The organism is Streptomyces sp. 63XJN7_1_ISO-PGPR-S23-121 (assembly GCF_056173025.1).
Window position 1 is genome coordinate 3,303,622 of the sequence record NZ_CM149653.1, and the last position, 54,517, is coordinate 3,358,138.

Annotated in this window: 55 protein-coding genes and 1 pseudogene (2 of these 56 running past the window's edge); 35 read left to right on the forward strand and 21 right to left on the reverse strand. The window is 74.2% G+C overall.

Annotation, left to right across the window (positions count from 1 at the left end; all coding sequences use genetic code 11):
* From AC0VYN_RS14335 to AC0VYN_RS14350, 4 genes are all read left to right on the forward strand, one after another.
* On the forward strand, nt 1-570 hold the 3' portion of the coding sequence (locus tag AC0VYN_RS14335) for an MBL fold metallo-hydrolase (protein WP_475536317.1). 60 nt of this gene lie to the left of the window's left edge; 570 of the gene's 630 nt are visible here — the last part of the coding sequence; its start codon lies off the left edge, out of view; it ends in the stop codon at nt 568-570.
* 123 nt (nt 571-693) lie between these two features.
* Nucleotides 694-1,608: an SDR family oxidoreductase gene (locus AC0VYN_RS14340; protein WP_475536318.1), complete on the forward strand. Its 915-nt coding sequence runs from the start codon at nt 694-696 to the stop codon at nt 1,606-1,608.
* 32 nt (nt 1,609-1,640) lie between these two features.
* A complete protein-coding gene (locus AC0VYN_RS14345; RefSeq protein ID WP_475536319.1) occupies nt 1,641-2,441 on the forward strand; it encodes an SDR family NAD(P)-dependent oxidoreductase in 801 nt (266 codons plus the stop codon).
* A 164-nt stretch (nt 2,442-2,605) separates the two neighbouring features.
* The gene (locus AC0VYN_RS14350) at nt 2,606-3,301 is read left to right on the forward strand and encodes a L,D-transpeptidase family protein (protein ID WP_475536320.1); all 696 of its coding nucleotides are present in this window, start codon (nt 2,606-2,608) and stop codon (nt 3,299-3,301) included.
* A 31-nt stretch (nt 3,302-3,332) separates the two neighbouring features.
* Here AC0VYN_RS14350 and AC0VYN_RS14355 read toward each other — a convergent pair whose 3' ends face one another.
* Nucleotides 3,333-4,535, reverse strand: coding sequence for a Gfo/Idh/MocA family protein (locus AC0VYN_RS14355; RefSeq protein WP_475536321.1), 1,203 nt, complete (start codon nt 4,533-4,535; stop codon nt 3,333-3,335).
* 315 nt (nt 4,536-4,850) lie between these two features.
* Here AC0VYN_RS14355 and AC0VYN_RS14360 point away from each other — a divergent pair, with 315 nt between their 5' ends.
* Nucleotides 4,851-5,036 carry a hypothetical protein gene (locus AC0VYN_RS14360; protein ID WP_385466696.1) on the forward strand — a complete coding sequence of 62 codons (186 nt, stop codon included), beginning with the start codon at nt 4,851-4,853 and terminating at the stop codon, nt 5,034-5,036.
* A 133-nt stretch (nt 5,037-5,169) separates the two neighbouring features.
* On the opposite strand, the gene AC0VYN_RS14365 is transcribed toward AC0VYN_RS14360, so the two are convergent.
* A complete protein-coding gene (locus AC0VYN_RS14365; RefSeq protein WP_475536322.1) occupies nt 5,170-6,531 on the reverse strand; it encodes a S1 family peptidase in 1,362 nt (453 codons plus the stop codon).
* A gap of 96 nt (nt 6,532-6,627) precedes the next feature.
* Nucleotides 6,628-7,674, reverse strand: coding sequence for a hypothetical protein (locus tag AC0VYN_RS14370; protein ID WP_475536323.1), 1,047 nt, complete (start codon nt 7,672-7,674; stop codon nt 6,628-6,630).
* A gap of 25 nt (nt 7,675-7,699) precedes the next feature.
* On the opposite strand from AC0VYN_RS14370, the gene AC0VYN_RS14375 reads away from it, so the two are divergent.
* Together AC0VYN_RS14375 and AC0VYN_RS14380 are read left to right on the forward strand one after the other, a co-directional pair.
* Nucleotides 7,700-8,878: a MalY/PatB family protein gene (locus AC0VYN_RS14375; protein ID WP_451693177.1), complete on the forward strand. Its 1,179-nt coding sequence runs from the start codon at nt 7,700-7,702 to the stop codon at nt 8,876-8,878.
* Between the two features lie 68 nt (nt 8,879-8,946).
* Complete coding sequence (locus tag AC0VYN_RS14380) at nt 8,947-9,336, forward strand: PPOX class F420-dependent oxidoreductase (RefSeq protein ID WP_475536324.1); 390 nt, start codon at nt 8,947-8,949, stop codon at nt 9,334-9,336.
* A 9-nt stretch (nt 9,337-9,345) separates the two neighbouring features.
* Here the strand turns inward: AC0VYN_RS14380 and AC0VYN_RS14385 are convergent, their stop codons facing one another.
* Nucleotides 9,346-9,759: a Zn-ribbon domain-containing OB-fold protein gene (locus AC0VYN_RS14385; protein ID WP_475536325.1), complete on the reverse strand. Its 414-nt coding sequence runs from the start codon at nt 9,757-9,759 to the stop codon at nt 9,346-9,348.
* A 281-nt stretch (nt 9,760-10,040) separates the two neighbouring features.
* Here AC0VYN_RS14385 and AC0VYN_RS14390 point away from each other — a divergent pair, with 281 nt between their 5' ends.
* A complete protein-coding gene (locus tag AC0VYN_RS14390; protein ID WP_475536326.1) occupies nt 10,041-10,877 on the forward strand; it encodes an ATP-grasp domain-containing protein in 837 nt (278 codons plus the stop codon).
* A gap of 28 nt (nt 10,878-10,905) precedes the next feature.
* The gene (locus tag AC0VYN_RS14395; protein WP_451693182.1) at nt 10,906-11,394 is read left to right on the forward strand and encodes a flavin reductase family protein; all 489 of its coding nucleotides are present in this window, start codon (nt 10,906-10,908) and stop codon (nt 11,392-11,394) included.
* A gap of 10 nt (nt 11,395-11,404) precedes the next feature.
* Here the strand turns inward: AC0VYN_RS14395 and AC0VYN_RS14400 are convergent, their stop codons facing one another.
* The 3 genes from AC0VYN_RS14400 to AC0VYN_RS14410 all read right to left on the reverse strand — a co-directional run bounded on the left by AC0VYN_RS14400 (nt 11,405) and on the right by AC0VYN_RS14410 (nt 15,573).
* Entirely contained in the window at nt 11,405-13,810 is a 2,406-nt protein-coding gene (locus tag AC0VYN_RS14400) for a SpoIIE family protein phosphatase (RefSeq protein ID WP_475536327.1), read from the reverse strand.
* Nucleotides 13,811-13,963: 153 nt separating this feature from the next.
* Nucleotides 13,964-14,347 (reverse strand): hypothetical protein, encoded by a 384-nt coding sequence (locus tag AC0VYN_RS14405; protein ID WP_475536328.1) that lies wholly within the window; start codon nt 14,345-14,347, stop codon nt 13,964-13,966.
* Between the two features lie 308 nt (nt 14,348-14,655).
* Nucleotides 14,656-15,573 (reverse strand): MurR/RpiR family transcriptional regulator, encoded by a 918-nt coding sequence (locus AC0VYN_RS14410; protein ID WP_475536329.1) that lies wholly within the window; start codon nt 15,571-15,573, stop codon nt 14,656-14,658.
* Between the two features lie 204 nt (nt 15,574-15,777).
* Here AC0VYN_RS14410 and AC0VYN_RS14415 point away from each other — a divergent pair, with 204 nt between their 5' ends.
* A complete protein-coding gene (locus AC0VYN_RS14415; protein ID WP_475536330.1) occupies nt 15,778-15,939 on the forward strand; it encodes a hypothetical protein in 162 nt (53 codons plus the stop codon).
* Nucleotides 15,940-16,027: 88 nt separating this feature from the next.
* Entirely contained in the window at nt 16,028-16,429 is a 402-nt protein-coding gene (locus tag AC0VYN_RS14420) for a DUF3662 domain-containing protein (protein ID WP_385466729.1), read from the forward strand.
* Between the two features lie 46 nt (nt 16,430-16,475).
* Here AC0VYN_RS14420 and AC0VYN_RS14425 read toward each other — a convergent pair whose 3' ends face one another.
* Complete coding sequence (locus tag AC0VYN_RS14425) at nt 16,476-17,156, reverse strand: nucleoside/nucleotide kinase family protein (RefSeq protein WP_475536331.1); 681 nt, start codon at nt 17,154-17,156, stop codon at nt 16,476-16,478.
* A gap of 120 nt (nt 17,157-17,276) precedes the next feature.
* Here AC0VYN_RS14425 and AC0VYN_RS14430 point away from each other — a divergent pair, with 120 nt between their 5' ends.
* The 4 genes from AC0VYN_RS14430 (at nt 17,277) to AC0VYN_RS14445 (ending at nt 22,578) form a co-directional block, all read left to right on the forward strand.
* Nucleotides 17,277-18,017: a beta-phosphoglucomutase family hydrolase gene (locus AC0VYN_RS14430; protein ID WP_475536332.1), complete on the forward strand. Its 741-nt coding sequence runs from the start codon at nt 17,277-17,279 to the stop codon at nt 18,015-18,017.
* On the forward strand, nt 18,014-20,368 hold the full coding sequence (locus tag AC0VYN_RS14435) for a glycoside hydrolase family 65 protein (RefSeq protein WP_475536333.1): 2,355 nt from the start codon (nt 18,014-18,016) through the stop codon (nt 20,366-20,368). The genes AC0VYN_RS14430 and AC0VYN_RS14435 overlap by 4 nt, the downstream gene beginning before the upstream one ends.
* Nucleotides 20,369-20,541: 173 nt before the next feature.
* Nucleotides 20,542-22,020, forward strand: a complete 1,479-nt coding sequence (locus AC0VYN_RS14440) for a hypothetical protein (protein WP_475536334.1) — start codon at nt 20,542-20,544, stop codon at nt 22,018-22,020.
* A 72-nt stretch (nt 22,021-22,092) separates the two neighbouring features.
* Nucleotides 22,093-22,578 (forward strand): DUF5709 domain-containing protein, encoded by a 486-nt coding sequence (locus AC0VYN_RS14445; protein WP_385466745.1) that lies wholly within the window; start codon nt 22,093-22,095, stop codon nt 22,576-22,578.
* A gap of 59 nt (nt 22,579-22,637) precedes the next feature.
* Here AC0VYN_RS14445 and AC0VYN_RS14450 read toward each other — a convergent pair whose 3' ends face one another.
* Nucleotides 22,638-22,859, reverse strand: a complete 222-nt coding sequence (locus AC0VYN_RS14450) for a hypothetical protein (protein WP_475536335.1) — start codon at nt 22,857-22,859, stop codon at nt 22,638-22,640.
* A gap of 112 nt (nt 22,860-22,971) precedes the next feature.
* Here AC0VYN_RS14450 and AC0VYN_RS14455 point away from each other — a divergent pair, with 112 nt between their 5' ends.
* A complete protein-coding gene (locus tag AC0VYN_RS14455) occupies nt 22,972-23,319 on the forward strand; it encodes a hypothetical protein (protein WP_475536336.1) in 348 nt (115 codons plus the stop codon).
* On the opposite strand, the gene AC0VYN_RS14460 is transcribed toward AC0VYN_RS14455, so the two are convergent.
* Nucleotides 23,265-24,473, reverse strand: coding sequence for a glycoside hydrolase family 64 protein (locus AC0VYN_RS14460; protein ID WP_475536337.1), 1,209 nt, complete (start codon nt 24,471-24,473; stop codon nt 23,265-23,267). The two genes, AC0VYN_RS14455 and AC0VYN_RS14460, sit on opposite strands and share 55 nt — an antisense overlap.
* 269 nt (nt 24,474-24,742) lie before the next feature.
* On the opposite strand from AC0VYN_RS14460, the gene AC0VYN_RS14465 reads away from it, so the two are divergent.
* Nucleotides 24,743-25,510: an SDR family NAD(P)-dependent oxidoreductase gene (locus AC0VYN_RS14465; RefSeq protein ID WP_475536338.1), complete on the forward strand. Its 768-nt coding sequence runs from the start codon at nt 24,743-24,745 to the stop codon at nt 25,508-25,510.
* Between the two features lie 26 nt (nt 25,511-25,536).
* Nucleotides 25,537-25,908: a MerR family transcriptional regulator gene (locus AC0VYN_RS14470; RefSeq protein ID WP_475536339.1), complete on the forward strand. Its 372-nt coding sequence runs from the start codon at nt 25,537-25,539 to the stop codon at nt 25,906-25,908.
* Nucleotides 25,909-25,978: 70 nt separating this feature from the next.
* On the opposite strand, the gene AC0VYN_RS14475 is transcribed toward AC0VYN_RS14470, so the two are convergent.
* Nucleotides 25,979-26,863, reverse strand: a complete 885-nt coding sequence (locus tag AC0VYN_RS14475; RefSeq protein ID WP_475536340.1) for a Gfo/Idh/MocA family protein — start codon at nt 26,861-26,863, stop codon at nt 25,979-25,981.
* Between the two features lie 365 nt (nt 26,864-27,228).
* On the opposite strand from AC0VYN_RS14475, the gene bdeA reads away from it, so the two are divergent.
* The 9 genes from bdeA (at nt 27,229) to AC0VYN_RS14520 (ending at nt 38,808) form a co-directional block, all read left to right on the forward strand.
* Nucleotides 27,229-28,140, forward strand: coding sequence for a bis(hydroxyethyl) terephthalate hydrolase (gene bdeA / locus AC0VYN_RS14480; protein ID WP_475536341.1), 912 nt, complete (start codon nt 27,229-27,231; stop codon nt 28,138-28,140).
* A 229-nt stretch (nt 28,141-28,369) separates the two neighbouring features.
* A complete protein-coding gene (locus AC0VYN_RS14485; RefSeq protein WP_475536342.1) occupies nt 28,370-31,120 on the forward strand; it encodes a helix-turn-helix transcriptional regulator in 2,751 nt (916 codons plus the stop codon).
* Nucleotides 31,121-31,237: 117 nt separating this feature from the next.
* Nucleotides 31,238-32,506: an RsbRD N-terminal domain-containing protein gene (locus AC0VYN_RS14490; protein WP_475536343.1), complete on the forward strand. Its 1,269-nt coding sequence runs from the start codon at nt 31,238-31,240 to the stop codon at nt 32,504-32,506.
* Between the two features lie 450 nt (nt 32,507-32,956).
* Nucleotides 32,957-33,739: an ABC transporter ATP-binding protein gene (locus AC0VYN_RS14495; protein ID WP_385471986.1), complete on the forward strand. Its 783-nt coding sequence runs from the start codon at nt 32,957-32,959 to the stop codon at nt 33,737-33,739.
* A complete protein-coding gene (locus tag AC0VYN_RS14500; RefSeq protein WP_475536344.1) occupies nt 33,736-34,536 on the forward strand; it encodes an ABC transporter ATP-binding protein in 801 nt (266 codons plus the stop codon). Before AC0VYN_RS14495 ends, AC0VYN_RS14500 begins: the two co-directional genes overlap by 4 nt.
* Entirely contained in the window at nt 34,533-35,429 is an 897-nt protein-coding gene (locus AC0VYN_RS14505) for a branched-chain amino acid ABC transporter permease (RefSeq protein WP_475536345.1), read from the forward strand. The genes AC0VYN_RS14500 and AC0VYN_RS14505 overlap by 4 nt, the downstream gene beginning before the upstream one ends.
* Nucleotides 35,422-36,567, forward strand: a complete 1,146-nt coding sequence (locus tag AC0VYN_RS14510; protein WP_475536346.1) for a branched-chain amino acid ABC transporter permease — start codon at nt 35,422-35,424, stop codon at nt 36,565-36,567. Before AC0VYN_RS14505 ends, AC0VYN_RS14510 begins: the two co-directional genes overlap by 8 nt.
* Entirely contained in the window at nt 36,564-37,844 is a 1,281-nt protein-coding gene (locus AC0VYN_RS14515) for an ABC transporter substrate-binding protein (protein ID WP_385471974.1), read from the forward strand. The genes AC0VYN_RS14510 and AC0VYN_RS14515 overlap by 4 nt, the downstream gene beginning before the upstream one ends.
* Nucleotides 37,845-37,989: 145 nt before the next feature.
* On the forward strand, nt 37,990-38,808 hold the full coding sequence (locus tag AC0VYN_RS14520; protein ID WP_475536347.1) for an SAM-dependent methyltransferase: 819 nt from the start codon (nt 37,990-37,992) through the stop codon (nt 38,806-38,808).
* A gap of 103 nt (nt 38,809-38,911) precedes the next feature.
* Here the strand turns inward: AC0VYN_RS14520 and AC0VYN_RS14525 are convergent, their stop codons facing one another.
* Nucleotides 38,912-39,832, reverse strand: a complete 921-nt coding sequence (locus AC0VYN_RS14525; protein WP_475536883.1) for a helix-turn-helix domain-containing protein — start codon at nt 39,830-39,832, stop codon at nt 38,912-38,914.
* A 142-nt stretch (nt 39,833-39,974) separates the two neighbouring features.
* The gene (locus AC0VYN_RS14530; RefSeq protein WP_385471968.1) at nt 39,975-40,202 is read right to left on the reverse strand and encodes a DUF397 domain-containing protein; all 228 of its coding nucleotides are present in this window, start codon (nt 40,200-40,202) and stop codon (nt 39,975-39,977) included.
* Between the two features lie 350 nt (nt 40,203-40,552).
* Between AC0VYN_RS14530 and AC0VYN_RS14535 the strand changes: the two genes are divergently transcribed.
* The 5 genes from AC0VYN_RS14535 to AC0VYN_RS14555 all read left to right on the forward strand — a co-directional run bounded on the left by AC0VYN_RS14535 (nt 40,553) and on the right by AC0VYN_RS14555 (nt 44,283).
* The gene (locus AC0VYN_RS14535; RefSeq protein WP_475536348.1) at nt 40,553-40,951 is read left to right on the forward strand and encodes an ATP-binding protein; all 399 of its coding nucleotides are present in this window, start codon (nt 40,553-40,555) and stop codon (nt 40,949-40,951) included.
* Nucleotides 40,952-40,979: 28 nt separating this feature from the next.
* Nucleotides 40,980-41,525 carry a hypothetical protein gene (locus tag AC0VYN_RS14540; RefSeq protein WP_475536349.1) on the forward strand — a complete coding sequence of 182 codons (546 nt, stop codon included), beginning with the start codon at nt 40,980-40,982 and terminating at the stop codon, nt 41,523-41,525.
* A 144-nt stretch (nt 41,526-41,669) separates the two neighbouring features.
* Nucleotides 41,670-43,439: an ABC transporter ATP-binding protein gene (locus AC0VYN_RS14545; protein WP_475536350.1), complete on the forward strand. Its 1,770-nt coding sequence runs from the start codon at nt 41,670-41,672 to the stop codon at nt 43,437-43,439.
* Between the two features lie 167 nt (nt 43,440-43,606).
* On the forward strand, nt 43,607-43,870 hold the full coding sequence (locus tag AC0VYN_RS14550) for a DUF5133 domain-containing protein (RefSeq protein WP_475536351.1): 264 nt from the start codon (nt 43,607-43,609) through the stop codon (nt 43,868-43,870).
* A 197-nt stretch (nt 43,871-44,067) separates the two neighbouring features.
* On the forward strand, nt 44,068-44,283 hold the full coding sequence (locus AC0VYN_RS14555; protein WP_385461769.1) for a hypothetical protein: 216 nt from the start codon (nt 44,068-44,070) through the stop codon (nt 44,281-44,283).
* A gap of 6 nt (nt 44,284-44,289) precedes the next feature.
* Here the strand turns inward: AC0VYN_RS14555 and tgmB are convergent, their stop codons facing one another.
* The 3 genes from tgmB to AC0VYN_RS14570 all read right to left on the reverse strand — a co-directional run bounded on the left by tgmB (nt 44,290) and on the right by AC0VYN_RS14570 (nt 45,913).
* A complete protein-coding gene (tgmB, locus tag AC0VYN_RS14560) occupies nt 44,290-45,279 on the reverse strand; it encodes an ATP-grasp ribosomal peptide maturase (RefSeq protein ID WP_475536352.1) in 990 nt (329 codons plus the stop codon).
* A 16-nt stretch (nt 45,280-45,295) separates the two neighbouring features.
* Complete coding sequence (gene tgmA, locus AC0VYN_RS14565) at nt 45,296-45,487, reverse strand: putative ATP-grasp-modified RiPP (protein WP_475536353.1); 192 nt, start codon at nt 45,485-45,487, stop codon at nt 45,296-45,298.
* 120 nt (nt 45,488-45,607) lie between these two features.
* On the reverse strand, nt 45,608-45,913 hold the full coding sequence (locus AC0VYN_RS14570) for a YkvA family protein (RefSeq protein WP_475536354.1): 306 nt from the start codon (nt 45,911-45,913) through the stop codon (nt 45,608-45,610).
* Between the two features lie 208 nt (nt 45,914-46,121).
* Between AC0VYN_RS14570 and AC0VYN_RS14575 the strand changes: the two genes are divergently transcribed.
* On the forward strand, nt 46,122-47,552 hold the full coding sequence (locus AC0VYN_RS14575) for a hypothetical protein (RefSeq protein ID WP_475536355.1): 1,431 nt from the start codon (nt 46,122-46,124) through the stop codon (nt 47,550-47,552).
* Nucleotides 47,553-47,614: 62 nt separating this feature from the next.
* Here the strand turns inward: AC0VYN_RS14575 and AC0VYN_RS14580 are convergent.
* The 3 genes and pseudogenes from AC0VYN_RS14580 to AC0VYN_RS14590 all read right to left on the reverse strand — a co-directional run bounded on the left by AC0VYN_RS14580 (nt 47,615) and on the right by AC0VYN_RS14590 (nt 51,332).
* Nucleotides 47,615-49,748 (reverse strand): annotated as a pseudogene (locus tag AC0VYN_RS14580) (xanthine dehydrogenase family protein molybdopterin-binding subunit).
* Between the two features lie 25 nt (nt 49,749-49,773).
* The gene (locus AC0VYN_RS14585) at nt 49,774-50,769 is read right to left on the reverse strand and encodes an FAD binding domain-containing protein (RefSeq protein WP_475536356.1); all 996 of its coding nucleotides are present in this window, start codon (nt 50,767-50,769) and stop codon (nt 49,774-49,776) included.
* A complete protein-coding gene (locus tag AC0VYN_RS14590; RefSeq protein WP_386927045.1) occupies nt 50,766-51,332 on the reverse strand; it encodes a (2Fe-2S)-binding protein in 567 nt (188 codons plus the stop codon). Before AC0VYN_RS14590 ends, AC0VYN_RS14585 begins: the two co-directional genes overlap by 4 nt.
* A gap of 119 nt (nt 51,333-51,451) precedes the next feature.
* Here AC0VYN_RS14590 and AC0VYN_RS14595 point away from each other — a divergent pair, with 119 nt between their 5' ends.
* Both AC0VYN_RS14595 and AC0VYN_RS14600 read left to right on the forward strand, forming a co-directional pair.
* Nucleotides 51,452-51,871 carry a maleylpyruvate isomerase N-terminal domain-containing protein gene (locus AC0VYN_RS14595; RefSeq protein ID WP_475536357.1) on the forward strand — a complete coding sequence of 140 codons (420 nt, stop codon included), beginning with the start codon at nt 51,452-51,454 and terminating at the stop codon, nt 51,869-51,871.
* Nucleotides 51,847-52,137, forward strand: a complete 291-nt coding sequence (locus AC0VYN_RS14600) for a hypothetical protein (RefSeq protein ID WP_475536358.1) — start codon at nt 51,847-51,849, stop codon at nt 52,135-52,137. The genes AC0VYN_RS14595 and AC0VYN_RS14600 overlap by 25 nt, the downstream gene beginning before the upstream one ends.
* Before the next feature lie 16 nt (nt 52,138-52,153).
* Here AC0VYN_RS14600 and AC0VYN_RS14605 read toward each other — a convergent pair whose 3' ends face one another.
* Nucleotides 52,154-53,254, reverse strand: coding sequence for a hypothetical protein (locus AC0VYN_RS14605; RefSeq protein WP_475536359.1), 1,101 nt, complete (start codon nt 53,252-53,254; stop codon nt 52,154-52,156).
* A 218-nt stretch (nt 53,255-53,472) separates the two neighbouring features.
* On the reverse strand, nt 53,473-54,517 hold the 3' portion of the coding sequence (locus tag AC0VYN_RS14610; protein ID WP_475536360.1) for a YihY/virulence factor BrkB family protein. The gene runs 23 nt beyond the window's last position; 1,045 of the gene's 1,068 nt are visible here — the last part of the coding sequence; the start codon falls outside the window, past its right edge; the stop codon is at nt 53,473-53,475.

The following is a 54,517-nucleotide window of genomic DNA, read 5'->3' on the forward strand; positions in this document are numbered from 1 at the left end:
TGGGACGTCGACAACAACGTCTGGCTGGTCGGCGACGACCACGAGGTCGTCGTCATCGACGCCGCCCACGACGCCGACGCCATCGCCGAGGCCGTCGGGGACCGGCGCCTGACCGCCATCGTGTGCACCCACGCCCACAACGACCACGTGAACGCCGCCCCGGCCCTCGCCGAGCGCACCGGTGCCACCATCTGGCTGCACCGTGACGACATGCCGCTGTGGCAGCAGACCCACCCCGACCGGGAGCCGGACGCCTGGCTGACCGACGGTCAGGTCATCGAGGCCGCCGGCGCCGACCTGACGGTCCTGCACACCCCCGGGCACGCCCCCGGCGCCGTCTGCCTGTACGAGCCGGGCCTCGGCGTCGTCTTCACCGGCGACACGCTCTTCCGGGGCGGTCCCGGCGCCACCGGCCGCTCCTACTCCCACTTCCCGACGATCATCGACTCGATCCGCGACCGGCTCCTCGCGCTGCCGCCCGGGACGGAGGTCCGCACGGGCCACGGCGACTCGACCACGATCGGCGACGAGGCCCCGCACCTCCAGGAGTGGATCGCACGCGGCCACTGACACCGGACCTCGCGGCACTCGGCGCCAAGCTGGGAGACACGCGGAAAAGGTGACAGAAGATGTCCGGCTTCCCGGGCAGTCTCGATCACGACAGTTCGTGGCGAGAGGAAACGGGAGCCGGACATGGCAAAGTCACTCGAGGGCAGGGTCGCACTGGTCGCCGGAGCGACCCGCGGCGCCGGACGCGGCATCGCCGTGGAACTCGGCGCGGCCGGCGCCACGGTCTACGTCACCGGCCGCACCACCCGTGCCCGGCGCTCGGAGTACGACCGCCCGGAGACCGTCGAGGACACCGCCGACCTGGTCACCGCGGCCGGCGGTCACGGCATCGCCGTCCCCACCGACCACCTCGTACCGGCGGAGGTCGCCGCGCTGGTCGACCGCATCGCCCGCGAACAGGCCCGCCTCGACGTCCTGGTCAACGACATCTGGGGCGGCGAGACCCTCTTCGAGTGGGACAGCCCCGTCTGGGAGCACGACCTCGACAAGGGCCTGAGGCTCCTGCGGCTCGCCGTGGAGACCCACGCGATCACCAGCCACCACGCCCTGCCCCTGCTGCTGCGCAGCCCCGGCGGACTCGTCGTCGAGGTCACCGACGGCACCGCCGACTACAACCGCGACCACTACCGGGTCTCCTTCTTCTACGACCTCGCCAAGTCCTCGGTGCTGCGCATGGCCTTCGCCCTCGGCCACGAACTCGGGCCGCGCGGCGCCACCGCCGTCGCGCTGACGCCGGGCTGGCTGCGCTCGGAGATCATGCTCGACCACTTCGGCGTACGGGAGGAGAACTGGCGCGAAGCCCTCGACCGCGTCCCCCACTTCGCCATCTCCGAGACCCCGCGCTACGTCGGCCGCGCCGTGGCCGCGCTGGCCGCCGACCCGGGCGTGGCACGCTTCAACGGCCACTCCCTGTCCAGCGGCGGACTCGCACGGGAGTACGGTTTCACCGACCTCGACGGCAGCCGCCCCGACGCCTGGCGCTACCTCGTCGAGGTCCAGGACGCGGACAAGCCGGCGGATGTGACCGGTTACCGCTGACCGCCCGGCGCCCACGCACTACCGTCGGCGCCATGACCGACACCATGCGCTTCGAGGGACACGGCATTCTCGTCACCGGCGCCGCGCGCGGCATCGGCGCCGCCACCGCCGCGCGGCTCGCCGAGGAGGGGGCCGGGGTACTGGTGACCGACGTGGACCGGGCCGAGGCGGAGCGGACCGCGGCGGCACTGCGCGAGCGGAAGCTCAGCGCCGAGGCGTTCCCCTGCGACGTCGCGGACCGGGCGTCCGTCGAGGCGGCGGTCGCCCGGGCCGTGGACGCCTTCGGCTCCCTCGACGTGCTGGTCAACAACGCCTATGCCTGCGCGCCCGACGCCCCGCTCTTCGAGGACGAGCCGGACGAGGTGTGGGCGCGCGACCTCGACATCACCCTCACCGGCGCCTACCGCTGCTGCCGCGCCGCGCTGCCCCACCTGGCCGCCTCCGGGCGCGGCGCCGTCGTGAGCATCGGCTCGGTCAACGGCACCCGGGACTTCGGCAACCACGCCTACAGTGCCGCCAAGGCGGGCCTGGCCTCCCTGACCCGCACCCTCGCCGGACACGCCGCTGCGCGGGGGGTCCGCGTCAACCTGGTGGCGCCGGGCACCGTGCGCACCACGGCCTGGGAGGGCCGGGACGACGAGCTGGCGGCATTGCGGGGGCTGTATCCGCTGGGGCGGGTGGGGGAGCCCGGCGACATCGCGGCGGCCGTCGCCTTCCTCGCCTCGCGCGACGCGTCCTGGATCACGGGGACCACCCTGACCGTCGACGGCGGTCTGACCGCGGTCGACACCGGGTTCCGGCAGGCCCTGCTCGAGCGGGGCGGCACGGGCTGACAGGAACCCCGGCGGCGGGCCGTCCGGTGGCGTTTGTCACTGTTTCGTCGCGATGCCTCGCGGAGGGCAACCGAAGCCGCCGCCGGGTTGTCTAGCAGGCGGGGATCGCACCACGGGCGACCTTCCGTCCATTCCACCGTTCCGACGTGAAAGGCTGACCGGCCATGGGGGACATACGCAGACGGGGCGCCGTCGCACTCGGGCTCACCGCACTGGTGGCACCGCTCACGCTTGCGCTCGGCGCCGCACCGGCGCAGGCCGCGAGCTGCAGCACGCAGACGGGCCCGTACCAGAAGAAGGTCGAGAAGTTCCTCGGCCGCCCGGTCGACGGCAAGCAGTCCGCCGCCGACTGCAAGGCGATCCGGGCCTTCCAGACCAAGCACGGCATCACGCCGAACATCGGCTACGCGGGCCCTGTCACCTGGGGGGTGATGGACCTGATGCAGAAGCAGAAGGCCGTCGGCAAGAACCCGAACAAGTCGGGCAAATGTCCCGTCAACAAGGGGCGCATCGCCTGCGTGGACCTGACCCTCCAGCTGAGCTGGATCCAGGACGGCAGGAAGCTCGTCTACGGTCCGGTGCCGGTCCGTACGGGCCGCAACGGCTACGAGACCCGCACCGGCCTGAAGAAGGTCTACTGGCGGCACATCAACCACGTCTCCACGATCTACGACGTGCCGATGCCCTACAGCCAGTTCTTCGACGGCGGCCAGGCCTTCCACTCGGTCGGCGTCAGCATGTGGAACCCGCCGGGGTCCCACGGCTGCGTCAACATGACGAAGACCGACGCCAAGAAGTACTGGTCGCTCCTGAAGAACGGCGACGACGTCTACGTGTACGGGCGCAAGCCGGGCACCTGACAGGCGCAGGCGCCCGGCGGGCACGGACCCGTCACGCCTGCGGCGCGTCGCCGAAGTCGGGGATCTCCAGCCTGACCCCGCCCTGCCGTGCGGACTCGTGCGCGACGACGCCCGGCAGGGTGTAGCGGGCCGCGACCCAGGCGTTCACGGACGGCAGGGTGCGGGTGCCGACCGCGGTCACGAAGTCGTCCGCCAGGAAGTGGTGGCTGCCCTCGTGCCCGTTGCGCAGCCGGTCGAAGGACCGCGGCAGGCGCGACCGGTCGTGCACCGGTGCCGAACCGGAGGTGAAGGCGGACCGCAGCTCGGGCGCGACGTGCTCGAGGGACGGGTCGTCGGGTGCCGTGACCGGCCTGGGCTCGAGCAGCTCACTGATGTCCCGCACCCCGTTCTTGTCCTGCCAGAGCGCCACCGTGGCGAGCTGCTCCATGCTCGCCTCGGTGCCGAAGAAGCGGAAACGGGACTCGCGGATGTACGAGGGGTAGCCGACCCGCCGGAACTCGTTCGTGCGGAACGACCCGCCGCCGGCCACCTCGAACAGCGCGGTGGCGTTGGAGAAGTCGTTGTCGAACCGGCTGACCGACCGGTCGAAGACGCCGTCCCCGCGCTCGTCCACCACGCCGATCGCCGAGACGCTCACCGCGTGCGTCCGCCAGGCGCCCAGCACCCCGCCCACCGAGTGCGTCGGGTAGAGCATCGGTGGATAGCTGGCGGTGGACTTCCACTCCTCGCCCCCGCTGTACCGGTACGCCTCGTAGAACCCCAGGTCCATGTCGTGGACGTAGTCGCCCTCGGCGTAGAAGAGCCGCCCGAAGGCGCCCTCGGCGATCCGGTCGCGGGCGTGCACGGTGGCCGGGTGGTAGTGGCTGGTCTCGCCCATCATGTAGGTCAGTCCGGTCGCCTCGACCGCGCCGATGATCTCCGCGATCTCCTCGGCGGTGATCGCCATGGGGACCGCCGAGTACACGTGCTTGCCCGCGGCCAGCGCCCGGAGCACCAGCGGGCCGTGGGTCCAGCGCTGCGTGAAGACCGCGACGGCGTCGACCGCCCGCGACTCCAGCATCGCCTCGTAGGTGGGGTACGTGCCGGTGAGGCCCTCGGCGGCGGCGAGCCGCTCCGCCCGTTCCGGCACCAGGTCGGTGACGTACACGTCGCGCACGCCGGGATGGGCCAGGAACAGCCTGGCGAACTGGCCGGAGAACTGACCGGCACCGACGATGCCGAGGGAGAACGTCATGGAGGGCGTGCCCTTCGCTGGTCGAGGTCGGGCCGGCCTGCCGGGAGTCCTTCGTGGCGCCGGCCGGCCGGACGGTGACGGCCGTCACGTCGATGCCGTACCCACCCGAGGCGCACCGGCACTCCTTCGCGGCCGATCAACGGCGTGATCCGCGGGACACCCCGTGAAGGCGGGCCGTGTGCGCCAGGACACAGCCGCCGTGCACGAACTCGCCCGTAGGTCTTGACAGATGGGAAGATCGACGTGACCAGTAACACGGTCCGATATGTCCGATTGGCTCGCGATTACTCACATCGCCTTCACGCCCGGCGCCGTATGCTTCACAGCATGTCCACCACTGTTGAACCTTCTTCCGAGCGATCGGCGGCCGAGGTCAACGAGGAGATCCGGGCCCTGTGGCTCCGGTCGGGCGGGACACTGAGCGTCGAGCAGCGCGAGGAGTACCAGCGGCTCGTCCTGGAGTGGGCCGCCGCGGCCCCCGAGCCGGTGAAGGCCGCCTGACCCTCCGAAGCTCCTCGGCCCGGCGCCGCACAGCCCCGGCCTCCGGCACCCCTCGACGGGGTGCCCTTCTCGTACCGGCCCCCGGCCGTCCGTCACGGCGCCGCCGGCTCCGTCCGGCGGCGCCCGCCGCGCCTCAGCCCCACGTGGCCGAGTAGTACCGCCGGTACGCCTTGCGGTCTCGTTCCGTGCGCAGCCACCGTGTCGCCGTCAGCGCGATCAGGCTGCCCGCGATCACCAGCAGACCGGGACCGACGTTGCGGCGGTCCGTGAGCCGGGACACGAGCGTGGAGCCGCCGGTTCCCGTCACCGGCGCCGGCCCCCCCGGTGCCGCCGCGCCCGGAGAGGCGGCACCGGAGGCCGGAGGCGCGGGCGCGGCCCGCCGCCCGGACCCGTCCGGCGACGAGACGATCAGCCGCATGCCGAGCGACGTCAGCGCCTCCGTCACCGGCTGGAAGAACGTCGTACCGCCCTTGGCGCAGTCGCCGCTGCCTCCGGACGTCACGCCGAGCGCGATCCCCTCGGAGAACATCGGGCCCCCGCTGTCCCCGGGTTCGGCGCACACGTCCGTCTGGATGAGGCCGGAGACCGTGCCCTCCGGGTAGTTGACCGTGGCGTCGAGCGCGGTCACCCGGCCGTCGCGCAGGCCGCTGGTACTGCCGCTGCGGAACACCCGCTGCCCGACGGCCGCTTCGCCCGTGCCCGTGATGCGGACGCCTTTGCCGCCGCCGACCGCCACCACGGCGGAGCCGTTCCCCGCCCCGCCGTTCGCGTACGCCACCAGGGAGAAGTCGTCCCCCGGGAAGCTTCTGGCGACGGTCCTCCCGAGCTGCCGGCCGCCCCCGTCGTCCCCGAACCAGACCGACCCCGTCGGACCGCAGTGACCGGCGGTGAGGAGGAAGTCCCCGCGGCCGTCGGTCACGTTGAAGCCCGCCGAACAGCGGCCGGCCGTCGACAGGATCGGCCGCCCCCCGTACAGGCGCGTCGTGAACGCGCCCTTGGTGCGTTCCATGCGGACGAAGCCGCCGATGCCTTCCGCGACCCGCGTCAGCCGTGCCCATTCGGCCGCCGGGACGGTGCTGTCACCCCGGACCACCACCTCGTTCGACCGGTAGTCGAGGGCCCACGCCGTCCCCGCCACCCGGGGCGCCGAACGCAGCGCGGACGTCGCCGACTTCAGCTCCGCCATGCTGTGCGGGACGACCTCCGCCGCGGCGCCCGCACGCCGCACCTCGCCGGCCGCCTCGTCGTCGGTGACCGCGACGACCGGCCGCCCGTCGGGGCCGATCCAGTGACCCGCGGTGCGCGAGGCGCCGAGGCGTGCCACCAGTGCGCTGCCGGTGCCGGACGCCGGCAGTGCCAGTGTGCGGGAGGCGGCGGGGGCGTCGGGCGGTTCGCTCGCCACGGCCCGGGTGACCATCGTGCCGCCCACCAGAAGCCCGCCGACGGCGGCCAGCCGTGCCACTCGCCGGACGATGTGTCGTCGTGCGTGCCTCATGCGTGCGCTCCCGGAGCCGGATGCGCGGCGTCACCACCGCGGGGGCCTGCGGACGTCGAGCGCCCTCCCTCCATACGGGCCCGGGCACGGCCGTGTTCACCGGGCCGGCGGCGCCGTACGGCCCGTGGCGGGCGGGCCGTTCCCGGCCAGCCGCAGCCAACTGCCCTCGTCGCCCCACACGGAGGCCGCGTCGAGATAGGGCCGCAACAGTCCGGTGAGCACGGCGTCACCGCCACCGCCCAGCGTGTCGGAGGCGATCGTGCGGGCGATCCCGGCCAGGAAGTCGGCGAGCTGGACCCGTGCGTCGTGGCGCGCGTGGACCAGCCGCAGCCCGTCGAGGCGGACGCCGCCGAGCCGGGCCCGCTCCTCGATCCAGGCGACGGCCTCGGGCGTCAGGGTGTTCTGCCGGTCGTGCACCAGGCGGACCGGACGTCCGGGTGCGCTCCAGTGCGCGGCGGTGGCGACGACGGCGGGCAGCAGCGGGTCCAGGACCGGGACCGGCGCGGGTCCGGCCGTGAGGCGGGCCCGGTAGGCGTCCGCGCGGTGCCGGGCCGCCGCGAGCCGTTCCAGGGTCGCGGCCGGGCCGGCCGGCGGCCGTGCCCCGCGCAGCACGTCCACGGCGCGGAAGAAGGTGTCGACGGGCGCCGCCCGCTCCTCGCCGCCCGTGCCGTTCCCGTTGCCGCGCACCCACAGGAGCCGGTTGGCCGACGTCAGGAACTCCCGCCAGTCCTCCTCGCCGAAGACCGGCCGTCCCGCCCGGAACAGCGGGAGGGCACCGGCCGGATCACCGAGCAGCACGGCGGCGGTCCGGTCCACCACGAAGAACGCCTTCTCGGTGAGGTGCACGTGCGCGTGCCCGTGGATAGGACCCGACGGGCCGAGCAGCCACTCCAGCACCGGCCGGTGCTTCTCGCGCAGCAGGTGGTTCGCCTTGTACTCCTCCGCCGGCGACCGGATCCGGTCCCGCACCGTCAGCACGGCCTCGGCGGCCGAGGCCACGGGCAGGCACACACCGGCGTGCGCGAACACGTCGGTGTTCCCGCCGGTGAGGTTCTCGCCGTCCGACCCCGACTCGTCGCACGCGACCTCCAGGAACGCCCCGGCCGGCGTCCCCGGCATCCCGTCGCCCCGTTTCCCGGTCACACCACGGCCACCTATCTTGAGCCCCATGACCAGGATCCCGCAGGACCCGCCCGGTGAACCCGACCCGCTGCAGGAGCTCACCCTCGACCGGCTGCGCCGCCGCACGAGCATGAAGTGGCGCACCCACCCCGCGGACGTGCTGCCGCTGTGGGTGGCCGAGATGGACGTGCCGCTCGCCGGTCCCGTCGTGCGGGCGGTCACCGACGCCATGGAACTCGGCGACACCGGTTATCCCAGCGGCACCGCCTACGCGGAGGCGCTGGCCGCCTTCGCGGGCGAACGCTGGGGCTGGGACGGCCTCGCCGTGGAACGCACCGCGATCGTGCCCGACGTGATGCTGGGCGTCGTCGAGATGCTCAAGCTGGTCACCGGCCCCGGTGACCCGGTGATCGTCAATCCGCCGGTGTACCCGCCGTTCTTCCAGTTCGTGACGCACCTGGACCGGCGTGTGGTCGAGGCGCCGCTCGGCGCGGACCTGCGCATCGATCAGGCGGCGCTGGAGGACGCCTTCCGGCGGGCGGTCGCCGGCGGCGGGCGGGCCGCCTACCTGTTGTGCAGCCCGCACAACCCGACCGGCACCGTGCACACCGCCGAGGAACTGGCCGCCGTCGCGGCCCTCGCCGAGCGGTACGGCGTGCGGGTCGTGGCCGACGAGATCCACGCGCCCGTCGTCGCCGGCGGCGTGCGGTTCGTGCCGTACCTGAGTGTCCCCGGAGCCGGCCGCGGCCTGTCGCTGATGTCGGCGTCCAAGGGCTGGAACCTGCCCGGGCTCAAGGCGGCGCTCGCCCTCGCCGGGCCCGGTGCCGCGGGCGACCTGGCCCGGATGCCCGAGGAGGTCGGGCACGGCCCGAGCCACGTCGGCGTCATCGCCCACACCGCCGCCCTGCGCCACGGCACCGCCTGGCTCGACGCCGTGCTGGCCGGGCTCGACAGGAACCGCCGGCTGCTCACCGACCTGCTGGCCGCGCACCTGCCCGGTGTCGTCCACCGCCCCGGGGAGGCGACCTACCTCGCCTGGCTCGACTGCCGCGCGCTCGGCCTGGGCGACGACCCGGCCGAGGTCTTCCTCCGGCGCGGCCGGGTGGCGCTCAGCCCGGGCCCGGACTTCGGCACCGGCGGCGCCGGACACGTCCGGCTCAACCTCGCCGCCTCGCCGGAGGTGATCACGGAGGCGGTACGGAGGATGGCGTCGGCCCTGGTGTGAACGGGCGGCGCGCGTACTTGCCGGGTACGGGCGACGCACGCGGGGGAGCGGCCCTAGACTTCCGGACCATGGACGACGAGGCGTCACTGGACCGGCTCGGTGCCGGCAAGTATCTGTTGGTCACCAGCTACCGCAAGAACGGCACCCCGGTCGCCACTCCGGTGTGGGTCGTGCGGGACGGTGACGCGCTCGGCGTGTGGACGGCCGCCGACTCCTGGAAGGTCAAGCGGGTGCGCAGGCGTGCCGACGTCCTGGTCGGCCCGTGCGACGTGCGGGGCACCCCGACCGGCGACCAGATCCCCGCGACCGCCGAGATCGGCGACGCGGCCACGGCCGGCCGCTACCGCGGGCTCATCGCCCGCAAGTACGGCATCGTCGGACGGCTCACCCTCTTCGGGAGCCGGCTGCGCCGGGGACTGGACGGCACCGTGGGGATCACGATCACGCTCACGCCGTGAGGGCCCGGCTCAGGTCCAGGCGCGGTACGGCTCGTCGACCAACTGGAAGACCGGTTCACCCCGTACCGGGTCCTTGGCCGTGGACAGCCGGACCCGGTCCCCGCTGTGAATGCCGATGAGCGGACCCGTGACCCGGCCGCGCAGCACGAAGCCCTCGGTCATCTCGATCAGGGACACGTTGCGCGCGGCGGGGGTGTTGCGGTGCACGACCGTGGCGTGCCGTACCGTCCCGGTGCCCTCGCTGCGCTCCGTCCGCAGGTCGCTGCCGCGGCAGACCGGACACAGCAGCCGGTGGTACATCGAGGTGCCGCACCAGGTGCAGCGCTGGTAGTAGATGGCCTCGGTCTCCGGGGCCCGGTGGTCGAGCACGCCCGTCGGGGAGCCGGCTGCCTGCTGAACGACGCTTCCTGAGGGGTGGTACACGCTGGTCAACTCCCTGCACTCGGGCCGGAATCCCGCGTGCCGGTCGCCGGGCACGCGTGTGCGCGGCAGACCGTGCCACCGTGCACGCCGCCAGAGTATGGCACTGAGTGCCACGCGTAAAGGTGCCGCGTGCCGCGGAATCTGCGGCCCGGCTGGCGGAGATGGGCTCATTGACCGAAGAAATATGGCACTGAGTGCAGTCTCTGACGGCGGGGGAGCGCCCCGCCATCGCGTCCGGGGCCTCGCATACGATCACGTGCGGCCGTCCCGAGGAGTCCCGCATGCCGTCCGCCCGCCCCCGCATCCTCTACGTCACCGACCTCGCCTACCAGGCCCGGGGGCGGCGCTACTGCGACGAGGACATCCTCCTCACCTCCCGGCTGCGCGAAGACTTCGGCCTGGCCCTGTGCGACCCGCGCGACGCGGCCGCGTTGCTGGACGGCTTCGACGCGGTCGTCGTCCGCAACAGCGGGCCGGTGCTGGGCCACCGGGCCGAGTACGACGCCTTCCGCGAGCGGGCGGCCGCTTGCGGTGCCCGCGTCTACAACCAGCTCACCGGCCGGGCGGACATGGCCGGCAAGCAGTACCTGCTCGACCTGACGGCCGCCGGGTACCCCGTCATCCCGACCGTCGACCGGACCGGGCACCTGGACCGGCTGCCCCCGGCCGAGGAGTACGTCGTGAAGCCGAAGCTGGGCGCCGACTCCCTCGGCCTGCGGTTCGTCCCGGCGGACCGGGTCCGGGAGGCGGTGCGCGCCGGAGCCGGTGACGTCCTCGTCCAGCCGCGCGTCGACTTCGCCTACGAGGTGTCCTTCTACTTTGTCGACCACGACTTCCAGTACGCCCTGTACGCGCCGCACCCCGACCGGCGCTGGCAGCTGGAACCCTACGCGGCCACCCCGCAGGACCTCGAGTTCGCACGGCGGTTCATCGAGTGGAACGGCATCGAGCACGGCATCCAGCGCGTCGACGCCTGCCGCGCTCCCGGCGGCGAGCTGCTGCTCGTCGAACTGGAGGACCTCAACCCGTACTTGTCGCTGGACGCCCTCGACGAGCCGCGCAGGGACGCCTTCGTCGCCGCCATGAAGGCCGCGCTGCGCCGCCTTCTCGACGCCTGACGGAACCGGTCGGCCCGGTCCGCCTAGCATGGCGGGCATGGACGTGTTTCTCGACCGGCTCGACCCGGACATGTGCGTGGTCACGGCGGTGGCGGACGGGGAGGAGGCGGGCTGTCTGGTCGGCTTCGCCTCCCAGTGCTCGATGGAACCCGTGCGGTTCGTCGTGTGGCTGTCCGAGGTCAACAGGACGTTCCGGGTGGCCCGGTCCGCCGCGTACCTGGCCGTCCACCTGCTCGCCCGGGAACAGCACGCACTGGCCGAGGTGTTCGGCGGGCGGACCGGCGACGACGTGGACAAGTTCCGGCACGTCCGCCGGCGTACCGGGTACGCGGGGGCGGTCGTGCTGGAGGACGCCGAGGCGTGGTTCGTCGGCCGGGTCCTGGAGCGGATCACCGGGGGTGACCACGTCGGTTTCGTTCTCGAACCGGTCGAGTGGGGCGGTCGCGAAGCGTCCGGCCGGCCGCTGCTGCGGCTCGGCGACGCGCGCACCATCGAGCCCGGCCACCCGGTGGACTGACCCGCGCCGCCTACGGCTGCTCCACCGGGCCGTCCGGCACCTGTATGTCGAGGACGCACACGTCGTCCCGCAGTCCGTCCTCCGTCAGCAGCGCGGCCAGCAGCGGCTCCAGCGTGCCCGCCCGGTCGGCGTGGTGGGCCGCGGCGGCACTCGCGAGCCGCTCAAGACCCCGGTCGATGCCGTCGGAGGGCCGCTCCACCAGGCCGTCCGTGTACAGCAGGAGGCGGTCGCCCGGCTCCAGGAGGCACTCCGCCTCCGCGAAGACGGGGGCGTGGCTCGCGCCGAGCAGGATGCCCTTCGGCCGGTCGAGGTAGCGGGCCTTCCCGGCGCGCAGCAGCAGCGGCGGCAGATGGCCGGCCTGCGCCCACAGCAGCCGTCGCCGCCCGGGCGAGTAACGGGCCAGGACCATGCTCGCGGTGCCGTGGGCGCCACGGGAGTGCAGCAGCAGCGCGTTGAGGCGGGCCAGTGCCCCGGTCAGTGAGGAACCGGTGACGACCATGCCCTTGGCGGTGAAGCGCAGCTGGGCCATCGTGGCGACGGCGTCCACCCCGTGACCGGCGACGTCACCGACCACGAACAGGGCGTCCCCGTCGGGCAGTTCTATGGCGCTGAACCAGTCGCCGCCGACCTGCACGCCCGCCTGCGCGGGCAGATAGGCGACCTCCACACGCAGCCCGGCCGGCCGCAACGGACGCCGGGGCAGGGGCAGCAGCGCGTCCTGCAGCCGGGCCGCCAGCGTCCGCTCGGCCAGCAGCACGCCCTGCTGGGTCAGCATCGCCCGCTCGCTCTCGACCAGCGCCAGCTCCGCGAGGCGCCGCGCGGTCAGGTCCTGGACGAAGCCGTGCACCTCGACGGGCGTGCCGCCGTCGTCCGTCACCGCCTCGGCGACGATCCGCAGGTGCCGGACGCCGGCCGGTGTCCTGGTCCGGAAGGGGAGATCGCACGGCCGTCCCTCGCGCGTCAGCGCGCGCACGGCCCGGGTCAGCGCGGGCACGTCGTCCGGCAGCGCGAGGCCGGGCAGGCCGGTGAGGGCGACCGGGCCGCGTTTGGGGTCGCGGCCGAAGATGGCGAAGACCTGCTCGGACCAGGCGGCCTCGCCGGCGACCAGGTCCCAGTTCGCCCAGCCGAGGTCGCCCAGCCGCTGGAGATCGGCCAGTCGCTGCTCCTGCCGGTCGGAGGCGTCGTGCCGGACCCAGGACAGTACGAGCCCGTCGCCCAGCGGAGCCGCCCACACCGAGTACGTGGCCGCTTCCGCGGCGGCGTTCCCCGCGTCCCGTTGGGCGAACGGCTCGCCCTCGTACGGCTCCCCGGTGGCCAGCGTCCGCAGGCATCCCTGGCGCAGCGGCTCGGCGACCGGCTCCGGCAGCCACTCCAGGAGCTGCCGGCCGGCCGGGTCCGCGCCGCCGGCGAACTCCGCTGCCTGCGCGGTCGCGGAGTCGACGCGGAAGTCCGTGACGTGTCCCGAGGGCGCTCGCACCGGGGTGAGCAGTACCGCCGCGACCGGCAGGGCGTCGAACACCCGCTGCACGTCGCCGGCGGCGCCGGCCCCGGCGGGCCGCGGCCGGCCGCGGTACGACCGCAGCCACCCGGCACACAGGCGGGCGACGGCCCGCAGGCGGTCCCGGTCGCCGGAGGTGAAGGGGCGGCCGTCGACTGGGCGGAGCACGCCGAGGCACACGTCGGCCGGCGCCCCGGGCGGCACCGGCAGCCAGGCCTGGGGCCTGGCGCGTCCGGACGGGCCACCGGCCGGCGGCCACCCCTCGGCGTCGTCCGGCCAGCGCGGCTCACCGGTGCGCAGGGCCTCCAGTGCGGACGTTCCGCTCGACGGCGGCACCTGGGGCCATCGGGCGGCCGCCGCGTCGTCGAGACCGGAGTGGCCCATCAGCTCCAGGCCGCCCGAGGGCAGCCGGGCGCAGAGCACCACCGCGTCCGCGCCGACGGAGGGCGCGAGCCGCCGGTGGAGGCAGCGGGCGAGTTCCTGCGGGGAGGCGACGTGCGTCAGGGCCTCGGCGAGGCCGGGTGGGGCGGCCGGGGCACCGTCCGGGAGGTGGTCGTCGGAGGGACGGGCGTCGGGGAGCTGCGGGGCCGGCGCCCCGGCGCGGCCCGGGAGTGGATCCGCGTCGGCGGGCGGTGTCAGGGTGCCGAGCGTGATCCAGCACTCCTCCAGCAGCGTGCGCCGGCCCTCCTTCGCCCGCCGGGCCAGCGTCTCGCGCGCCGCTTCGGCGGAGACGCCGGTGAGCGCCATCACGGCGCCCTCGGCCCGTGCCACGACGGCCGTCGTAATGGCGCGATCGCGCAGCCGTTCGATCTCGGCACGCTGTCCGGCGACGACCCGGGCCAATGTGGCCAGGTCGGGCGCGGCGCCGGAGTCCGTCGGCGTGGCGTGCTCGCTCGTCACGCGACGGGCATGGCACATGGACCGGCTTTCGACGGCCGCCATTCGGCAGGTGATTCTTCTGCCGCCCCCGCGGCGCCCGCCGGGTGGGCCCCGAGGCGAGGGGCGGGCGTCCGCCGGCCGCTCCGGCGCACGCCCGTCGGGGCGGCCGTCCCGTGCGCCCGCGGGCGCGGGTCAGCGCCCGGCCGCACCACGCTCGACCAGGGCCTCGGTGACCGCGCGCACGCTGCGCGCGATGTGCTGGAGCTGCTGGAGCTCGGCCGCGTACAGCTTGATCGTGTGCTCGATGACGGACTCGGGCAGACCCAGCCGCGGCAGGTCGGCCCGGGCGGTCTGCAGGGCGGTACGGGCCACCCGGACCTCCTGCTGGACCTGGATCTGCGCGTGGCGGGCGAGCAGGACGGGGTGCCGGATCAGGGCCGGATAGCCGGCGTAGCGGGCCGGCACCAGCTCGCGCAGCCACTTGGCCGCCGAGCGCTCCCAGTCGTAGCTGCCGGGGCTCTTCACCTGGCACGGCCAGTCGGGGCCGAGGCGCGTGGTCGTCAGGGGCATGATCATCGCTTCCGGGTGTGCGGCGTCGACGGGGTGCTGCGACGGGTGGGGGGCGGCCCCGGCCCAGGGGAGTGACCGGGACCGCCGCGGGCGCTCGCGCAGGCGATGCCCGACCGAACACCCGGGGCACGCCGGAGCGGGTAGGAGTCGGCGGCCAGGGTGTTCGCGCAGGTGCGGACGCGGTCCGGGCGTCCGGGTCGCGATCCGTGAGCAGTATTTATATATGCCATCCGCTTTGCAAGACGTATGAAAACATTCATGCCTGCTGAGGGAACGGCCCGCGGGACCGATCCTGTCCGCGCCCGGCGGGCCGGTCAGTCCCGCAGGAAGAACTGGTGCTCCTCGGCGATCTGCTCGTACTCCTCGAGCCTGGCCTGCGTCCGCTCCGGATCGGCGTCGGTCATGGCCTGGAGCAGCGCCGCGCACATCACGCCCGGCGCCGCGTAGGAGTCGAAGACCAGCCGGGAGCCCGTGCCGGTGGCGAAGGTGACGTCGGCCTCGTCGACCACCGGGCCGAGCGCCAGGTCGGTGACCAGCGCCACCTTCAGCCCGGCCCCGCGGGCCACCCGTAACGCGTCGAGGGTCTCCTGGGCGTGCCGGGGCAGGGAGAAGGCCAGCACCCAGGTCCCGCCCGCCTCCCGGGACTGCAGCAGGGCGTCGTAGGCGACGCTGCCGCCGCGGGTGACCAGCCTGACGTCGGGATGGACGCGGCGGGCGGCGTAGGCGAAGTACTCGGCGAGCGACACGGAGATCCGCAGCCCGAGGACGGTCAGCGGCGCCGACGCGGCCAGCTTCCGGCCGGTCTCGACGACCTGCCCCGGGTCGGCGAGGTCGCGCCGCAGATTCTCCAGGTTCTCGATCTCGGCGTCGACGGCCGCCTGCAGTTCGTTGCCGCCGTTCTCCTCGGCCGGGGCGCCGCCGCGGCCGGCCAGCGCGATCGACTGGAGCCGTTCCCGCAGCGCCGGGTAGCCGCTGAAGCCGACCGCCGACGCGAACCGGGTCACCGACGGCTGGCTCACACCGACCCGGTCGGCCAGGTCCGTGATGGACAGGAACGCCGCCTCGGTCAGGTTCTCGATCAGGTACTGGGCGATGCGCCGCTGGCCGGGGGAGAGACGGGGACGGTCGAACAACGCCCTCAGCCGGGACGTGGGGGAGACCTCCGTCTCCGGGGCCGTCCGTCCCGAGGTGATCGCCGATGCCTGTGCGCGTGCCTGCTGCGGCGACGGCACGGGCGTGCCTCCTTTGTCTCCCACGGAGGTCAACATAGCCCACCGGCCGCACCCGTCAGGGCGCTGTTCCCGGCCGCTGGAGCCCGGCGCGGACGGGCGCCGGGCCTGGCGCGGAGGAGGCGTGACGGGTCGTGGGGGATAGCACCGCGCCGGGCGGGAACCCGCCGTCAGGAAGATCCCCCACCAGCCACGAGGAGCCCCGTCATGACCGTCCCCGAGGAGAACCGGCCGAAGACCGACACCACGGACGACGTTCTCGACCAGCGCGACGAGAACACGCCCCGCACGCCCGGTGGCACCGGCCGGACCATGCGCGAGGCCCTGGAGGAGGCCCACGTGCGTCCCGACGACTACGACGAGGATTGACCGCCCCGTAAGCCGCGCGCCGGCCCCGCGCCCCGCGGCACCCGACCCCGAGCAGCATCCGACCCCGAACACCGGCAGGTGACATCGTATGAGCGCCATCAGCGCGCTGGAGAAGGCTCTGGAGAACCGATGGGAGGCGCTGTGGGCGCGGGTGCGCGACAAGGAGCCCGTCGAGATCCTCGACGCCCTGCGCACCGAGTGCGACAGCAACGCCGTGGTCTGCGCCGAAGGCCGGGTCATGGTCCCCAACGCCTACGACGTCGAGCTCGCCGAGGTCGTCCACGAGGAACTGGCGCGCCATGACGGCCGGGTGGGCCAGGTGCTCACCGACAGCCTCGTCCGGCACGCCGAGCGGCGCGGATACGAGTGGGCGGGCCCGCTGGCGGTGCACGTGGGCAAGTCCGCCGACGTGCCCAACGGCCGCTATCGCGTGGCGAGCGGCGTGCTGCCGCACGTCAGCGCCCAGGGGTTCCCGAACGCGGCGTCCTGACGGCGAGGGGAGCGCTGCCGTCCGTCCCGTGAGCCGCGGGCGGGGTTCAGCGCGGCGGGCCACCACCGGGCAGTGCCGTCTCCGGCACCACGAGGTCGGCGCGGTCCCGGGTCGCGGCCACCAGGTCGGCGTTGCGCTGGTCCGTGTCCCGTACCCAGGCCATCGCGTCCTCCGGCGACTTACCGAACTCCTCGTGCCGGGCCACCAGCCGGCGGACCCGCTCCTTCTCGGGCACCTCGCAGAACCACACCTCGTCGAGGCGGGCCCGCACCCGTGCCCACGCGCCGGTGCCCAGCAGGAGGTAATTGCCCTCCGTCACGACCAGCCGGGCCGTCGGCGGCACCGGCACTGCCCCGGCGAGCGGCTGCTCCAGCACCCGCTCGAAGCCGGGCGCGTAGACCGTGTCCTCCGCGTCGTCCGTGCCGTCGCCCCGCCCCTCGCGCAGCCTGCGCAGCAGCGCAGCGTACCCGGCCGCGTCGAAGGTGTCCGGCGCGCCCTTGCGGCCCCGGCGGCCGAGCCGGTCCAGCTCGGCGTCGGCGAGGTGGAAGCCGTCCATGGGGACGTGGGCGGCCCACGCCCCGTCCGTCCCGTTCAGCTCCCGCACCAGAGCCGCGGCGAGCGTCGACTTCCCGGCACCGGGACTCCCGGCGATACCGAGGATCGCGCGCCGTCCGCCGCGCGGGAGGGAACGGGCCCGGGTGAGCAGGTCGTCGAAAGTCAGCGGCACACCGCAGAGTGTGCCACCCGGCGGTCCGCCGCCGTCCGGCCGCCCGCCCCCGCGGCAGGACGGCCGCCTGTGGCAGGTACCACCCGATGGGACCCGCTCCGGCGGGGAACTGTGTCGGGTATGACGACGCAGCTCGGGCTTCCCGACGACATCCAGGCCTGCCTCTTCGACCTCGACGGGGTCGTCACCCGGACGGCGGTGGTGCACGCCGCCGCCTGGAAGGAGACGTTCGACGCCTTCCTGCGCGAGCGGGACGGCGCGGACTTCCGCCCGTTCACCGACTCCGACTACGACGAGTACGTCGACGGCCGCCCCCGCGCGGACGGTGTACGCACCTTCCTCGCCTCCCGCGGCATAGAACTGCCCGAGGGCAGTCCCGACGACCCGGCCGACGCGCAGACGGTCAACGGCGTCGGCAACCGCAAGAACGGGCTGGTCCTGGAGAAGATCCGCACCGAGGGCGTCGAGGCGTACGACGGCACCCTGCGCTACATCGACGCGGTCCGCTCGGCCGGGCTCGCCACCGCGATCGTCTCCTCCAGCGCCAACACCGTGGACGTGCTGCGGTCCATCGACGCCGAGCACCTGTTCGACGTACGGATCGACGGCGTGGTGGCGCGCGAGCGGCGACTGCCGGGCAAACCACGTCCCGACACCTTCCTGGCCGCCGCCCGCGACCTCGGCGTCGAACCGTCGCGCGCCGCCGTCTTCGAGGACGCCCTCGCCGGCATGGACGCCGGCCGTTCCGGGCACTTCGGCTACGTCGTCGGCGTCGACCGCGTCGGCCAGACCGACGCGCTGTACGCCCACGGCGCCGACCGCGTCGTCAAGGACCTCGCCGAGCTGGAGGGCCACGCATGATCACCAACCGGACCTACTCGGTCGAGCCCTGGTCCGTGCGCGAGACGGAACTCAACCTCGACCTCCTCGCCCAGAGCGAGTCCGTCTTCGCCCTCTCCAACGGGCACATCGGCTGGCGCGGCAACCTCGACGAGGGAGAACCGCACGGCCTGCCCGGCAGCTACCTCAACGGCGTGTACGAACTGCACCCGCTGCCCTACGCCGAGGCCGGCTACGGCTATCCCGAGTCCGGGCAGACCGTCATCAACGTCACCAACGGCAAGCTGCTGCGCCTGCTCGTCGACGACGAGCCGTTCGACCTGCGCTACGGCCGGCTCGTCAAGCACGAACGCACCCTCGACCTGCGGCGCGGCGTGCTGGAGCGGTTCTGCGAGTGGACCTCGCCGGCCGGCTCGACCATCAGGGTGCGCTCCACCCGGCTGGTCTCCCTCACCCAGCGGGCCATCGCCGCCGTCGAGTACGAGGTGGAACCCGTCGACAGCCGGACCCGGGTGGTCATCCAGTCCGAGCTCGTCACCAACGAGAGCCTGCCCGAACCGGACGGCGACCCCCGTACGGCCAAGGCGCTGAAGTCCCCGCTGGAGCCGGAGGAGGACCTCGCGCTCGGCCCCCGGCTGCGCCTGGTCCACCGCACCCGGCGCAGCGGCCTCAGGGTCGCCGTGGCCGCCGACCACGTCGTCGACGGCCCCGAGGGGACCACCACCGACAGCGAGAGCAACGAGGACGTGGCGCGCCTGACCATCACCTCCTCGCTGGAGCCGGGGCAGCGGCTGCGCGTGCAGAAGACCGTCGCCCACGGCTGGTCCAGTGCCCGCTCCCGGCCCGCGATGAGCGACCAGGTCGAGGCGGCGCTGGCCGCCGCGGCGCAGAGCGGCTGGGACGGACTGGTGGCCGAACAGCAGGCCTACCTCGACGACTTCTGGGCCCGGGCCGACGTCGAGGTGCACGGCGACGAGGAGATCCAGCAGGCCGTCCGCTTCGCCCTGTTCCACGTGCTCCAGGCCGGCGCCCGCGCCGAGCAGCGGGCGATCCCGGCCAAGGGACTGACCGGTTCCGGATACGACGGCCACGCCTTCTGGGACACCGAGATGTTCGTCCTGCCCGTACTGACCTACACCGAGCCGAAGGCCGTCGCCGAGGCGCTGCGCTGGCGGCAGGACACCCTGCCGGCCGCCCGGGACCGCGCCGCACAGCTCGGGTTCCGCGGAGCCGCGTTCCCGTGGCGGACCATCGACGGCTCGGAGGGCTCCGCCTACTGGCCGGCCGGCACGGCCGCCTTCCACGTGGGCGCCGACATCGCGCACGCGGTGGTGCGGTACGTGGCGGCGACCGGCGACACCGACTTCGAACGGGACACGGGCCTGGAGCTGCTGGTGGAGACCGCCCGGCTGTGGCGGACCCTCGGCCACCACGACCACCACGGCGTCTTCCACATCGACGGCGTCACGGGCCCCGACGAGTACAGCGCCATCGCCGACGACAACACGTACACCAACCTCATGGCGCGGTCGAACCTCCTCACCGCCGCCGACGTCTGTGAACGCCACCCCGACGAGGCGACCCGGCTCGGCGTCGACGACGAGGAGAGCGCCGCCTGGCGGGACGCCGCCGAGAGCGTGCACATCCCCTACAACGAGGAACTGCGCGTCCACGAGCAGGACGCCGGCTTCACCCGCCACCAGCGCTGGGACTTCGCCGCCACCGGCGAGGACCAGTACCCGCTGATGCTGCACTTCCCCTACTTCGACATCTACCGCAAGCAGGTCGTCAAGCAGTCCGACCTCGTCCTGGCGATGTACACCTGCGGGAGCTGGTTCGACGCGAACTGCGACGAGGACCAGATCGCCCGCAACTTCGCCTACTACGAGCCGCTGACCGTGCGGGACTCGTCCCTCTCGGCGTGCTGCCAGGCCGTCGTCGCCGCCCAGACCGGACACCTGCGCCTGGCCTACGACTACGCCGCCGAGGCCGCCCTGATGGACCTGGCGGACCTGGAGCACAACACCCGCGACGGGCTGCACATCGCCTCCCTCGCCGGGACGTGGATGGCGCTGGTCGCCGGCTTCGGCGGCACCCGCCGCGACGGCGAGAGCCTCCGCTTCTCGCCGCGGCTGCCCGAGAAGTTCAGCCGGCTGGCCTTCCGGCTCCAGTTCCGCGGCCGGTGCGTGAGCGTGGAGATCGAGGCCGACAAGGCGACGTACACGCTGCTCATGGGCGATCCGCTGACGATCCACCACCACGGGAGTCCGGTGCTCATGAACGGTGACGGCCCCGTCACGCTCCCCGTCCCCGCCCCGGTACGGCGCCCCACCCCCGAGCAGCCCCCGTACCGCCGGCCGAACGTCCGCTGACCGGTCGCACGCGCCGGACGGACCGGACCGGGGCGACTGGCCGTAAACCGCCCTGCGGATCCGCCGGGTGCGGGTTAGCGTGACCGTGATCAAGGGGTGCCCCGGCTCCCGCCGGCGCGGCAGGAGGCGGGGTTCGAGCGGCCCCGCGGACGGCGGGCGGTGAGGGGTGCACGATGGCCGACGGCGCGAGCGCCCTGCTCACCGGTGGACGGCATCCGGAGGCGGCGGCTTCGCCCGGCGCCTCCGGGCGCCCGGGCGCGAACGTCCCGCTCGCCGCGGTGGCCGCCGTCTTCACTCTGGCCCAACTGCTGCTCGTACGCCCCGGCCTGGGCCTCGGCTGGGACGAGATCGTCTACGCCAGCCAGGTCACGAGCCACCACCCGGCGGCCTTCTTCAGCGCCCCGCGCGCCCGCGGCGTCTCCCTGCTGGTGGCGCCCGTCGCGTCCTGGTCGTCGTCCACCGTGCTGCTGCGCGTCTACCTCGCCGTGCTCTCCGGGGCCGGCCTGTACCTGGGGCTGCGGGCGTGGCGGGGCCTGTTCCCGGTGCGCGTCCTGGCCACCGCCGGCGCGTTCTTCGCCTCCCTGTGGGTGACCCTCTTCTACGGTCCGCAGGCCATGCCCAACTACTGGGTCGGCATCGGCGCCCTGATCTGCGTCGGCTGCTTCCTGCGGGCCCGGCGGGAAGGGTCGGGGCCCGCGGTCCTGTGGGGAGTGGCGGCCGGCGCCGCGCTCATGGCGTGGATGCGGCCCACCGACGCCGTCTGGGTCACCCTGCCCCTGCTGGTCCTCGTCCTGGTCCGCAGGCACGGGCGGCTGCTGCTCGCCCTGGTGGGAGGCCTCGCCGCCGGGGGAGCGGAGTGGGTGGCCGAGGCGTACGCCTCGTACGGCGGCCTGGGGGAGCGGCTGGCGGAGGCCTCCCGCATCCAGGGCGGACTCGGCCTCCAGATCGCCGTCGACGACCAGCTGCGCAGCCTGGGCGGACGCGCCCTGTGCCGCCCGTGCACCGGATCGATGCCGCCTCCGGTGATCACCCTGTGGTGGTTGCTGCTGCCGGTCGTCGCCCTGGTCGCCGTGGCCGTGGCGGTACGGGCCCGCCGCACCGCCCGCACACTGATCCCGCTCGCCTGCGCCGCCACGTCCGCGCTGCCGTACCTGTTCATGATCGGGTACGCGGCGCCCCGCTTCCTCCAGCCCGCCTACGCCCTGCTGGCCGTCCCCGTCGCCGACGCGCTGTGGCACCTGGCCCGCACACCCCGCGGCCGCCGCCGGCCGGTGGGCGCGCCACTGGTCGCCCTCGCGCTGGCCGGGCACCTGGCCGTGCAGCTCGTCGTCCTCGTGTACACCGTGGACCGCACCGCCGAGAGCCGCGAGGACTGGGCCCGCGCCGCCGACGCGCTGCACCGCCTGGGCGTCCGCCCGCCGTGCCTGGTCACCGGCCACGAGGCCATCCCGGTCGGCTACTACACCGGCTGCTCCTCCGGCGCGACCGCCGGCAACAACGAGAACACCACGGTCGCCGACATCGTGGACACGGCCCGCCGCATCCCCGTCGCCGCCCTCACGGCACCGGGCGGCACCCCGCCCGACTACGCCCGCTCCTGGACGGCGCACCGCGTCGGTGACCTGAACATCCGGGTCGCTCCCCCCGGTTAAAGATCGCGAATCGGGAAACGCGAACCGGACACCGACATGATCGAGCCGACGCCACGCGCAAGGGAGGCAGCGATGGGCACGGACCCGATGGCCGACGACGCCTACCAGCCCACCGGAACGAACGAGGAGCAGGAGGACGCCGCGCCCCTCGACCTCCAGGACGCCGTCGACGAGCGGGACTACGACGACACGCTCGACGAGGGCTACTCCCCGCCGGAGAAGCCCCTCGGCGTGACCAAGCACGGCACCACGGCCGCCGAGCAGCACGACGGGGAGACCCTGGACGAACGGCTCTCCCAGGAGGTCCCCGACGTGTCGGCGCCCGAGGGGGACGGTGTGGGCGACGAGCCCGGAGGCGAGGGCGAACCGGTCGACCCCGAGGCCGGCGCCGAGCGGTCCGGCCGCCTGGTCGCCCCCGACGAGGGCGTGCGCACCGACACGACCAAGGAGACGGTCGCCGAGGACGTGGGCATCGACGGAGGCGCCGCCGGTGCCGAGGAGGCCGCCATGCACGTCGTGGACGACGAGACGGCACTTCCGGACGGCGAGGAGAGATAGCGGGAACGGAACGCCGTGAGGGGACCGCCCGGCCGGGCGGTCCCCTCACGGCGTCTCGGTCAGGGCAGCAGCTTGTCGAGGGCGGCGGCACCCTCTTCGGCCAGCTTGTTCCTGGCCCATTCGAGATTCTTCGGCGTGAGGTCCCGGCCGGCCGCGAGGACGACGTCCTCGGGTGAGACCTCCGTGCCGGTGCGGATGTGGAGCCGGTCGTCCGGAGTGGCGCGGTCCTCGTTCGCGCGGACCTCGGACGACCGGGAGGCATCGGACTCTGACGTGGACATAGGGCTGCTCCTCGGTCCGGATCACTGCTTCGGTGCCGGTGCTCTGCTATCGGTCCCGACTATCCCGATAACACCATTCAATGCCGGAGCAGCCTCCGCATCCCGAGGGCGCGTGACCTTGACGTGCCGCACCCGGCCATGCGTCGTCCAAGGGGGCGTACCGAGCGAGGAGCCCGGCGGAACAGGGCAGGCGCAGGTCGTCTCGGCCGTCCTCGGCGCGCTGACGCCGGTGCCCGCCCCGCTCGGCCTCCTCGGCCGGCACGTCGACCGGCTGCGGGTGCGCCGCCCCGTCGCCGAGACCGACGCGCGGCAGGGCGCCGCACCGCACGGCGGGCACGTTGCGCACACCACCACGCTCCTACGGCGTGCCGCCCGGCGCACGCGGGATGGCACGCCGCACGGGCCTCAGAACGCGGTGAGCGTCAGCCGGATCCCGGTGGGCGCGGTGTCCTGCACGTAGGAGGCGAAGTCGGCCACGTCGTCGAAGGCGAAGCCGTACGCCTTGCCGTCCTCCGTGGCCGCGTGCACCGCCCTGGCGTAGTGGTTGGTGAGCGCGGCGCGGTAGAACGACGCGGCGTCGGCCGTCGGCTGGGCGGCCGAGGAGAGCAGGGTGGAGCGGTTGAAGCCGGCGCCGAGGACCGCGGCGACGGGACCGGTCGTGCCGTCGTTGGGCGCGGCGAGCGCGCCGTCGCAGAACAGCACGTCCCGGGTGGACGGCCTGGCGAAGGAGACCTGCGCGGGCCCGTCGAAGGTCAGCCGGTCGCCGCGCACCCGGCCCGTGAAGACGCCGGCGTTGGTCGTGACGGTGAGGTCCCTGCCGGTGTAGGTGCTCCACACCTCGTCGATGTACGGGGCGAGATAGTCCGCGGGGAACAGGCCGGCGTCCAGCCCGTGCCCGGGGGCGATCACGCGGCGGTCGTCCACGACCAGCGGGGCGAACTCCTCGACCTGCCGGAGGGCCGAGAAGACCGCAGCCCGCCCGCCGGGGCGCACGGTGCCCGTCGTCTGGTCCTTCGCCCCGGTCAGCCGGATGCCGAGCGGCACGCTGAACATGTCGACCATGGTGGTGTTGCAGAACATCCCGGCCGCGTTGTACGTGAATTCGGCGCAGTCGTGCAGCACTTCGTAGTTGGGGTCGGAGGCGACCCAGCCCGCCGGGTACTGCAGCGCGGGAGTGCCGGCGCCGTCCGTGACCACCTTGAACTTCAGTTTCTCGCCGAGCGACACGTAGATCCGGCCGGAGAGGTACGGCAGTGACAGCGTTGTCGCGCCGCTGCCGGCGAGGCTGATCGCGTAGTCGGTGTAGCCGTCGGCCCCGTTGTCCGAGAGGGCCACGGGCACGACGGTGCCGTCGGGGGTGACGCGCACCTGGCGGCCGTCCTGGTTGCCGACGATGTAGACGTGGACGTCGGCGCTCCCGAAGGACCCGGTGCTGTTGACGATCGTCAGCGGCAGGGCGCCGGCGGCCTCGGGGTTGGCCGCGCCGCCGTCCGCACCGGTGCCGGCGAGGGCGTGCGGGGCGACGGCGGCGACGGCGGGTGCGGCCACGACCGCGCCCCCGAGGGCGACGAGCAGCTTGCGGCGGCCGAGGGGGCGCTGGTGACGGGGAGTCATGTGGGGGGTCTCCTGAGCGATCGGGGCTTGCCGGTGTGGGGGGATCGACTGAGAGCGCTCTCAGGCGGTGGCCCGATGGTACGCAGAACGGATGCCCCGGCCAACCGTCCCGGTGGCTGCTCAATTGCCGCGTCGGGGGAGGAAGTTGGCGGACGGGGGCGCCGATCCGGAGCGCTTAACCGGCGCTTAGGGCCCACTTAATGGTGGGCCCCGGCCGGCCGGCCGGCGACCCGCCGCGTTGACCTTGCCGCTGGCGGCAGGGTTGCACGATGACCGGCATGGACATCAGCGCCTCACCCAGCAGCAGGATCGTCGTCGTCACCGGTGCCGGCACGGGCATCGGCCGGGCCACCGCCCGTGCCTTCGCCGCCGAGGGGGCCCACGTGGTCGCCGTCGGACGGCGCCGCGGACCGCTCGGGGAGACGGCGGCCGGGCACGAGCGCATCGCACCGCTGTCCGCCGACATCACCGCCGACGGGGAGCCCGAGCGCATCGTGCGGGCCGTCACGGAGGAGTACGGCCGACTGGACGTGCTGGTCAACAACGCCGCCGTCGTCCACAGCGGCGCGCTCGGCACCCTGCGCCCGGAGCTGATCACCGCTCAGCTCGACACGAACCTCGTCGCCCCCGTGCTGCTGGCCCAGGCCGCGCTGCCGTCCCTGGAGGCGTCCGGCGGCGTGATCGTCAACGTGAGTACGTCGGTGGGGCAGCGGGCCTGGCCGGGCAGCTCGGTCTACGCCGCCACCAAGACCGCCCTCGAACTGCTGACCCGCAGCTGGGCGGTCGAGCTGGCCCCTCGCGGCATCCGGGTGGTGGCGGTCGCCCCCGGCGCCGTCGACACCCCCATCGGCGAGCACCAGGGCCTGACGCCGGAACGCAGGGCCGAGGTGCGGCGGTGGCAGCTGGCGCACACCCCGCTGGGCCGGATCGGCCGGCCCGGGGAGGTGGCCTGGGCGATCACCCAACTCGCCGCGCCTCAGGCGTCGTTCGTCACCGGGGTCGTGCTTCCGGTGGACGGCGGGGCGGTGGTGGCGTGATAAGGATGCCCCGGGAGGTGGCACGGGTGCGCATAGGTGAACTGGCCGGGGCAGCCGGGACGACGGCTCGGGCGCTGCGGCACTACGAGGAGGCCGGGCTGATCTCCTCGGAGCGGGCCGGCAACGGCTACCGCGTCTACGACGAGCGGACGCTGGTGCGGGTGCGCAACATCCGCCACCTCCTGTCCGTCGGGCTCACCCTGGACGACGTACGCGTGTTCCTGTCGTGCCTGGACGGCGACGTGGCCGCGGCACCGCCCTCGGACAAGGGCCTGCGGGTGGCGCGGGAACGGCTGGCGGTGCTCGACGAACGCATCGCCGCCCAGACCGCGGTCCGCGACCGGCTGGAAGCCGCGCTCCGGGAGCAGGCGGGCCGCCGTATGCGTCCGGTGGCCTGACCGGGCGTCCGGCGGGACGGCCCGGCGCCGGTCCGGACACGGGGCGAAGCGCCCCGGCGGCCGTCAGGTGTCACCGTCCGTCGCCGAGCAGCGCCTCGGCCGCGGCGAGGATCTCGGTCACCCGCAGCCCGAACACGGCGTCGCACGGATGCGGGCGCCCCGTCCGCGCGGCGGTCAGCAGGGCGTCCACGGCCCGCCCGTAGGCCGGCACCGCGCCCTGCGAGCTCTCCGGCATCAGCGTCACCCCGGTGCCGCCCCGCAGCTCCACCGCGGCCCCCGCCGCGGCGGGCGGTGCCGTCAGGCTGAGCGTGAGCGTGCTGGACGTCCCGCCGGCGTGTTCGATGACCAGGTGGACGGTGTCGCCGGGACCGGGCGCGGCCGCCGCGACCTGCCGCACGTCCCCCAGCGCCGGCAGCAGGACGGACAGGGCGTGCGGGCCGACGTCCCACAGCGCGCCCTTCTCGCGGCGCCACGGCGAGCGCGCGAACGGGCTGTCGCCGCCGAACACCGCGCCGAGCCACTGCGCACGCGCCGTGAACCAGTCACCGGCCTCGGCCTGCTCCGCGATCCACGCCTCGGTCTCGGGCTGGAACCGGACCGTGAAGAACACGACGGACGCCACGCGGGCCTGACGCACCGCCTCGACCACCGCCCGCCCCTGCGCCACCGTCGTAGCCAGCGGCTTGTCCAGCAGCAGATGGCACCCGGCACGCGCCGCGCGCACCGCGAGCTCGGCCTGCACGGCCGGGGGCAGCGCCACCGCGACGGCCTCCACGTCGCCGAGCAGGGCGTCGACGTCCTCGTAGGCGCGCGTGCCGTGCCGTTCCGCCAGCTCCTTCGCGGCCTCCGGCCGGCGCCCCCACACACCGGCGAACTCCACGTCCTCGTGCCGGTCCAGGGCGGGCGCGTGCGTCATGTCCGCCCAGGGGCCGGTACCGAGCAGTCCGATGCGCATGCCGCCGCCTCTCCACGTGCCGGACCCGTCGCCGGCCGGAGCACCACCGCCACCCGGCCGACGCCGAGCGTGTCACACCGACCGGGTGCCCCGGCAAGCCCCCGGCAGGGGAACACGACGCACCCGCCCCCGACGGCTCACCGGCCCGCCCGGCGACGACACCGGTGCCGGGCACCGCACCCGCCCGCATTCCACGACGCCGGTGATTCTGCCGATCCCCCCGCCCGCTCCGCCCGACGACAGTGACACCGCCAGCACATCGGCGAGGCCCGTCCGGCGGATGTCCCGGGACGCGACCCCACGCGTCCCGGGCCGTGTGCGACCACCGGCCGGGCGACTCGCCACGACAGAGAGGACGACTCGTCGTGCAGCAGAACCCCCACACCCAGGCCGCTCCCCGCGGCACGCGCCGGCGGCTGGCCGGTGTCACGGCGGCACTCGCCGCCGCCGTCGCCCTCAGCACCCTCACCGGCCCGGGCGCCCACGCCGCGGACAACCCCTACGAGCGCGGCCCGGCGCCCACCACCTCCAGCATCGAGGCACTGCGCGGCCCCTACGCCGTGTCGGACACGAGCGTCTCCTCGCTCGCGGTCACCGGCTTCGGCGGCGGCACGATCTACTACCCGACCAGCACCGCCGACGGCACGTTCGGCGCCGTCGTCGTCGCGCCCGGCTTCACCGCGTACCAGTCGTCCATCGCCTGGCTCGGCCCGCGCCTGGCCTCGCAGGGCTTCGTCGTGTTCACCATCGACACCCTCACCACCGTGGACCAGCCCGACTCCAGGGGACGGCAGTTGCTCGCCGCCCTGGACTACCTCACCGAACGCAGCTCCGTACGCGGACGGATCGACAGCAGCCGGCTCGGCGTCATGGGCCACTCCATGGGCGGCGGCGGCACGCTCGAGGCCGCCAAGTCCCGGCCGTCGCTCCAGGCGGCGATCCCCCTCACCCCCTGGAACCTCGACAAGACCTGGCCCGAGGTCAGCACCCCGACCCTGATCTTCGGGGCCGACGGCGACACGATCGCCCCGGTCGCCTCCCACGCCGAGCCCTTCTACTCCAGCCTGCCGTCCCGCACGGACCGCGCCTACCTGGAGCTGAACGGCGCGACCCACTTCTCGCCGAACACCTCCAACACGACGATCGCGAAGTACAGCGTCTCCTGGCTCAAGCGGTTCATCGACAACGACACCCGCTACGAGCAGTTCCTGTGCCCGCTGCCGCGGGCCGGCCTGACCATCGAGGAGTACCGGGGCAACTGCCCGCACGGCTCCTGACACCCCACGGCACCGTCCGGCGGCGGTCGCGCGGTACCACGCGACCGCCGCCGGCGCGCTGTGCCGCCGCACGACCGCGGGCCGCGCACCCTGGGCAACCGCACAGCCCTGAACCGCGCACCCCGCGAGGGAACCGCAGGTGGGGCGGCCGACACCCGGCCGAGCCGGTGCGCGGCCCGCGTGGACCGGTGGCTTCCGCCTCTGGTTACGCGCGCGTAACCTCCCGGGAATGACCGGAGAGACGACCGTACGTACGGCCGTGCGGATCCACGGCCGGGGCCCGCAACGACGGGCGGTGGGGGCGCTGCTGGACCGACTGCGCACCAGCAGCGGCCACCTGATGGTGACCGGGGAGCCCGGACTCGGCCGCACCACCCTCCTCCAGTGGGCCGCCCGCTCCTTCACGGCCGGTCCCGTGCTGCGCCTCGGCGCCCGGACGGACCGGTGCGCACCGGTGACGGCCGAGGACCTCCTCGTCACCCTGCGGACGGCGGCCGGCGACGGCCCGCTGCTCGTGTGCGTGGACGACGCGCACCTGTGGGACCCGCCGGCCCGGGCCGCCCTGGGCCGCGCGGCCGCGCTCCTGCGCCCGGCGGACCGGACCGGCCTGCTCCTGTCCGTCGCCGCGTACCGGGCCGTCGACCCGGAGTACGCCCACCTGTCCGCCGTACGCCTGGACCCGCTGACGCCGCCGGACGCCGACGCCCTGCTGGACGACGCGACCGACGGCACCGCCGATCCGGCCGTGCGCGCGCACCTGCCGGCCGAGGCCGAGGGCAACCCGGCCCTGCTGCTCGCCCTGGTCCGCCGCCTGACGCCCGCCGAACTGCGCGGGCACCGGCCGCTGCCCAGCCCCCTGGCCGACGCCGGCACCCTGGCCGAGGTCGCGGGCGGCGCCCTGACCGGCCTGCCGCCGGACGCACGGGACCTGCTGCTGACGGTGGCGGCGGCCACCCGGGCCCCGGACACCCCGGACGCCGACGCGGACCTCGTCCTGGACGCCGTACGGCACCTGCGGCCGGCCACCGCGCCCGCGCCGTGCCTGGCCCCTGCGCCCGGACTCCTCGCGCTCACCGAGGGCCGGCTCCGGTTCCACAGTCCGCTGGTGGCCCGCACCGTCCACGCCACCGCCGCACCGGACCACCGGCGCGCGGCCCACCGCGCGCTGGCCGAGGCCATGGAGGCGGCCGGTCGGCGGCTCCCCGCGCTGCTGCACCGTGCCTGGTCCCTGACCGGCGCCCGCGGCGCCCCGGCGCTCGCGGACCGGCTCGCGGCCCGGGCGGCCGACGAGGGCACCGCGTCGCACCGGCTGCGCGCGACGGCGTACGCCCGCGCCGCCGAGCTGTCGGCGGACGGCCCGGCGCGGGCGGAGCGGTACACGGCCGCGGCCGAGCAGGAGCTGCTCGCCGGCCGGCCCGACCGCGCGCGCCCGCTGCTCGCCACGGCCGGCGGGTGCGCCGCGCCCGCCGTGGTGCGGGGGAGGGCCGAACTGGTGCGGGGGCTGACGGAACTGCGGGACGGCCCCGTCGGCGACGCGCACCAGTCCCTGCTGCTGGCCGCGTCCCTGCTCGCCGCCGAGGCCCCCGGCCAGGCCGCGACCGCCACGATGGCCGCCGCCGACGCGGCCTGGGCGGCCGGTGACCTGCCGGCGTGCCTGGCGGCCCTCGGCCCGCGACCGCACCCGCCCGACCTGAGCCCCTGCCCCCGGCGCGGCGACCGGCCGCGCCCGACCGCCGCCGTGCCGTCCTCCGACCCGGTGCACGACCACCGCACCGGCATGCGGGCGCTGCTCGAAGGGCGGCTGGACCGCGCGGCGGCACCGCTCGGGCAGGTCGTGGCACGTGCCGGGACCGAGGGGCGCCCCGAGGGCCTGCTGAGGGCGGCGGCGGCAGCGCTGCTGCTGGGTGAGGTGGACGCCGCCCGCCGGGCCGGGGCGCGGGCCCTCGCCGCCGCCCGGCACCTCGGTTCGGACACGCTGGTCCCGCAGGCACTGGAGTACCTCGCCTACGCCGAACTGCGCGCCGGACGGCATCCGCAGGCCCGCGCCCACGCCGAGGAGGGACTGCGCACCGCACTGCGGGCCGGGCAGCGCAACACGGCCGCCCATCACCGGGCGGTACTGGCCCTCGCGGCGTCGATCGAGGACGAGCCGGACGCGGTCGCCCGGCACGTGACGGCCGCCCTGGCCACCGCCCGCCGGCACGGACTGGCCCAGGCGGCCACGCTGGCGGAGTGGGCGGCGGCCCGGGCCGACCTCGGGCGCGGCCGGCCCCTCGACGCCGCCGACCGGCTCGGCCTCCTGGTCCTCCCCGGCCCCCGGCGCGGGCACTTCGCGGTGTGGCGGCTCGCCGTGCCCTGCTTCGTGGAGGCCGCCGTCCTCGCCGGCCGGCACGAGGACGCCCGGTCGCTGCTCACGGACTTCGCCGGCTGGGCGGCCTTCGGCGCCGACCCGCAGGCCGCCGCCCAACTGGCCCGCTGCCACGCCCTGCTGGCCCGGCCGGAGGACGCCGACGCGCTGTACGTGCGCGCCCTCGCCCGGCACGACGAGGCGGGCGGCGACTTCGAACGGGCCCGCACCGCCCTGCTGTACGGGAAGTGGCTGCGCCGCCGGCGCCGCCCGCGCGAGGCCCGTGACCGCCTCGGTGCCGCGCTGGCCGGCTTCGAACGCTGCGGCGCCGGTGTCTGGGCCGACCAGGCGCGCGACGAACTGCGGGCGCTCGGGGCCGCCTCACGCGCCTCCGCGAGGACCGGCACGCTCACCCGGCTGACACCGCAGCAGCTGCGCATCGCCCGGCACGTCGCGGAGGGCGCCACCAACCGGGAGGTCGCGCTGACCCTGGCGGTGAGCACCCGCACCGTCGACTACCACCTCCGCAAGGTCTTCGCGGCCCTCGGCGTACGGTCCCGGCTGGAGCTGGCACGCGTGGTCGAACAGGCGGAACAGGGGCAACGGGCCGAAAAGACCGGTGCACAACCCTAGGGACCGACCAGACGGTATGCCATCCTTCGGGGCAGGACGAGTCAGGGGGCGAACCGGGCGCGGGCGGACGGCCCGCGACGGGCCTCCTCCGTGAGCCCTGCCCTGGGGAGGACCGCGATGCAACACGCCGTACGGTCACGAGCAGCGATCCGCACCGCCGGACTGACACCCGTTCCGCGCCCGCGGACACCGGGCGTCGCCTCGCTCATGGACGCCGACGCCCTGCGGGTCCTGCACCGGGCGGCCCGCGGGCTGCTCGACGACCTGCCGGGGCTGACGGACCGGCTGGTGGCGCTGCTGCGGGAGTCGGAACCGGCCTACCGCGCCGCCCTGGCGAAGGATCCCACCGGGACCTGGCAGGAGGCGCACCGTTCGCTGCGGCACAGCGTGACCTCGCTGCTCGACCCGCGGGGCTCCCGGGACGCGGCCCGCCGCTGCTCCTGGCGGATCGGCGCCACCCGCGCCGAGCAGGGACTGCCGCTGGACGCCCTGCTGCACGCCTTCCGCCTCGGCGGCTCCCTGGTGTGGCAGCGGCTGGTCGAGGAGACCTCCCGCACCGCCCCCGAGGACGTCCGGCTGCTGGTGCACGTGGCCGCCGACGTGTGGAACTTCGTCGACGAGCACTGCACCCTCGTCGCGGACGCCTACCGGCAGACCGAGTGGCAGCTGGGCCGGCGCCGCGAGAACCGGGCCCGGCTGCTGGCCGCCGGTCTGCTCGACGGCACCAGCCGTATCGCCGACCTGCCCGAGGCCGCGCAGGCGCTCGACCTGCCGGAGCAGGGCCGCTACGTCGTCGTCGCCGTCACCGGCGCCCACCCCGCGCGTTCCGCCGCCGCCCGGGCCGCCGCCGTGCCGGACGGGAAGCGCGTCCACTGGCACACCGGGGCGGCGGTGGACTACGGCATCGTCCTGCTCGGTGCCGGGGGCGAGGAACCTCCGGTTCCGGGCGACGCCGTACCGGGTGTGCGCATCGGCGTCGGCAGCCCCGTCGAGGGACTGGCCGCCGTCGGCGACGCGCGCGGGTTCGCGGACACCGCGCTCCGTATCTGCCCCGAGGAGGGCGGCACCGTGCGGCTGGCCGACCACCTCCCCGCCGCCCTGGTCGTGGCCGGCCCCGAGCTCGGACGGGCCCTCGCGGACCGGGTGCTGGGCCCGCTGCTGCGCCTGGAGCCCGCCGACCGCGACGTCCTGCTGGACACCCTGACGACGTGGCTCGACTGCGACGGTTCGGCGCAGCGGGCAGGCGAACGCCTCTACTGCCACCGCAACACCGTCCTCAACCGGCTGCGCCGCTGCGAACAGCTCACCGGCCGCTCCCTGGCCCGCCCGGCCGACCTGGTCGAGATTACCCTCGCCCTGACCGCCCACCGCCTACTCCCCACCTGACCCCCAACCACCACGATCCCCCCGGCCGCCGCGGGGGTCATGCCGCCGTAGCTGCGGTCAGTCGTGCCGCGTGCCCCCGCCCCGCCCGAGCCGCGGGGGTCATGCCGTAGCTGCGGTCAGTCGTGCCGCTGGGGCGGCACGGGTGGGCGCAGCGGCACCCCGCACCGCCGGGCAGCGCACCCGCCGCGCCCCGGGCCCCGCGCCGGGCACCCCGCCTCGCCGGGCAGCGCACCCACCCCACGCCCGGCCCCCCACCGGGCACCCCGTCGACGCCGGGCAGCCTCCGGCCCCGAACCCCCCGGTGGGCATCCGCACAGACTCACCGCCCCCGGACTGGGACGCCGCAGCAGCCCACCCCCCGCCCCCTGTACGCGCACCGGCCCCCGTGCTGTGGTGGGCGCCCCTTCCCCCGTCACCGTGCCGCTCCGGGCACGGTCCTCAGGAGCCGCGATGCCCGCAGCACCACCGGACGGTGAGCCCGCGCTGCACGTCGAGAGCCTCGACGTGACGTACGGGCGCGCACTGTCCGCTCTCCGTTCCGTGTCCCTGACCGTCCCGCACGGCGGCGTCGTCGCCCTGCTCGGCGCCAACGGCGCCGGCAAGACGACCCTGCTGCGCGCGGTGTCGGGCACACTGCGCCTGCACCGCGGCGCGATCACGGCCGGCCGGGTCCGCTACGGCGACACGGCCCTCGACGGCCGCGACCCGGTCGCCGCCGTGCGTGCCGGAGTCGTGCAGGTGCCCGAGGGCAGGCGGGTGTTCGCCGGTCTCACCGTCGACGAGAATCTGCGGGCCGGCGGCCTCGGCCTCTCCCGGCGCGCCCCGGCCCAGGTCCGCGAGGCCCGCGACCGCGTCTTCGCCCTCTTCCCCCGGCTCGCCGAACGCACCCGCCAGGCCGCGGGCCTGCTGTCCGGTGGCGAACAGCAGATGCTCGCCATCGGACGCGCCCTGATGGCGGCCCCCCGCCTGCTCCTCCTCGACGAACCCTCCCTCGGGCTCGCCCCGCTCATGGTGGACCGGATCGCCGAGGTGGTCCGCGAGATCAACACCCAGGGCACCGCCGTCCTGCTGGTCGAGCAGAACGCCGGCATGGCGCTGTCCCTGGCCGACCACGCCCACGTCCTGGAGGTCGGCGAGGTCCGCCTGTCCGGCCCCGCCGGCGAACTCGCCCGCACCGACGCCGTACGCCGCCTCTACCTGGGCGAGGCCGCCGACGACCAGGGGGCCGCGTGACCACCCGCACCACCGCACCCCCCGCGCTCGAGGTCCGCGGCGTGACCGTGCGCTTCGCCGGCCTGACCGCCCTCGACGACGTCTCCTTCACGGTCGCCCCGGGCACCGTGCACGCCGTCATCGGACCCAACGGCGCCGGCAAGTCCACCTGCTTCAACGTCCTGTCGGGCCTGTACCGGCCCGCCGCCGGCACCGTACGGCTCGGCGACGCCGAACTGACCCGGCTCGCCCCGCACCGCATCGCCGCCCTCGGCGTGGCCCGCACCTTCCAGAACATCGTCACCACCCAGGGAACCGTCGCCGACAACCTGATGCTCGGCCGCCACGCCCTGACCCGCGCCGGCTTCGCCGCCAGCGCCCTGCGTCTGCCGCGCGCCGTGCGCGAACAGCGCGAACACCTCGCCAAGGCCCGGGAGATCGCCGAACTCACCGGGCTGGGAGCCCACTTCGACGCACCCGTCGCCCTGCTCTCCTACGGCGACCGCAAGCGGGTCGAACTCGCCCGCGCCCTCTGCCTGGAGCCCCGTGTGCTGCTGCTCGACGAACCCGTGGCAGGCATGAACGCCGCCGAACGCGTCCGCATGACCGAGGTCGTCCGGGAGGTCCGCGCCGAACTGGGCCTGTCCGTCGTCCTGGTGGAGCACGACATGGGCCTGGTGATGCGCCTCGCCGACGACGTCACCGTCCTCGACTTCGGCAGGGCCATCGCGCACGGCACCCCGGGCGAGGTCCGCCGCGACCCCGAGGTGCTGCGCGCCTACCTGGGCACCGGTACCGGCGGGGAGGACGCGGCATGAACGGCTTCCTCGACAACCTCCTGGGCGGGCTCGCCCTCGGCTCGGTCTACGCCCTGATCGCGCTGGGCTTCGTCACCATCTTCAAGGCCTCGGGCGTCCTCAACTTCGCCCACGGCTCCCTGCTGCTGCTCGGCGGCTACCTCGTCGCCGTCCTCCACGACGACATCGGCTTCGCCGGCGCGCTGGCCCTCGCCGTCGTCGTCACGGCCGCGGTGGCCGGCGCCCTCGACCGCCTGCTCCTCCAGCGCGGGGAGCAGGACGCCCACGGCGCCCATGTGCAGACCATCGTGACCATCGGCGTCGACATCGTCCTGGTCACCGACCTGACCCGGCGCATCGGCGGCGACCTGCTGCCCCTCGGCGACCCCTGGGGGGACGCGGTGACCGACCTGGGGCCGGTGACCGTCGCCGACAGCCGCGTCGCCGCGATCCTGGTGTCCGCCGCGGCCATCGGAGGTGCCTTCGCCCTCTTCCGGTTCACCCCCTGGGGCCTGTCCCTGCGCGCCGCGGCCGAGGACGCCGAGGCCGCCGCTCTCATGGGCGTACGGCTGACCCGTATCCGCACCGTCGCCTGGTGCCTGGCCGGCGGCCTCGCCGCGCTCGCCGCGGTCTTCCTCGTCGCCTTCCCGGCACCGGGCCTGGAGCGCACCACCGGGCAGATCGCCCTGAAGGCCTTCCCGGCCGCCATCCTCGGCGGCATGGCCTCCCCGGTCGGCGCCCTGGTCGGCAGCATGCTGATCGGCCTCACCGAGGCCTTCGTCGCGGGCTACCAGTCCGATCTGCACGTCCTCGGCGAGGGCTTCGGCGACGTCGCGCCGTACGCCGTGATGGTGCTCGTCCTCCTGGTCCGCCCCGCGGGCCTGTTCGCGGCGAGGGGAGCGGCCCGTGTCTGACCTCCTCAAGGCCGGCGGCCTCCTCAGGCGCGGCCCGCTGCTCCTGACCACCCTCCTCCTGTGCGCGCTGCCCTTCTACCTGGACGCCTTCTGGCTGCGCATCGGCCTGTTCTCGATGGCCGCGGCCATCGGCGCCGTCGGACTCGGCCTGCTCAGCGGCACCGCCGGACAGCTCTCCCTCGGACACGCCTTCTTCCTCGCCGTCGGCGCCTACGGGTACGTGTGGCTGGCGGGCGAGCCCGGACCGGGGCTGCCGCCGGCGCTCGCCGCGGTCCTCGCGGTGCTCCTCGCCGGGGCCGCGGGCGGACTGTTCAGCCCCGTCGCCGGCCGGGTGAAGGGCATCTACCTGGGCGTGGCCACCCTCGCCCTGGTCTTCCTCGGCCACCACGTCCTGCTCACCGCGGACTCCGTCACCGGCGGATTCAACGGCCGCTCGGTGCCGCCGCTGGTGCTCGGCGATTTCACGTTCGCCGAGTCCGACCCGGAACTGACGGTCCTGGGCGTCCCGTTCGGCGCCGAGGAACGGCTCTGGTACCTGGGGCTGGCCCTGTTCGCCGTCACCTGGTTCACCGCGCGCGGACTGCTGCGCGGACGCCCCGGGCGCGCCCTGGTGGCGTTGCGCGACAGCGAGACGGCGGCGTCCGTGATGGGCGTCCACGTGGCGAAGTACCGTTCGGCGGCCTTCGTCGTCTCCTCGATGTACGCCGGCCTCGCGGGCGTGCTGCTCGCACTGTCCTTCCGCCGCGTGGTGCCCGACTACTTCTCCCTCGCCCTCTCCGTCGACTACCTCGCCATGATCGTCATCGGCGGCCTGGGCTCCGTCGCCGGCGCCACCGCCGGGGCCGTCTTCGTCACCGCGCTGCCCCTGCTGATGACGCGCTACGCCGACCAGCTTCCCCTGGTCGCGACACCCGGCTCCGGCGACGGCTCGATCGGCCCCACCGAGGCCGCCCGTTACCTCTACGGCGCGGTGATCGTCGTGATCCTCCTCCACGCCCCCGACGGCCTTCACGGCCTCGCCCGACGTACCCGCGCCCGCCTGCGCCGCCGGTCTCCGGTCACCGGTCCTCCCGACACCGGGCCCACGCCCGGGACCACACCAGCCACCACCGCACGAGCCAAGGAGCACACCCCGTGAACGTCACGCACCCCAGGCCCCGCACCACCCGGACCGCCGCCCTGGCCGCGGCGCTGGCCGCCGTGCTGCTCGCGGGCACCGCCTGCAGCTCCAAGGCGGACGGCGGGAGCACCGACGACGCCGCCGACGGCGTCAAGGCCGGTCCCGGTGTCAGCGAGAAGGCCATCAGGCTCGGCGCGCTCACCGACCTCACCGGCCCCTACGCCACCCTCGGCAAGAGCATCGTGCAGGCCCAGCAGCTGTGGGCCGACGAGACCAACGCCGCGGGCGGCATCTGCGGGCGCAAGGTGGAGATCGTCGTCAAGGACCACGGCTACGACGTGCAGAAGGCGGTCACCGCCTACGCCGACATCTCCCCGGACGTCGTCGCCCTGCCCCAGGTCATCGGCTCGCCGGTGGTGGCCGCCCTGCTCGACGACATCGAGCGCGACCACATGCTGACCTTCCCGCAGGCCTGGGCGGCCTCCCTGCTCGGCAAGGACTCCGTCCAGGTCCTCGGCACCACCTACGACCTCGACATGATCGCCGCCGTCGACTTCCTGACCCGTACCAAGAAGGTCGCGAAGGGCGACACCATCGGCCACGTCTACTTCGAGGGCGACTACGGCGCCAACGCGCTGGAGGGCTCGACGTGGGCCGCCGAGAAGGCCGGGATGAAGGTGGTCGGCCAGAAGATCAAGGCCACCGACACCGACCTGTCCGCCCAGGTGTCGGCGCTGAGCAAGGCCGGGGTGAAGGCCGTGCTGATCAGCGCCGGCCCCGCCCAGACCGCCTCCCTCGCCGGCGTGGCCGCCTCCAAGGGCCTGACGGTGCCGATCGTGAGCAGTGCGCCGGGCTACGCTCCGCAGCTGATGAAGACCCCCGCGGCGAAGGCGCTGGAGGCCATGGTGCACGTGGTCAGCGCGGCGCCGGCCGTCAGCTCGGACCTGCCGGGCGTGCGGAAGATGGTCGCCTCCTACGGGAAGAAGTACCCGGGCTCGCCGGTCGACTCGGGCGTGCTCTCCGGCTACAACGCCGCCCAGCTGATCGGCGCCGACCTGAAGAAGGCCTGCGAGGGCGGCAGCCTGACCCGTGAGGACGTGGTCGAGGCGCACCGTTCGCAGCGGAACGCCGACACCGGCCTCGGCACCCCGCAGAACTTCACCGACGTCTCCGCGCCCGCGAGCCGCTCCACGTATGTGCTCAAGCCCGACGCCAAGGCCGTCGGCGGCCTGGTCGGCGTCGAGGAGGCCCACCAGGCGCCGGGCGTCGACCCGTACCTGTCCGCGCGCGGCTGACCGACATGAGGGGCCGTCAAGTCACGCATGGCGAAGCCGCCTTGGCGGTCCCTCGGTCCCACCCCTGGTTCGCCTGTCCGCCCGGTCTCCAGGATGTACTCTCTGTCATGCCAGTGCAGTTGGCGCGGTACGAGCTGGGGGAAAGATGCAAGCCGACAAGCAGCTGTCCACGGAGATCGACGCCAACGTGCCAACGGCCGCACGTATGTACGACTTCTATCTGGGCGGCAAGGACAACTACGCGGCCGACCGGGCGGCGGTCGGGGAACTCGACAAGGTCGTCCCCAGCACCCGTCGGCTGGCCCTGAACAACCGGCGCTTCCTGCAGCGCGTGGTCAGGACCCTCGCCCAGGAGTACGGGATACGCCAGTTCCTCGACCACGGCTCCGGTCTGCCCACGCAGGACAACGTGCACACCGTCGCGCAGCGCGTCGACCCCGAGTCCCGCGTGGTCTACGTCGACAACGACCCGATGGTGCTGGTCCACGGCCGGGCTCTGCTCGACCAGAACGACCGCACGGCCGTCATACACGCCGACATGCGCTCGACGGAGGAGATCTTCTCCCACCCGGAGACCCAGCGCCTGATCGACTTCTCGCAGCCGGTGGCGGTGCTGTTCAACTCGGTCTTCCACTGCATCCCGGACAGTGAGACCGACGGGCCGAAGGCCGTGGTCCGCCGCGTGACCGAGCGGCTCGTGCCCGGCAGTTACGCGGTCATGTGCCAGCTGGTCAGCGAGGATGCCGAGGTACGGAAGTTCGTCACCGACTTCATGGGCCAGGCGACGCAGGGCAACTGGGGGCGCGTGCGCGAGCCCAAGGACGTCGAGGCGCTGTTCGAGGGCATGGAGATCATGGAGCCGGGCCTGGTGGAGGTCTCCACCTGGCGGCCGGACAGTGAGGTCGCTCCCCGCCAGCTCAGCAACGAGTGGATCGAGTTCGGCGGCCTGGGCCGCATCCTCTAACTCCCGCGGAGTCCGGGGCCGTGCGCGAGGGCGGAAACGCCGGCGCACGGCCGGCTCGCCGCCGAGCCCTCCGCGAAGCGCTGTCCCGCTCGCGCTCTTCCGCTCAGCTCGCGGCGTAACGCCCCGACACGCACGCGCTCAGCATCTCCAGGGACGCGCGCGGAGTCAGCGCCTCGTCGGCCAGACGGTCCAGGGCGACCCGGTACTCCTCGGTCTCGTCCTGGTCCTCGAGGAAGTTGGCGCTCTTGATGTGCTCCAGGTAGACCACGTCGGGAAGGTCGCTGCCGCCGAAGCGGAGGAAGGTCACCGGGATCGCGGGCGCCGACGCGTTGGTCACGTCCAACGGCACGATCTGCAGGGTCACATGAGGCCGCCGTGCCATCGCGACGAGGTGCTCGAGCTGTTCCCGCATGACGTCGCGGCTGCCCAGCACGCGGAGCAGCACCGACTCGTCGATGATCGCCCACAGCTGCGGCGCGTCCGGACGGAGCAGCAACTTCGCCCGTCGCATCCGCAGTTCGACACGCCGCTGGACCTCCGCGGCCGGCGCGCTGGGCAGGCCGCGCTCGACCACGGCACGGGTGTACGCCGCCGTCTGGAGCAGTCCGGGGACATACTGGATCTCGAAGGTGCGGATGGTCGCCGCGGCCTCCTGGAGGCCGACCAGGCGGTCGAACCACTCGGGCATCAGGCGCTTGTCGTACCGCTGCCACCAGCCGGGCTCGCCGGCGCGCCGCAACAGCTTCAGCAGCACCGAGGCCTCGTAGGCGTCGGTGCCATAGCGGTCCAGCAGCGCACGGACGTCGTTCTCCGCCGGGGGCCTGCGGCCCTTGCCCGACTCGATGCGCGACAGCTTCGCCGGGCTGAACCCGAGCTCCCGGGCCGCCTGGTCCTGGGACAGGCCGGCGTCCTCGCGGAAACCCGCCAGCTGCACGCCGACGAGCATCTTCAGGAGCGTGGGGGCCGGCTCGGTCCGGTCCAGATAAGGTTCGAGACGGGAGATGCGAGGCGACGCGGCGGACATCGTGACTCCCAGCAGACCGGCAGACTTGATGAACACACTATCTCATCCCGCCGCTCCACACCGCATGAGCCCGCGCGAAATGGGTAGTTGACCTCCGCTTCGCTGTCGGCGTGCGCAGCGGCGGCCCCCTCCCGTACCCGCCTCACAGCAGGTGGTCGAACTCGCCGTCCTTCGCGCCGGCCAGGAAGGCGGCCACCTCCGCGGGGGTGTAGACGAGCGCGGGGCCGTCCGGGTCACGGGAGTTGCGCATCGCTATGCCCCCGTCGACGAGGGCCACCTCGACGCAGTTGCCCTCGGCGTTGCTGTGCCGGCTCTTCTTCCAGCGGGCGTCCAGCGAACTGGCCCGCACTCCGTTCCGCACTGGTGGCACCGCAGTCTCCTTGCTGTCCGGGGGAGCGGACCCCGTCGCGGCGGCCGTCCGTGCTCCCACCCGATTTTTTCCGCGCAATTTCTCGTGCAATTGCACGCGATCGCTGTCTGCGTGGATAATAGCCGTGGCGTCAACCGTTAAACAGGCGCCCCGTACTGACGTTGCATCAGGGAGATGTCGTGCCGTCACCTGCGCATCCACTGCTCCGCCCACCCGGCAGGCCCGTGCCGGAGACGGACGTGGCGAGCCGGTACGACGGGCTCCCGCGCACGGCACGAGCGCCCGACCGCCCCGCCGAGTGGCCGTCCCCCAGTACCCGCGCGACACCGTGCGCCCCACCCGCCCCCGCGTTGCTGAGCATCGCCTGCAGCGCGGAGGGGTTCGCCCGCGCCCGGAAGTTCACGCGGGACACGCTGCGCCGGTGGTCCCTCGACCACCGCGGCGACGACGCGGTCCTGGTGATCACCGAGCTAGCCGCCAACGCCGTGGCGCACGCGGCGCCGTCGGCGGCGACGGACCGGCCGCAGATCGGGCTGGCACTGACCCCGCGTCCCGGCCGTCTCCTGCTGAGCGTCTCCGACGCCGGCGGCGGCGTGCCCGTGCGCACCTCGTCCGACGACCGCGACCTGCGCGAGCACGGCCGCGGTCTGTGCATCGTCGAGGCCCTGGCCGAGGACTGGGGCTGGACCCCGAGACCTCCGGCGGGCAAGACCGTCTGGGCCGCGTTGTCGACCCGCACCCTCACCTGACCCGACTGCCGCGGAAGGGCCCCACACCATGCGCAGCGCTCCGACCCCACAGCCGAGCACCAGGCGCACCGACCGTCACCCGTCGGCGGCCGGTCCGCTCCGTACCGCGCCCCTCGCCGGCCTGGACCGGGTCCCGTGGGACCGGATCCAGGACTCCAGCGGCTCCGCCGCGGCCATCCCCCAGCTGCTCGACAAGGTCGCCCGCGGCGACGCGGAGACCGCCCGCGCCGCCCTCGGCGATCTGCGGAAACGGATCTGCCAGTACGGCTTCGTCGTCGAGCAGGCCACCGCGGCGACCGTGCCCTTCCTCTGGGAACTGGCCCAGCGGCCCCAGGTGAACTGCCGGGCCCAGATCATCCAGTTGCTCAAGAACATCGCCGACGCCCGGCAGTGGGAGACCACCGCCACCGCCTACCCCAAGCTCCTCAACCACCGGGAGAACCCGGTGGCGTGGGAGCGTGCCGCCCGGCAGGCCGTCCGCGACCGGCGGGGCGAGCTGGAGCGGCTGCTGGCCGAGGGCGACAGCGAGATCACGCGTGCCACGACCGAACTGGCCCGCACGCTCGGAGACTGAGGCCCGCGCCCTCCACGGGGGAGAAGGCGCGGGCCTCCCTCCCGCTCTGCGGGACGGTGTGGCGCGGTCCCGGCCGAAGAGGTAAGAAAGCGCGAGTCTAGAAAGCGCTTGCCCTACCCCTCGGTCACCAGGAGGACCACGCCGATGGCGTCGTCGTTGGAAAAGCCGCTCGACCACCGCTACCGGGGCGAGCACCCGATACGCACGCTCGTCTACCTGCTCCACGCCGACCGCCGCCGGCTGGCCGGAGCGGTCGCCGTCTTCACCGTCAAGCACAGTCCCGTCTGGCTGCTGCCCCTCATCACGGCGTCCATCATCGACACCGTCGTCCAGCACCGGCCGATCGGCACCCTGTGGACCAGCACAGGGATCATCATGTTCATCCTGGTCGTCAACTACCCGCTGCACCTGCTGTACGTCCGTCTCCTGTACGGCAGCGTCCGCCGGATGGGCACCGCCCTGCGCTCCGCCCTGTGCACGCGCATGCAGCAGCTCTCCATCGGCTACCACTCGCGCGTCAGCGCGGGAGTGCTGCAGGCCAAGGTCGTGCGGGACGTCGAGACCGTGGAACAGATGGTGCAGCAGACCGCCGAGAACGGCCTCGGCGCGCTCACCGTCCTCACCGGCGGCCTCGTCATCATCGCCGTCCGCACACCGGAGTTCCTGCCCGTCTTCCTCGTCGTCGTGCCCGCCGCCTCCCTCCTCGTCGCCCGGCTGCGCGCCCGGCTGCGGGCCCACAACGAACACTTCCGGCACGAGGTGGAGACCCTCTCCTCCCGCGTCACGGAGATGACCCGGCTCATCCCGGTCACCCGCGCCCACGGGCTGGAGGGCAAGGCGCTGCGCCGCATGGACGGCACCCTGGACCGGCTGCTGACGTCGGGGATGCGCCTGGACCTGGTCAACGGCCGCTTCGGCTCGCTGTCCTGGGTCGTGCTCAACGTCGTCGGCGTCCTGGTCCTCGCGGGCGCGGCACTGATCTCGTACTACGACGTGTGGGGTGTGAGCGCCGGCGACGTCGTGATGCTGAGCGCCTTCCTGACCACACTGACCAACTCCACCACGACGCTGGCGGGCCTCGCCCCGGTCATCACCAAGGGCCTGGAGTCGGTCCGCTCGGTCGGCGAGGTGCTCCAGGCGCCCGAACTGGAGGACAACGAGGGCAGGACGGAGGTCACGTCCCTGCGCGGGGCCGTCACCTTCGAAAAGGCCGGCCACGCCTACGAGAGCGACGGGCGGCCCGCCGTGCGCGACTTCACCCTCGCGGTCGAGCCGGGCGAGACCGTCGCGCTGGTCGGCGCCTCCGGCGCCGGCAAGTCAACCGTGCTCAACCTCGTGATCGGCTTCCTGCGCCCCACCAGCGGCCGCGTCCTCCTCGACGGCACCGACATGAGCACCCTCGACCTGCGCACGTACCGGCGTTTCGTCTCGGTGGTGCCGCAGGAGTCCATCCTCTTCGACGGCACGATCCGGGAGAACGTCGCCTACGGCATGGACGACGCCGACGAGGAGGCGGTGCGCGCGGCGCTGCGCGACGCCAACGCGCTGGAGTTCGTCGAGCGGCTGCCGCAGGGCCTGGACACCCTGGTCGGGGAGCACGGCGCCCGTCTGTCCGGCGGTCAGCGCCAGCGCCTGGCCATCGCCCGGGCCCTGATCCGTGACCCCAAGGTGCTCATCCTGGACGAGGCCACCTCCGCCCTGGACACCCGGTCGGAGGCGCTGGTCCAGCAGGCCCTCGCCCGGCTGTTGCGCGGACGCACCACGTTCGTCGTCGCGCACCGCCTGTCCACCGTGCGGGGCGCGGACCGGATCGTGGTGATGGGGGAGGGGCGGATCCTCGAAGTCGGCACGCACGACGATCTGCTGCGCAGGCAGGGTGCCTACACGGCCCTGCACAGCGGCCAGGTCGCCTGATCTCCACCAGGGTGTTCCTTACCTTTTCCACCTCCTTGTCAACCCGTCAGACCCTCGACCGGACACAAAACGAACGAATCTAGTCAATTGCGAGCGAGGGTGCTCATGGAGTGAATGTCTCGTCAGGGTTCGGGCATACGCAGCGGAAATCGAGAGAGGGGCGCTTCGTGCTCGAACCGGACCCGAAGGTCGTCAGGGAGTTGCTGACGCGGTACGCGTCACTGCGCATCGCTCAGGCGGAGAGGGAGCGGCCGGCCACGGCGCGCGAGCTGGCGGACGTCAGCTACACGCTGTGCGTGATGACGGCGACGACCACCATCCACGAAGCGGTGGCCAAGGCGGACGAGCTGCTGCTGGCCAAGGGGCGGGCACAGGCCGCCGTCCGGACCGCGGACCCCGACGGGGAGAGCGACCTGTCGCTGGCCGTGTGACGCCGTACCGGGGCCCGTCCCGCGGAGCCGCCCGGAAACGTCCGGCGCGGTCCGCGGGACGGGCCCCGCGCACGTCGGCCGGGCCCGGGCCCCCGTCACCTCCTCGGGGGGAAAGCGCACCCCCGGACGGCCGGACGCCTAGACTGCTCAGTCGCGCCTCCGTGCGGGGGCGGACGACACGAAAGGCACGTTGACGGGTGTTCCAGGATTCCCCCATCTACGACCGACTCGTCGCCGAATGCGGTGACGTCCCCACGCAGGTGCGCCGGGAGGCCGAGCGAGTGAGCAGGGAACTGGAGGTCGTCATGCGGCCCCTGCACTCGCCCGGCCACCTGCCCGGCGCCGAGCGCACCCCGTCCCCCGGCGCCGGCTGGCAGCGCACCGCGCTGCTGCCGGGGCCGCGCACGCACTGACGCGGCTCACCCGACGGCCGCGGGGTCCGTGCCGCCCTCCGCCGCCGCCGGCTCCGCGCCGCCCGGCCGGGCCAGCCACCGGGCGATGGTGCGGGCGATCGGCTGGCCCGTGTCCACCTCGACGAAGCCGAACTGCCCCGACTGGTTGCACTCCAGGAACCACCAGGTGCCGTCACCGTCCTCGGCGAAGTCGAAGGCCCCGTACGCCAGGTGCGCCCCGCGCATGTAGGCCAGAACGGCCTCCGTGACGCGCTGCGGCACCCGCGCCGGCCGCCACGGCTCGCCGGACGAGGAGAAACGGACGTCCACCTCCTGCGCGTCCCGGTCGGCCAGGGTCGTCCTGCGGGCGGCCAGCAGCCGGTCGCCGACCACGGTGAGCCGGACGTCGGCACGCTTGGCGACCCGGCGTTGCAGCAGCGTCGGGCCGAGGGCGACGGCGGAGAAGTCCGCCTCGGGCGAGACCCGGCTGGTCGGCACCGCCAACGGCGGATCCTGCGGGTGCGCGCCGGAGACGGGCTTGACCACCAGGTCCGGGTACCGCTCGGCGAACTCGCGCGCCGCCCGCGGGAACGTCGTGATCAGCGTGGCCGGCACGGGCAGCCCGCACTGCTGTGCGTGACGCAGCTGCCAGGGCTTGAACCGGGCCCGGTGGGCCGCGTCCGGCTGGTTCATCCACCGGGCCCCGCAGCCGCGGAGCATGCCGTAGAGCGCCTGCGCGGACTCCTCGGTCAGCCACGCCGAGGGCTCGGCGGCCCGCGCGGCGGCGCCGCCCGGCCTGCGCACCCATACGGACCGCAGCCCCCCGATGCTCACCAGACGGCCCCCCGACGACAGATGGCCGCGGAAGGAGCCGTGCACGAACTCACCGGAGAGCGCGACGGAATGGGTCAGGTCGGCGGGGTCCATGCGGACCACCGGCACTCCCGACGCGTTCAGGTGCACGACCACCATGTCCGCGGTGACGTCCTCTTCACAGGTCAGGATCAGCACGGTCATTCTCGGCGGCCCGTGTTCAGTCGTCGAAGTGAGTCTTCGACCCCGCAGTGGAGGTCGTGGTGCCCAGTTCTCTCAGCAGCGCGTGGTCGCAGGCGGCCACCCGCCCGTCGACGAGCACGTTCAACTGCAGCCCGGAGTCGTAGACGTACGGAGTGGTGGCTTTCAACTCCACTGCGGGCCGTGCGTAGTTGAGCGCGAACGGTTGCATCGTCTCTCCCTAGTCGGTGCTGCGCCGATCAAGCGATGGTCCCTGTTGCGCCGTCGCCTGGTCCGCCGACTTCCTTCGGCTTCCAGAGACTTATACGAATCGAACGGGTGAATGGTTTCCTTACGCAGCGTAGTCGCGGGGCGGGTGCGTGCCCCGTCCCCGCCCGCCGAAGGAGCCGCGCACGGAGCGCAGGGCGAGAAGCAGTACGCCGATGTCGTCCAGGTACACCGGATCGGGCACGAGGTCCGCCGGCAACACGAAGTAGAGGACGGCGCCCCAGAAGACCCACCGCGGGCCGGCGGGAAGTCCGGCCCTTCTGAGGTTCCGTCGGGTACGGACCAGCCGCACCAGGACGCCGACGGCCACGCAGAGAGCGGCCAGCGCGAGCGCCACCGCCGCGACGATCACCACTGTGGTCGTATCCACTCCGCCGCCCCTCCTCCTGGTGCGCGGCACATGCCCTGTCTGACGGATTCCCTCTCGACGCGGCGATAAGGCTCCGCGCCGGGTCTCTCATCCCCGTGGCCCGTCCGAGTGGCACCGTGCGGTGGACGCGCCTAGTAATGGGCACCACCCACCGCGCGTCGCATGCCGGGGACGCAGGGCGGCCGCACCCCCGATCCACGGAGAGACCATGACCACCGGCTCCTCATCGTCCCGTACGACCGAATACGCCATATCCGCCGAGGACCTGCCGGCCGGGGAGACGACCTCGGCCACCGGCACGCACACGGTCCGGCCCTCGATCGCCCGTTCGCCCGCCCGGAGGGGACCCGTCCCGTGGGAACCCAGCCTGAGGCAACGCATGTGCCGTGCCGGCGGCCCCTTCCGGCCGGCCCCCCGGGAACCGGTCCCCGAACCGGACGTCGCGGACCTCCTCTCCGACGAGGACCTCTTCCCCGACGAGGACCTCCGGGACGGCGAACCCACCGGCAACGGCCCCGCGGACGGAGAGCCCGACGGCCACCAGCCCGACGGTCACGGAGTCCCCGCCCGTGAAACCGCGGCCCATGACGACGCGTCGCGGTCGTACGGAGACCCCGTCGGCGACCTCGTGCGCGCCGCCGTGGCCGACCGGCCGCTGGACGAGGTCGTCGACCTCATCACGATGCTGGCGCAGTCCCCCCTGTACGCGGCGGCCACGGGCGACGCGCTCCGCGCGGTGGGCGTCGACCGGTCGGTGGAGGACGTCACCCGGCTGGCCGGCCTGCTGACCCGGCCGCCCCTCCGCCCGGACAGCGCGGACGAGGCGATCCGCGCCGCGGTGGCACACCGCCCGGTGGAGGACGTCACCCGGCTGATGACCCTGCTGCACCGCACCCCCCTGGAGCCGCGGTGCGGGCAGGAGGCCGTACGGGCCGCCGCCACCGGCCGGCCCGTCGAGGACCTGGTCGAACTGATCGGCAGGCTCGCCGAGGAGCAGCGGGCGCACGCCGGCCGGCCGCAGCCGAGGCCCGCGCGGCCGGTCCCGGAGGACGGGTACGCGACAGAGGAGCCGTGGCCCGCGGAGGAACCGGCGGCAACGGCCGTGGCCGGCTCCCGGCGCCGCGAACGACGCCGCGCCCTGCGTCCGGTCCGGTGGGCCCGGGCCCGGGACCGTGCGCCGCGCGGCCGCGACCGCCGTCCCGTGGTGCGCCGGGCCGTCGGGCGGGCGCTGTGGCCGACGTGGTGCACCGTCACCGCGCTCGCCGGCTGCGGCGTCGCCTACTTCCCCCTGCACCGGAACGACGCGTCCGTCGGCGGCTACGCGGTCGCGCTCGGGATGTCGGCGCTCTGTCTGGCCGTCGCCCTGGTCCTGACCGTGCGCGCCGCCGTGCCGGTGCTCGCCGTCGCGGTCGTGCTGCCGGCCGCGCCGGCCGCGGCCGGGCTCTACGGCACCGCCGCCCCCTCGGCGGGGGTGTCCCGGACCGTGGACCTCACCCTCGCACCCGCCTGGGGCGCCGTGGGAGCCGCCGTACTGGCGTCACTGGTCGCGCTGACGGCACTGTGCGTCCGGGTCGCCTCCCAGGCACCCGCCCGGGGCCGGACGATCCGCACCGTCACCCGGGCCCGCCGCGCCGACTGACCCCGCGTCCGGCCCGTCGTGGCCGGCGCCGGGCGACCGGCGTGGGCCACGACGGGCCTCCGTCACGCCGCCCCCAGCATGCCCGCGGGGTGCTCGTGCTCGAGCAGTCCCGAGAGCACCCGGTCCGGGGTGAGCGGGAGCTTCCCGGAAACGGATGCCGGTGGCGTGGCGGACCGCGTTGCCCACGGCCGCCGCCGCACCGACGATGCCGATCTCGCCGATCCCCTTGCTGCCCATGGGGTTGAGGTGGGCGTCGTCCTCGTCCACCCAGTACGCCTCCACGGACGGGACGTCGGCGTGCGCGGGCACGTGGTACGACGCGAGGTCGGACTCGGTGAAGTCGCCGAAGGCCGGGTCCACCGTGCTGTCCTCGGTCAGCGCCATGCCCAGCCCCATCGTCATCCCGCCGACGAACTGGGAGCGTGCCGTACGGGCGTTGAGGATGCGCCCCGCGGCGAAGACGCCCAGCATCCGCCGTACCCGCACCTCCCCGGAGACCGTGTCGACGGTGACCTCGGCGAAGTGCGCCCCGAACGCGTGCCGTGCGTAGGGGCTCTCGGCGTCGGCGGTGCCGGAGGTGTCGGCCTCGGCCACCACGCCCTCGGCGGGCAGCGGGCCGGTGGGGCCTGCCAACTGCCCGGCCAGCCGGGAGCACGCCTCGTGCACGGCCCAGCCCCAGGAGGCGGTGCCGGACGAGCCGCCCGCCACCGGCGCGAACCCGATGTCGCTGTCCGCCACCTCGATGCGGACCCGGTCCAGGGGCACGCCGAGGACGTCGGCCGCTATCTGCGCGCACACCGTCCGCGCCCCGGTGCCGATGTCCGTGGCGTTGACCCGCACCAGGAAGCCGCCGTCGGGCAGTGCCCGGGCCGAAGCGCGGCAGGGCGCGGCCATCACCGGATACGTGGCGGCGGCCACCCCGCTCCCCACCAGGAGGGGGCCCTCGGTGCGGGACCGCGGACGCGGATCGCGCCCCGCCCACCCGAACCGGCTCGCGCCCTCGCGCAGACACTCCACGAGATGCCTGCTGCTGAAGGGCCGTCCGCTCTCGGGCTCGGTCTCCGGCTCGTTGCGCACCCGCAGCTCCACCGGGTCGATGCCGAGTTCGGCGGCGAGCTCGTCCATCGCGGACTCCAGCGCGTACATGCCGGGGCACTCGCCCGGGGCCCGCATCCAGGACGGCGTCGGCACGTCCAGGGGCACCACGCGGTGGACCGTGCGCAGCGCGGGTGTGCCGTACATGACGCGCGCGGGGACCGCCGCCTGCTCCACGAACTCCTTCACCCGCGACGTGTGCGTCGTCGCCTCGTGGGACAGCGACGTGAGCCGCCCGTCGGCGTCGGCGCCGAGGCGCAGCCGGTGCAGGGTCGGCGCGCGGTGGCCGACGACGCAGGGCAGGTAGCGGCGCGGCAGGGCGACGGTCACCGGCCGGCCGGTGTGCAGCGACGCCATCGCGGCCAGGACCACGTCGGGCCGGGGCGTGCCCTTGGACCCGAAACCGCCGCCCACGTGCTCGGCGCGGACCGTGATCCGGTCCTCGGTCAGCCCGAACAGCCGGGCCAGCTCCTTCCGCACGGCGGTGGTGCCCTGGCTGGAGGAGTGCACGGTCAGCCGCTCGCCGTCCCACACCGCGGTGCTGGAGTGCGGCTCCATCGGGTGGTTGTGCAGCGGCGGCACCCGGTACACGACGTCGATCCGGGCCGGTGAGGACGCGAAGGCGCCGTCGGCGTCGCCGTTCTCGGTGGTGGCCGGGAAGCCTCCGTTGGCCGTCTCGGGGACATAGGCCCCGGCGTGGTCGGCGGTGAGCGTCACGTCGTGGTCCTGGGCCTCATAGGTGACGCGGACGGCGGCGGCACCCGCCCGGGCCGCCTCCAGCGTCTCACCCACCACCAGGCCCACGAACCAGCCCCGGTGCGGCACCTTGGGGCTCTGGAGCACGGCGAGCGTCGGGTCGTCCGGCTCTCCCAGCCGGGGGGCGTTCTCGTGCGTGAGCACCGCCAGCACGCCCGGCAGGGCGAGCGCGGGCGCGGTGTCCACGCCGGTCACCCGGCCGCGCGCGACCGCCGCCGGCACGGGCCAGGCCTGGACGCGGCCGGGGACGTCGAACTCGGCCGCGTACCGGGCGGTGCCGGTGACCTTCTCCCGCCCCTCCCGGCGCTCGGCGGGAGCGCCCAGCACGGTCTCGGTGCCGGTCATGGAATCCTCCTCGGGGACGCCGGTGTCAGTCGATGGCGGCGGGCGGCGCCAGCCGGCCCAGTACGTCCAGGGCGAGCCGGCGGGCCAGCGGCACCTTGTAGGCGTTGTCCCGCAACGGCGCGGCGGCCGCCAGCTCCAGGTCGAGGGCGTGCTCGAACGCGGCCGTCGTGGGCGCCGCGCCGAGCAGCGCCTCCTCGGCCCGCCGGGCCCGCCACGGACGGTGCGCGAGCGCGCCGAACGCGACCCCGGCGCGTTCCACCACACCGTCCGCCAGGTGCAGCACGACGGCGACGGAGGCCAGCGCGAAGGCGTACGACGCCCGGTCCCGGGCCTTGCGGTAGGCGGACGGCAGTCCGGCCGTCGCGGCCGGCAGGACCACACCGGTGATCAGCTCGCCGGGCCGGATCTCGGTGTCCAGTTCGGGATGCTCGCCGGGCAGCCGGTGGAACTCGGCGGCGGGCACGCTCCGGGCGCCCTCCGTGCCGTGCAGCTCCACGCGCGCGTCGAGCGCGGCCAGCGCCACGGCCATGTCCGAGGGGTGGGTGGCGATGCACAGCCCGGACCCCCCGAGCACCGCGTGATCGCGGTGGACCCCCTCCAGGGCGCCGCAGCCGGTGCCGGGCGCCCGCTTGTTGCAGGGCTTGGACAGATCCTGGAAGTAGGGGCAGCGGGTGCGCTGCAGCAGGTTTCCGCCGGTGGTCGCGGCGTTGCGCAACTGACCCGAGGCGCCCGCCAGCAGGGCCTGGGACAGCGCGGGGTAGCGGTCACGGACGGCCGGATGGGCGGCGAGGTCGCTGTTGCGCACCATGGCGCCGACCCGCAGCGAGCCGTCGGGCAGCTCCTCCACGGAGTCCAGCGGCAGCCGCGTGACGTCGACGAGGGCGGCGGGCGTCTCCACGCCGAGCTTCATCAGGTCGACCAGGTTGGTGCCCCCGCCGAGGTAGCGGGCGCCGGGGTGGGCGGCGAACGCGTCGGTGGCCTCCTCGACGCTGCCCGCCCGTACGTAGGCGAAGGGCTTCACGGGATCACGTCCTCGACCGCGTCGGCGATACGCGGATAGGCCCCGCACCGGCACAGGTTGCCGCTGAGCCGCTCCCGGATCTCGTCCCGGTCCAGCGGCACCGGCCCGCCGGAGGGCGTCGCCGGGTCCGTGACGTGGGAGGGGTGACCGGCCTCGGCCTCGGCGAGCGCACCGACCGCGGAGCAGATCTGGCCGGGGGTGCAGTAACCGCACTGGAAGGCGTCGCGTTCCAGGAACGCGCGCTGCAGCGGGTGCAGTTCCTCGCCGTCCCCGGCGAGGCCCTCGACGGTGGTGACCTCACTGCCGTCCAGGGCGACGGCCAGCTGCAGGCAGCTGTTGACGCGCCGGCCGTCGACCAGGACGGTGCAGGCGCCGCACTGTCCGTGGTCGCAGCCCTTCTTGGCGCCCGCGAGTCCGAGGTCCTCCCGCAGGAGGTCCAGCAGGACGCGGCGGTGGTCGACGGAGAGGGTGTGGGGTTTGCCGTTGACCCGCAGGGTGGTGTCCGAGCGGTGCGGCTCGGACGGACGGGAAGCGGGGGAGGCGCTCCGGTGCTGGCTGTCCATGGCGACGCTGACCTTCCGGGACGGGCCGTGCTGCTGTGCAGACCGCGTATCCACGTCACGCCGGCTGACACGTGAGGGTTCCCTGAGTCGCCCCGCCGGCGCCGCCCTAGGGTGGCGCCATGACCACGGAAGACGAGAACGCTACGGACCCGGTCCGCGTCGTGCGCGACGCGTACGAGGCGCTGGCGGCGGTCGTCCGCCCGCTGGGGGACGAGGAGTCGTGGCTGCCGACCGACTGCAGCGGATGGGCGGTGCGCGATCTGGTGTTCCACCTGCTCGGGGACGCCCAGCGGGCCCTGGTGGCGCTGCACACCCCCGCCGTCGGGCCGCCCGGCCGGGATGCCGTCACCTACTGGCGCGACTGGGCGCCCGACCCCGCCGGCGCCGCCCACGGACGGCGCTGGAACCGGGTCGCGGCGAGCATGTTCCCCGACTTCGGACAGTCAAGGAGTCCTACCTGGAGACGGCGGCGGCCACCGTGGCGGCCGCGGCGACGGCCGAGCCGGACCGCCCGGTGCGCACCCAGGGACATGTGCTGACCGCCGGGGACCTGCTGACGACCCTCGGCGTCGAGGCGACCGTGCACCACCTCGACCTGAGCGTCGCACTGCCCGCCGCGCCCGGTCCGTCACCGGCGGGGCTGACCGCGGTCCGCGCCACCCTCGACGGTCTCCTGGGGCGCCCGGTCCCGCTGGACTGGAGCGACCGGCACTACGCCAGGGCCGGCATCGGACGCGCCGCGCTCACCGCGGACGAACGGCGGTCCCTGGGCGCCGACGCGGACCGCCTCCCGCTCTTCTGCTGAGCGCGGCCGGCGGCCGTCAGTCGCCGCGCCCGGCGCTCCTGAACCGTTCCAGCGTGCGGGTCAGCCCCCGCAGCGGGGACGGCACCGGCGTCTCGGACGGAGGGGGCCCGGCCGGGGCGGGCCCGGCGGACTCGCGGTACGCGGCCAGCGCCTCGGCCGCGCGCTCGGCCGCCTCCCGATACAGGTCCCGGGACTGCGTCATGGCCTCCAGCGCCTCGGCGTACATGGCCACCAGCTTGCGCTCGCGGGCCAGTTCCTCCTCCAGGGTGAGCAGCCGCCAGTCCTCCCGCAGCGCGCCGAGCGCCTCCTCGGCACCGTCCACGAGCGGCCGGGGGAGCACCGCGAAGGCCGTCACCGCCGCGATGAGGTCGACGGGCTCGCTGCCGTCCAGGAACACACTGCGGACGGAGAAGGCCTCGGCGTCGTACTCCTCCGGGGCCGGGGTGCCGGGCAGGACCACCGCGCCGCCGCGCGGCACCTGGACGCCGAAGTCCTCCAGCGCCCAGTTCACGACCCGGAGCTGCTGCGGTGCCGCGCGGTGCTCGACCACGCGGTGGCGCAGACTCGCGGGCAGCCGCTCCGCCAGCGGCACCCGGCCGCGGTGGTCGGGCGTCATCGCCTCGTGCACGACGACGTGGATGTTCCACGCGCCGCGCCCGGCCTCCTTGAGCAGCCGCCGTACCGCCTTGTCGTCGTCCGGCAGGTTGTTGATCCCCCGCAGCCGCAGGCCGGTGGCGATGTCGCGGTCCCAGGTGACGTCGGGGTCGTCGGGCCAGAACATGGTGGCGGGCGACGGCCAGGCGGGGTCCCAGGCCTCCTCGGCCTCCGCGAGCAGCGTCCAGTCCTGTCCGCCCGCCGAGCCCGGTGCCAGCGTCAGCCGGGCGCGCACGGTGACGGTGCCACCGGCCCTCCAGCGTGCCTCGAAGATCTTCGGGCCGGGTGAGCCGTCTTGGGCCGGGTCCTCGGGCAGCTCCTGGAAGTCGTCGAGGACATGGCCGTCCTTGAGCCGTCGCAGGGTGCGCCGGACGGTGTCCTCCGCGGCGGATCCGACGTGGCGGCCGCGAGCCGGCCACACCGTGGGTGGAGTCGTGGGGCGGGCGGTGGAAGAGGTCGGCATGAGTCCATCTGCGAGGCGGAGGTACGGGCGAAAGGCCAGTATCGTCGCCGCCGGCCACCGGAGGTCACCCGGGGTCCGCCGACCGGGCGTGCCGTGTACCCCGACCGGCCCGTCCGACGTGCCGGAGGCGGATCGCGGGGAGGCCGGGGGCGAGGACGGCGGGAGACCCGCCGTCGGTCAGGGCGTCTGCCCGCCCGTGGGGGACGGGCCCCGAGACGTCACTCGTCCGGTGGAGCCGCGCGCCGCCGGTCCGCGGAGTCCCAGGCCCGCGTGTCGCGAGGCTCCACGTACGGCTCGTCCTCGGGCGGATGACCGCCGTCGATGACACGCTGCCGGGCCAGCTCGGCGTCGAACTCCAGGCCCAGGAGGATCGCCAGGTTCGTCACCCACAGCCAGACCAGGAAGACGATGACGCCCGCGAGCGTGCCGTACGTCTTGTTGTACGAGCCGAAGTTCGCCACGTAGAAGGCGAACCCGACGGAGGCCACGAGCCAGACCAGCAGGGCGATGACGCTGCCCGGCGTGATCCACTTGAAGCCCCGCACCCGGGCGTTCGGAGTGGCCCAGTACAGGATCGCGATCATCATCGTGACGAGCAGCACCAGGACGGGCCACTTGGCGAAGGACCACACGGTCAGCGCGGTGTCGCCGACGCCGAGCGCGGTGCCCGCCTGCCGGGCCAGCGTGCCGGTGAACACCACGATGAGGGCGCTGACCACGGCCAGCAGGAGCAGCACCACGGTCAGTGCCACCCGCAACGGCAGCACCTTCCACACCGGCCGTCCCTCCGGCACGTCGTAGACCGCGTTGGCCGCGCGGATGAACGCGGCCACGTAGCCGGACGCCGACCAGACGGCACCGAGCAGACCGACCACCGCGAGAACGGAGCCCAGGCCCGCCTTGGCCTGCAACTGCTTCACCGCGTCGCTGATGATGTCCCGCGCGGACCCGGGGGCGAGCTTCTGGATGTTGTCCAGGATCTCCTGGGTGGCGGACTGCCCGGCGATCCCGAGCAGGGAGACCAGCACCAGCAGCGCCGGGAAGAGCGACAGGATCCCGTAATAGGTCAGGGCGGCGGCGCGGTCGGTCAGCTCGTCGTCCTTGAACTCGGACAGCACGCGCCGCAGCAGCGCCTTCCACGAGCGCTTCGGCAGCTCGGTGGGGGAGTCGGGGGCGGCCCGCTCGGTGGAGGCGCCCGGACCGTAGTCCTCGGGCGCCTTGCCGTCCGTGGTGCGGTCGGGGTCCGGTGTGTGCTTCCCGTGG

Coding starts and splice junctions, on each gene's coding strand:
- AC0VYN_RS14340 (WP_475536318.1), top strand. CDS start 694: ATGGCAAAGTCACTCGAGGGCAGGGTCGCACTGGTCGCCGGAGCGACC.
- AC0VYN_RS14350 (WP_475536320.1), top strand. CDS start 2,606: ATGGGGGACATACGCAGACGGGGCGCCGTCGCACTCGGGCTCACCGCA.
- AC0VYN_RS14505 (WP_475536345.1), top strand. CDS start 34,533: ATGAACGGCTTCCTCGACAACCTCCTGGGCGGGCTCGCCCTCGGCTCG.
- AC0VYN_RS14520 (WP_475536347.1), top strand. CDS start 37,990: ATGCAAGCCGACAAGCAGCTGTCCACGGAGATCGACGCCAACGTGCCA.
- tgmA (WP_475536353.1), bottom strand. CDS start 45,487: ATGCAACCGTTCGCGCTCAACTACGCACGGCCCGCAGTGGAGTTGAAA.
- AC0VYN_RS14355 (WP_475536321.1), bottom strand. CDS start 4,535: ATGACGTTCTCCCTCGGCATCGTCGGTGCCGGTCAGTTCTCCGGCCAG.
- AC0VYN_RS14540 (WP_475536349.1), top strand. CDS start 40,980: ATGCGCAGCGCTCCGACCCCACAGCCGAGCACCAGGCGCACCGACCGT.
- AC0VYN_RS14590 (WP_386927045.1), bottom strand. CDS start 51,332: ATGGACAGCCAGCACCGGAGCGCCTCCCCCGCTTCCCGTCCGTCCGAG.
- AC0VYN_RS14345 (WP_475536319.1), top strand. CDS start 1,641: ATGACCGACACCATGCGCTTCGAGGGACACGGCATTCTCGTCACCGGC.
- AC0VYN_RS14485 (WP_475536342.1), top strand. CDS start 28,370: ATGACCGGAGAGACGACCGTACGTACGGCCGTGCGGATCCACGGCCGG.
- AC0VYN_RS14420 (WP_385466729.1), top strand. CDS start 16,028: ATGAGCGCCATCAGCGCGCTGGAGAAGGCTCTGGAGAACCGATGGGAG.
- AC0VYN_RS14435 (WP_475536333.1), top strand. CDS start 18,014: ATGATCACCAACCGGACCTACTCGGTCGAGCCCTGGTCCGTGCGCGAG.
- AC0VYN_RS14430 (WP_475536332.1), top strand. CDS start 17,277: ATGACGACGCAGCTCGGGCTTCCCGACGACATCCAGGCCTGCCTCTTC.
- AC0VYN_RS14605 (WP_475536359.1), bottom strand. CDS start 53,254: ATGCCGACCTCTTCCACCGCCCGCCCCACGACTCCACCCACGGTGTGG.
- AC0VYN_RS14545 (WP_475536350.1), top strand. CDS start 41,670: ATGGCGTCGTCGTTGGAAAAGCCGCTCGACCACCGCTACCGGGGCGAG.
- AC0VYN_RS14390 (WP_475536326.1), top strand. CDS start 10,041: ATGCCGTCCGCCCGCCCCCGCATCCTCTACGTCACCGACCTCGCCTAC.
- AC0VYN_RS14495 (WP_385471986.1), top strand. CDS start 32,957: ATGCCCGCAGCACCACCGGACGGTGAGCCCGCGCTGCACGTCGAGAGC.
- AC0VYN_RS14525 (WP_475536883.1), bottom strand. CDS start 39,832: ATGTCCGCCGCGTCGCCTCGCATCTCCCGTCTCGAACCTTATCTGGAC.
- AC0VYN_RS14475 (WP_475536340.1), bottom strand. CDS start 26,863: ATGCGCATCGGACTGCTCGGTACCGGCCCCTGGGCGGACATGACGCAC.
- AC0VYN_RS14575 (WP_475536355.1), top strand. CDS start 46,122: ATGACCACCGGCTCCTCATCGTCCCGTACGACCGAATACGCCATATCC.
- AC0VYN_RS14380 (WP_475536324.1), top strand. CDS start 8,947: ATGGACGACGAGGCGTCACTGGACCGGCTCGGTGCCGGCAAGTATCTG.
- AC0VYN_RS14360 (WP_385466696.1), top strand. CDS start 4,851: ATGCTTCACAGCATGTCCACCACTGTTGAACCTTCTTCCGAGCGATCG.
- AC0VYN_RS14415 (WP_475536330.1), top strand. CDS start 15,778: ATGACCGTCCCCGAGGAGAACCGGCCGAAGACCGACACCACGGACGAC.
- AC0VYN_RS14405 (WP_475536328.1), bottom strand. CDS start 14,347: ATGATCATGCCCCTGACGACCACGCGCCTCGGCCCCGACTGGCCGTGC.
- AC0VYN_RS14465 (WP_475536338.1), top strand. CDS start 24,743: ATGACCGGCATGGACATCAGCGCCTCACCCAGCAGCAGGATCGTCGTC.
- AC0VYN_RS14450 (WP_475536335.1), bottom strand. CDS start 22,859: ATGTCCACGTCAGAGTCCGATGCCTCCCGGTCGTCCGAGGTCCGCGCG.
- AC0VYN_RS14365 (WP_475536322.1), bottom strand. CDS start 6,531: ATGAGGCACGCACGACGACACATCGTCCGGCGAGTGGCACGGCTGGCC.
- AC0VYN_RS14460 (WP_475536337.1), bottom strand. CDS start 24,473: ATGACTCCCCGTCACCAGCGCCCCCTCGGCCGCCGCAAGCTGCTCGTC.
- AC0VYN_RS14400 (WP_475536327.1), bottom strand. CDS start 13,810: ATGTGCCATGCCCGTCGCGTGACGAGCGAGCACGCCACGCCGACGGAC.
- AC0VYN_RS14595 (WP_475536357.1), top strand. CDS start 51,452: ATGACCACGGAAGACGAGAACGCTACGGACCCGGTCCGCGTCGTGCGC.
- AC0VYN_RS14445 (WP_385466745.1), top strand. CDS start 22,093: ATGGGCACGGACCCGATGGCCGACGACGCCTACCAGCCCACCGGAACG.
- AC0VYN_RS14375 (WP_451693177.1), top strand. CDS start 7,700: ATGACCAGGATCCCGCAGGACCCGCCCGGTGAACCCGACCCGCTGCAG.
- AC0VYN_RS14395 (WP_451693182.1), top strand. CDS start 10,906: ATGGCGGGCATGGACGTGTTTCTCGACCGGCTCGACCCGGACATGTGC.
- tgmB (WP_475536352.1), bottom strand. CDS start 45,279: ATGACCGTGCTGATCCTGACCTGTGAAGAGGACGTCACCGCGGACATG.
- AC0VYN_RS14490 (WP_475536343.1), top strand. CDS start 31,238: ATGCAACACGCCGTACGGTCACGAGCAGCGATCCGCACCGCCGGACTG.
- AC0VYN_RS14440 (WP_475536334.1), top strand. CDS start 20,542: ATGGCCGACGGCGCGAGCGCCCTGCTCACCGGTGGACGGCATCCGGAG.